This window comes from Cupriavidus pauculus (assembly GCF_003854935.1).
In the GTDB taxonomy this organism is placed as follows: domain Bacteria; phylum Pseudomonadota; class Gammaproteobacteria; order Burkholderiales; family Burkholderiaceae; genus Cupriavidus; species Cupriavidus pauculus_C.
In genome coordinates this window covers 1,082,567-1,139,169 of record NZ_CP033970.1, presented here as the reverse complement: position 1 = coordinate 1,139,169, position 56,603 = coordinate 1,082,567, and the positions used below count along the sequence as shown (strand labels likewise).

The 56,603-nt window shown below is 66.7% G+C and carries 50 protein-coding genes (2 of these 50 running past the window's edge); 18 read left to right on the top strand and 32 right to left on the bottom strand.

Annotated elements, in window-relative coordinates; all coding sequences use genetic code 11:
* The 5 genes from EHF44_RS23175 to EHF44_RS23155 all read right to left on the bottom strand — a co-directional run.
* On the bottom strand, positions 1 to 1,113 hold the 5' portion of the coding sequence (locus EHF44_RS23175; protein WP_124686029.1) for a carbamoyltransferase family protein. 693 nt of this gene lie to the left of the window's left edge; the window shows 1,113 of its 1,806 coding nt (coding positions 1-1,113); it begins with the start codon at positions 1,111 to 1,113; the stop codon falls past the left edge of the window.
* Positions 1,094 to 2,293, bottom strand: a complete 1,200-nt coding sequence (locus tag EHF44_RS23170) for a glycosyltransferase family 9 protein (RefSeq protein ID WP_124686028.1) — start codon at positions 2,291 to 2,293, stop codon at positions 1,094 to 1,096. The genes EHF44_RS23175 and EHF44_RS23170 overlap by 20 nt, the downstream gene beginning before the upstream one ends.
* Complete coding sequence (locus tag EHF44_RS23165; RefSeq protein ID WP_124686027.1) at positions 2,287 to 2,904, bottom strand: D-glycero-alpha-D-manno-heptose-1,7-bisphosphate 7-phosphatase; 618 nt, start codon at positions 2,902 to 2,904, stop codon at positions 2,287 to 2,289. The genes EHF44_RS23170 and EHF44_RS23165 overlap by 7 nt, the downstream gene beginning before the upstream one ends.
* Entirely contained in the window at positions 2,895 to 3,644 is a 750-nt protein-coding gene (locus EHF44_RS23160) for an SDR family oxidoreductase (protein ID WP_124686026.1), read from the bottom strand. Before EHF44_RS23160 ends, EHF44_RS23165 begins: the two co-directional genes overlap by 10 nt.
* 72 nt (positions 3,645 to 3,716) lie before the next feature.
* Positions 3,717 to 4,202: a hypothetical protein gene (locus EHF44_RS23155; RefSeq protein WP_124686025.1), complete on the bottom strand. Its 486-nt coding sequence runs from the start codon at positions 4,200 to 4,202 to the stop codon at positions 3,717 to 3,719.
* Positions 4,203 to 4,530: 328 nt separating this feature from the next.
* Here EHF44_RS23155 and EHF44_RS23150 point away from each other — a divergent pair, with 328 nt between their 5' ends.
* From EHF44_RS23150 to EHF44_RS23135, 4 genes are read left to right on the top strand one after another with little or no spacing between them, the layout of a single operon-like run.
* Positions 4,531 to 5,790, top strand: coding sequence for a glycosyltransferase family 4 protein (locus tag EHF44_RS23150; protein ID WP_124686024.1), 1,260 nt, complete (start codon positions 4,531 to 4,533; stop codon positions 5,788 to 5,790).
* A gap of 18 nt (positions 5,791 to 5,808) precedes the next feature.
* Complete coding sequence (locus EHF44_RS23145) at positions 5,809 to 6,855, top strand: UDP-glucuronic acid decarboxylase family protein (protein WP_124686023.1); 1,047 nt, start codon at positions 5,809 to 5,811, stop codon at positions 6,853 to 6,855.
* A 16-nt stretch (positions 6,856 to 6,871) separates the two neighbouring features.
* Positions 6,872 to 7,645, top strand: a complete 774-nt coding sequence (locus EHF44_RS23140) for a PIG-L deacetylase family protein (protein ID WP_124686022.1) — start codon at positions 6,872 to 6,874, stop codon at positions 7,643 to 7,645.
* A gap of 5 nt (positions 7,646 to 7,650) precedes the next feature.
* The gene (locus tag EHF44_RS23135; RefSeq protein ID WP_124686021.1) at positions 7,651 to 8,535 is read left to right on the top strand and encodes a glycosyltransferase family 2 protein; all 885 of its coding nucleotides are present in this window, start codon (positions 7,651 to 7,653) and stop codon (positions 8,533 to 8,535) included.
* Positions 8,536 to 8,559: 24 nt separating this feature from the next.
* On the opposite strand, the gene EHF44_RS23130 is transcribed toward EHF44_RS23135, so the two are convergent.
* Together EHF44_RS23130 and EHF44_RS23125 are read right to left on the bottom strand one after the other, a co-directional pair.
* Positions 8,560 to 11,328, bottom strand: a complete 2,769-nt coding sequence (locus EHF44_RS23130; RefSeq protein WP_124686020.1) for an ABC transporter transmembrane domain-containing protein — start codon at positions 11,326 to 11,328, stop codon at positions 8,560 to 8,562.
* A gap of 153 nt (positions 11,329 to 11,481) precedes the next feature.
* Complete coding sequence (locus EHF44_RS23125) at positions 11,482 to 12,060, bottom strand: recombinase family protein (RefSeq protein WP_124686019.1); 579 nt, start codon at positions 12,058 to 12,060, stop codon at positions 11,482 to 11,484.
* 151 nt (positions 12,061 to 12,211) lie between these two features.
* Here EHF44_RS23125 and EHF44_RS23120 point away from each other — a divergent pair, with 151 nt between their 5' ends.
* Entirely contained in the window at positions 12,212 to 12,478 is a 267-nt protein-coding gene (locus EHF44_RS23120) for a hypothetical protein (RefSeq protein ID WP_124686018.1), read from the top strand.
* Here EHF44_RS23120 and EHF44_RS23115 read toward each other — a convergent pair.
* Positions 12,456 to 16,523, bottom strand: coding sequence for a CheR family methyltransferase (locus EHF44_RS23115; protein WP_124686017.1), 4,068 nt, complete (start codon positions 16,521 to 16,523; stop codon positions 12,456 to 12,458). The genes EHF44_RS23120 and EHF44_RS23115 overlap by 23 nt on opposite strands.
* A gap of 329 nt (positions 16,524 to 16,852) precedes the next feature.
* Here EHF44_RS23115 and EHF44_RS23110 point away from each other — a divergent pair, with 329 nt between their 5' ends.
* On the top strand, positions 16,853 to 17,065 hold the full coding sequence (locus EHF44_RS23110; protein WP_124686016.1) for a hypothetical protein: 213 nt from the start codon (positions 16,853 to 16,855) through the stop codon (positions 17,063 to 17,065).
* Positions 17,066 to 17,124: 59 nt separating this feature from the next.
* On the opposite strand, the gene EHF44_RS23105 is transcribed toward EHF44_RS23110, so the two are convergent.
* The 6 genes from EHF44_RS23105 to catA all read right to left on the bottom strand — a co-directional run bounded on the left by EHF44_RS23105 (position 17,125) and on the right by catA (position 23,284).
* Complete coding sequence (locus EHF44_RS23105; RefSeq protein WP_124686015.1) at positions 17,125 to 18,501, bottom strand: MFS transporter; 1,377 nt, start codon at positions 18,499 to 18,501, stop codon at positions 17,125 to 17,127.
* 49 nt (positions 18,502 to 18,550) lie between these two features.
* Positions 18,551 to 19,321, bottom strand: a complete 771-nt coding sequence (gene benD, locus EHF44_RS23100; protein ID WP_124686014.1) for a benzoate diol dehydrogenase BenD — start codon at positions 19,319 to 19,321, stop codon at positions 18,551 to 18,553.
* Entirely contained in the window at positions 19,318 to 20,340 is a 1,023-nt protein-coding gene (gene benC, locus EHF44_RS23095; protein ID WP_124686013.1) for a benzoate 1,2-dioxygenase electron transfer component BenC, read from the bottom strand. The genes benD and benC overlap by 4 nt, the downstream gene beginning before the upstream one ends.
* A gap of 38 nt (positions 20,341 to 20,378) precedes the next feature.
* Positions 20,379 to 20,867, bottom strand: a complete 489-nt coding sequence (gene benB, locus EHF44_RS23090) for a benzoate 1,2-dioxygenase small subunit (RefSeq protein WP_124686012.1) — start codon at positions 20,865 to 20,867, stop codon at positions 20,379 to 20,381.
* Positions 20,864 to 22,222 carry a Rieske 2Fe-2S domain-containing protein gene (locus EHF44_RS23085; protein WP_124686011.1) on the bottom strand — a complete coding sequence of 453 codons (1,359 nt, stop codon included), beginning with the start codon at positions 22,220 to 22,222 and terminating at the stop codon, positions 20,864 to 20,866. Before EHF44_RS23085 ends, benB begins: the two co-directional genes overlap by 4 nt.
* A 111-nt stretch (positions 22,223 to 22,333) precedes the next feature.
* Positions 22,334 to 23,284, bottom strand: a complete 951-nt coding sequence (gene catA / locus EHF44_RS23080; RefSeq protein WP_124686010.1) for a catechol 1,2-dioxygenase — start codon at positions 23,282 to 23,284, stop codon at positions 22,334 to 22,336.
* A gap of 174 nt (positions 23,285 to 23,458) precedes the next feature.
* On the opposite strand from catA, the gene EHF44_RS23075 reads away from it, so the two are divergent.
* Positions 23,459 to 24,382, top strand: coding sequence for a LysR family transcriptional regulator (locus EHF44_RS23075; protein ID WP_124686009.1), 924 nt, complete (start codon positions 23,459 to 23,461; stop codon positions 24,380 to 24,382).
* Between the two features lie 55 nt (positions 24,383 to 24,437).
* Here the strand turns inward: EHF44_RS23075 and EHF44_RS23070 are convergent, their stop codons facing one another.
* On the bottom strand, positions 24,438 to 24,743 hold the full coding sequence (locus tag EHF44_RS23070) for a hypothetical protein (protein WP_124686008.1): 306 nt from the start codon (positions 24,741 to 24,743) through the stop codon (positions 24,438 to 24,440).
* A gap of 45 nt (positions 24,744 to 24,788) precedes the next feature.
* The gene (locus EHF44_RS23065) at positions 24,789 to 26,537 is read right to left on the bottom strand and encodes a M30 family zinc metallopeptidase (RefSeq protein ID WP_124686007.1); all 1,749 of its coding nucleotides are present in this window, start codon (positions 26,535 to 26,537) and stop codon (positions 24,789 to 24,791) included.
* Between the two features lie 306 nt (positions 26,538 to 26,843).
* On the opposite strand from EHF44_RS23065, the gene EHF44_RS23060 reads away from it, so the two are divergent.
* Positions 26,844 to 27,776 (top strand): MBL fold metallo-hydrolase, encoded by a 933-nt coding sequence (locus EHF44_RS23060; RefSeq protein ID WP_124686006.1) that lies wholly within the window; start codon positions 26,844 to 26,846, stop codon positions 27,774 to 27,776.
* A gap of 198 nt (positions 27,777 to 27,974) precedes the next feature.
* Positions 27,975 to 28,883, top strand: a complete 909-nt coding sequence (locus tag EHF44_RS23055; RefSeq protein WP_124686005.1) for a ketopantoate reductase family protein — start codon at positions 27,975 to 27,977, stop codon at positions 28,881 to 28,883.
* Positions 28,884 to 28,893: 10 nt separating this feature from the next.
* Here EHF44_RS23055 and EHF44_RS23050 read toward each other — a convergent pair whose 3' ends face one another.
* From EHF44_RS23050 to EHF44_RS23030, 5 genes are all read right to left on the bottom strand, one after another.
* On the bottom strand, positions 28,894 to 29,994 hold the full coding sequence (locus EHF44_RS23050; RefSeq protein ID WP_124686004.1) for a formylglycine-generating enzyme family protein: 1,101 nt from the start codon (positions 29,992 to 29,994) through the stop codon (positions 28,894 to 28,896).
* A 15-nt stretch (positions 29,995 to 30,009) separates the two neighbouring features.
* Positions 30,010 to 32,025 carry an arylsulfatase gene (locus tag EHF44_RS23045; RefSeq protein ID WP_124686003.1) on the bottom strand — a complete coding sequence of 672 codons (2,016 nt, stop codon included), beginning with the start codon at positions 32,023 to 32,025 and terminating at the stop codon, positions 30,010 to 30,012.
* Positions 32,026 to 32,152: 127 nt separating this feature from the next.
* Positions 32,153 to 33,853 carry an aspartate-alanine antiporter gene (gene aspT, locus EHF44_RS23040; protein ID WP_172966163.1) on the bottom strand — a complete coding sequence of 567 codons (1,701 nt, stop codon included), beginning with the start codon at positions 33,851 to 33,853 and terminating at the stop codon, positions 32,153 to 32,155.
* A gap of 231 nt (positions 33,854 to 34,084) precedes the next feature.
* Positions 34,085 to 35,716 (bottom strand): ATP-binding protein, encoded by a 1,632-nt coding sequence (locus tag EHF44_RS23035; protein ID WP_124686001.1) that lies wholly within the window; start codon positions 35,714 to 35,716, stop codon positions 34,085 to 34,087.
* Positions 35,717 to 35,762: 46 nt separating this feature from the next.
* Entirely contained in the window at positions 35,763 to 36,437 is a 675-nt protein-coding gene (locus EHF44_RS23030) for an alpha/beta hydrolase (protein ID WP_124686000.1), read from the bottom strand.
* Positions 36,438 to 36,918: 481 nt separating this feature from the next.
* On the opposite strand from EHF44_RS23030, the gene EHF44_RS23020 reads away from it, so the two are divergent.
* From EHF44_RS23020 to EHF44_RS23010, 3 genes are read left to right on the top strand one after another with little or no spacing between them, the layout of a single operon-like run.
* On the top strand, positions 36,919 to 37,359 hold the full coding sequence (locus EHF44_RS23020) for a pyrophosphatase (RefSeq protein WP_124685999.1): 441 nt from the start codon (positions 36,919 to 36,921) through the stop codon (positions 37,357 to 37,359).
* 24 nt (positions 37,360 to 37,383) lie between these two features.
* Positions 37,384 to 38,526 carry a hypothetical protein gene (locus EHF44_RS23015; protein WP_124685998.1) on the top strand — a complete coding sequence of 381 codons (1,143 nt, stop codon included), beginning with the start codon at positions 37,384 to 37,386 and terminating at the stop codon, positions 38,524 to 38,526.
* Positions 38,523 to 40,742 (top strand): hypothetical protein, encoded by a 2,220-nt coding sequence (locus EHF44_RS23010; RefSeq protein ID WP_124685997.1) that lies wholly within the window; start codon positions 38,523 to 38,525, stop codon positions 40,740 to 40,742. Before EHF44_RS23015 ends, EHF44_RS23010 begins: the two co-directional genes overlap by 4 nt.
* 661 nt (positions 40,743 to 41,403) lie before the next feature.
* On the opposite strand, the gene flgL is transcribed toward EHF44_RS23010, so the two are convergent.
* The 11 genes from flgL to flgB all read right to left on the bottom strand — a co-directional run bounded on the left by flgL (position 41,404) and on the right by flgB (position 52,412).
* Complete coding sequence (gene flgL, locus EHF44_RS23000) at positions 41,404 to 42,636, bottom strand: flagellar hook-associated protein FlgL (RefSeq protein WP_124685995.1); 1,233 nt, start codon at positions 42,634 to 42,636, stop codon at positions 41,404 to 41,406.
* A gap of 46 nt (positions 42,637 to 42,682) precedes the next feature.
* Positions 42,683 to 44,599, bottom strand: a complete 1,917-nt coding sequence (gene flgK / locus EHF44_RS22995; RefSeq protein WP_124685994.1) for a flagellar hook-associated protein FlgK — start codon at positions 44,597 to 44,599, stop codon at positions 42,683 to 42,685.
* A 357-nt stretch (positions 44,600 to 44,956) separates the two neighbouring features.
* Positions 44,957 to 45,979: a flagellar assembly peptidoglycan hydrolase FlgJ gene (gene flgJ / locus EHF44_RS22990; protein ID WP_124685993.1), complete on the bottom strand. Its 1,023-nt coding sequence runs from the start codon at positions 45,977 to 45,979 to the stop codon at positions 44,957 to 44,959.
* Complete coding sequence (locus EHF44_RS22985; protein WP_124685992.1) at positions 45,979 to 47,175, bottom strand: flagellar basal body P-ring protein FlgI; 1,197 nt, start codon at positions 47,173 to 47,175, stop codon at positions 45,979 to 45,981. Before EHF44_RS22985 ends, flgJ begins: the two co-directional genes overlap by 1 nt.
* A 7-nt stretch (positions 47,176 to 47,182) precedes the next feature.
* Positions 47,183 to 47,887 (bottom strand): flagellar basal body L-ring protein FlgH, encoded by a 705-nt coding sequence (gene flgH, locus EHF44_RS22980; RefSeq protein WP_124685991.1) that lies wholly within the window; start codon positions 47,885 to 47,887, stop codon positions 47,183 to 47,185.
* Between the two features lie 8 nt (positions 47,888 to 47,895).
* Positions 47,896 to 48,681 (bottom strand): flagellar basal-body rod protein FlgG, encoded by a 786-nt coding sequence (gene flgG, locus EHF44_RS22975; protein ID WP_124685990.1) that lies wholly within the window; start codon positions 48,679 to 48,681, stop codon positions 47,896 to 47,898.
* Positions 48,682 to 48,736: 55 nt separating this feature from the next.
* Positions 48,737 to 49,480, bottom strand: a complete 744-nt coding sequence (flgF, locus tag EHF44_RS22970) for a flagellar basal-body rod protein FlgF (protein ID WP_124685989.1) — start codon at positions 49,478 to 49,480, stop codon at positions 48,737 to 48,739.
* Between the two features lie 28 nt (positions 49,481 to 49,508).
* Positions 49,509 to 50,753, bottom strand: a complete 1,245-nt coding sequence (gene flgE / locus EHF44_RS22965) for a flagellar hook protein FlgE (RefSeq protein WP_124685988.1) — start codon at positions 50,751 to 50,753, stop codon at positions 49,509 to 49,511.
* A gap of 102 nt (positions 50,754 to 50,855) precedes the next feature.
* Positions 50,856 to 51,524, bottom strand: a complete 669-nt coding sequence (flgD, locus tag EHF44_RS22960) for a flagellar hook assembly protein FlgD (protein ID WP_124685987.1) — start codon at positions 51,522 to 51,524, stop codon at positions 50,856 to 50,858.
* 46 nt (positions 51,525 to 51,570) lie between these two features.
* A complete protein-coding gene (flgC, locus tag EHF44_RS22955; RefSeq protein WP_124685986.1) occupies positions 51,571 to 51,978 on the bottom strand; it encodes a flagellar basal body rod protein FlgC in 408 nt (135 codons plus the stop codon).
* A 17-nt stretch (positions 51,979 to 51,995) separates the two neighbouring features.
* The gene (gene flgB / locus EHF44_RS22950; RefSeq protein WP_124686744.1) at positions 51,996 to 52,412 is read right to left on the bottom strand and encodes a flagellar basal body rod protein FlgB; all 417 of its coding nucleotides are present in this window, start codon (positions 52,410 to 52,412) and stop codon (positions 51,996 to 51,998) included.
* Between the two features lie 232 nt (positions 52,413 to 52,644).
* Here flgB and flgA point away from each other — a divergent pair, with 232 nt between their 5' ends.
* From flgA to EHF44_RS22925, 6 genes are all read left to right on the top strand, one after another.
* On the top strand, positions 52,645 to 53,400 hold the full coding sequence (gene flgA, locus EHF44_RS22945) for a flagellar basal body P-ring formation chaperone FlgA (protein WP_124685985.1): 756 nt from the start codon (positions 52,645 to 52,647) through the stop codon (positions 53,398 to 53,400).
* 241 nt (positions 53,401 to 53,641) lie between these two features.
* Positions 53,642 to 53,959: a flagellar biosynthesis anti-sigma factor FlgM gene (flgM, locus tag EHF44_RS22940; protein WP_172966161.1), complete on the top strand. Its 318-nt coding sequence runs from the start codon at positions 53,642 to 53,644 to the stop codon at positions 53,957 to 53,959.
* 7 nt (positions 53,960 to 53,966) lie between these two features.
* Positions 53,967 to 54,431 (top strand): flagellar protein FlgN, encoded by a 465-nt coding sequence (locus EHF44_RS22935; protein WP_124685983.1) that lies wholly within the window; start codon positions 53,967 to 53,969, stop codon positions 54,429 to 54,431.
* Positions 54,432 to 54,612: 181 nt separating this feature from the next.
* A complete protein-coding gene (locus EHF44_RS28480; protein ID WP_172966160.1) occupies positions 54,613 to 54,783 on the top strand; it encodes a hypothetical protein in 171 nt (56 codons plus the stop codon).
* Positions 54,784 to 54,930: 147 nt separating this feature from the next.
* Positions 54,931 to 55,959 carry an FUSC family protein gene (locus tag EHF44_RS22930; RefSeq protein ID WP_124685982.1) on the top strand — a complete coding sequence of 343 codons (1,029 nt, stop codon included), beginning with the start codon at positions 54,931 to 54,933 and terminating at the stop codon, positions 55,957 to 55,959.
* Positions 55,960 to 55,993: 34 nt separating this feature from the next.
* Positions 55,994 to 56,603 carry the 5' portion of a YihY/virulence factor BrkB family protein gene (locus EHF44_RS22925; RefSeq protein ID WP_124685981.1) on the top strand. It continues 290 nt past the right edge of the window, so only the first 610 of its 900 coding nucleotides appear in the window; its start codon is at positions 55,994 to 55,996; the stop codon falls past the right edge of the window.

Sequence of the window (56,603 nt, the reverse complement as noted above, 5' to 3'; positions counted from 1 at the left end):
CATCTGCCAATGCTTGCCGGATTGCCCGGACGTGCCGCGTTCCTGGAAGTCGACCCAGAGCGCCGCGCCCAGCGCCGTGCCGGCGTCGCCAGCGGCCGGCTGCACCCAGACGGCATCGAACGGCGCCTGGTCACGCACGCGCGCGTTCATCACGCAGTTCAGCGCCACGCCGCCCGCCATCGCCAGTTGCCGCTCGCCGCTGGCCTGCGCCAGCCACGTGGCCATGCCGACCACCGTTTCCTCCAGCACCTGCTGCAGCGAGCGCGCGATATCGAAATGCTTGCCCTCGAACGCCTCGCCACGCTGGCGCGCCGGGCCCAGCACCGCTTCGAGGTCCGAATCGGCCACGTGGTAGCCGCCCTCGGCGTCGGTGCTGACCATCTGGCGGAAAGCGTCGAGCCAGGCCGGCTTGCCGTACGACGCCAGCGCCATGACCTTGTACTCGTCCGACGAATGCAGGAAACCCAGGTGCCGCGTGACGCGCTCGTAGAGCAGGCCCAGCGAGTCGGGCAGGTCGATCTGCTTGATGCGGCGGTACGCGCGGCCGTCGAACACGCCGTAGCTGGTGGTGGCGCGCTCGCCGCGCCCGTCCATCGTCAGCACCGCGCAGTGCGCGAACGGCGCGGCCAGGAATGCGCTGGCCTCGTGCGCCATGTGGTGCTCGACGAAATGCCAGCGGAACGGCCCGTCGTGGCGCACCTGCCGAAAGCGCGCGGACAGGTGGTGCGGCGCGCCCGAAGCCAACTGGCGGGGGGCGTTGACCACGTACGACAGGAACAGCGAGTCCCACGGCGACGACACCGCATCCGGCGTGCCGCCACGCGACGGCTCCAGCGGCAGCACGACCGATTCTGCGCCGCCCATTTCGCCCAGCAGCAGCGCGGGATCGTACGAATAGGCCACGTGGTCCACCTGGGCCAGCCCGATGCCGGCTTCCTGCAGGCAATAGTCGATCGCATGCCAGGGCAGCTCCCACGCGCTGAACGGCACCGGGCGCTTGCCGTGCTTGATGTGCGTGAAGCGTTCGTCCTCCGCCGCGGCCACCACCACGCCGTCATGCACCAGGCAGGCGGCGGAATCGTGATAGGCGGCGTTAATGCCGAGCGTGTACATGCGCGTCCTCCTTGACGATGTTCGGTACGGCCGCCACGGCGACCGGCAGCGCCGGACGGGGCGCGGGCGACACCCACGGCATCGGCGCCGCGACGGCAGGCGCGCCATCGAGCAGCATCGCGGCCGCCGCCACGACGTCGCGCGCGGGAACGTCGGCCAGGCAGCGGTGATGACCCTGCGGACAGGTGCTCTTGTAGCAATAGCGGCACGGCACGTCCTGGAACAGCACGCGGCTGGGCACCATCCACGGCGTGTGCTGCGGATTGGTCAGCGCATAGAGGTCGACGACCGGCGTGCCCAGCGCGGCCGCCATGTGCACCGGGCCGCTGTTGTTCGACACGAGCAGGTCCACCGCCGCCAGCAGCGCACCCATTTCGCCAAGCGTGAAGCGGCCTGCCATCGGCAGGACCGCCGGATGGGCGGCCAGCGTGCAGACCGTGTCGACGACCGGCGCCTCGGCGGTCGAGCCGGTCACCAGCACCAGTGCGCCGGCCTGCGCGGCCAGTTCGCGCGCCACGCTCGCGAACCGATCCGCCGGCCAGCGCCGCGAAGCCGCTGTGGCGCCGGGATGGATCACGATGCAGGCGCGGCGGCCGTGGCGCGCCAACAGCGGCGCGAGCAGCCGCTGCACGGCGTGGCGATCCGTATCGGCCAGCGCGAAGCGCAGGTGCGCATCGCGCGTGGTGGCGCCGATGCTGGCGACAAGGTCGAGCTGGCGCTGCACTTCGTGGCGTGGCGGGTTGGACGGCTCGGGGTCGGGCACCCAGTCGGTCAGCAGCGCATACGGGTTCTCGCGGCAGTGCGCGAGCCGCAGCGGAATACCGGCCAGGCTGCACAGCGTGGCGGCCGGCAGCGCACTCTGGCTGTAGACGGTGAAGATCACGGCGGCGTCGAAGTTGCGCGCGGCGAGCCGGGCCGCGCAACCGGCGAGCTCGGCCGACAGCCCGCTAGCGTCCACGTCATGCGCGTGGCGCACCCACGGTGCGTCCCAGGCAATCACGTCGTCGATCATGTCCAGATGCGGCGCCAGCGCGGCCGACGCGCGCGAGGTCAGCAGCGTCAGCGCGCGGTGCGGCGCGCTGTCGGCCAGCGCCTGCATGGCGGGCGTGGTCATCAGCACGTCGCCCAGGTTGTCGGGCCGCACGCAGAGCACGCGGCGCGCCTGCGGCCACGTCAGCATGGCCGCTCCGTCATCAGCGGTGGCGACGGCGACACCGGCAGCCCGGCCGCGATGACCTGCGCGGCGCGCTCCAGCGTCGGCACGATGAAGTCCGGTGTGCGCAGCGCACCGCCCACCCATTCGGTCTCGTTGCCGCAATCGACGAGCACCGTGCCGCAGCCGGCGCGCCGGCCCGCCTCCACGTCGTCAAGGATGTCGCCGACCATCCACGACTGCGCCGGGTCGCAGCCCAGCGCGCTGCACGCCCGGCGCAACAGGCCCGGCGCGGGCTTGCGGCACAGGCAGTGCATCGCGTAGGCAGAGACCTGCCCGGCCGGGTGGTGCGGGCAATAGAAGAAGCCGGACAGCCTGGCCCCGTGCCGCGCGAACAATTCGCTCAGGCAGTGGCGGACGGCTTCCAGCGCGGGTTCGTCGAAGCGGCCCAGCGCCACGCCGGGCTGGTTGCTGACCACGGCGAGCGGCATGCCGAGCCGCGCCAGCCTGCGCAGCGCGTCGCCAGCCGACTCGGCCAGCCGGATCCGGCCCGGATCGACGTTGTAGGGCACGTCCTGCAGCAGCGTGCCGTCCTTGTCCAGCAGCACCGCGCCGCCAGCCGATGTGTCTAGGGCCATGACGTCTCCTTCATCGGCAGCACCATGACTTCGGGAATCACGGTTTCCTCGGGCTGGGTCAGCACGAAGCGCACGGCGCGCGCGACGTTGGCGGGGTCCTGCAGCGTCGAGGTGTCGATATCTGGGAAGCGGTCGAGCAGGAACGGCGTGCGCATGCCGCCCGCCACCACGGCCGACACCTTGATGCGGTGCGGCCGCAGCTCCGCGTGCAGCGCGTGCGAAAAGCCGAGCACGCCCCATTTGGTCGCGTGATAGGCCGACGCATTGGGCCAGGCGCGCTTGGACGCCGTGGACGCGATATTGACGATATGCCCGCCTCCCTGCGCCTTCATCAGCGGCACGGCCGCGTGGGCCAGCAGGTACGGGCCGTACAGGTTCACCATCAGCACGCGGCGCCATTGCTCGGTGTCGACTTCCTCCACCGGCAGCGTGATGTCGATGGCGGCGTTGTTGATCAGGCCGTCGAGCCTGCCGCCGCCGCGCGCGATGTCAGCAAAGAGCCGCTGCACGGCCATGGGGTCGGAGACGTCGGCACCGCAGGCCGTCGCCTCGGCGCCGCTTTCGCGCAGCGTGGCCGCGCACTGGCTGGCCAGCGCCTCGTCGATGTCCGCCACGATCACATGGGCGCCGCTGGCCGCGAGCATGCGGCTGATCTCGCCACCCAGGCCGCGCCCGCCACCCGTCACCAGGTACCGCTTTCCTTCCAGCAACGGGTGCCGGCCTTGGTCGATGTCCTGCATGTCGCATTCCCCTGTAGTGGTGGTTCGATGAGGGCCCGTAGCAGCGAATTGCATGCCAGCGGGCAACGCGCTTCAGCGCGGCACGCCGTGCAGGCGCTCGCGCACGACGGCGCGCAGCAGGCTGGCTACGCAGCGCGCGAACGCCTCGTCGTACCAGCCGTTGGCGCCGCTGACGGCCACGACAATGCCGTCCAGCACGATGGCGCCGGCCAGCACGGTGTCGCCCACGCACAGCAGGTGCGGCGCACGGTCCATGAGCTGGCCGCTGTCCACCTGCGTGCGCCACGTCAGCCGCGCTTTCTCGCGCGCGTAGTGCGCGTAGTCGGCATCCCAACGATCGCGCGACGGCAGCGAGTGTTCGTGGAGGATGGCGGACTCGAACGTGCCGCTGCCATAGGGCCGTGTCGGGTCCATGATCACGATGTGCATGCAGTGGCTCTCGCCAACGGCCTTGTCCTCCAGGCTGGCGGTGAGCATCGGCAGCGCAAGCTCCAGCGCGCGACGCGCGCAGTCGGCATTGGCAAGCGGCAGGCAGCCGGTTTCCGCATGGTCTCCCATCGCTGGTCTCCGTGGTCCGTGTGGGACCGGCATCCACGCAAGGTCTGCGCCCGGCGCACCGCTGCGATGGCCCATGTACCGGTGCGTCCGCCCGCGTGGCATGGCCGGTATCACGGCTGGACCAACGCTTCTACATGCAGGCAGTAGAAACGGCGCTCACGAACTGCAAACGGTGCCGCGACGCCGTGCAACGCGGGCCGCAACGGCGCGCGACGGGGAGAACCGTTATAACGCTTCTCGCCGCCCGCGCTGGCGCAACGGCCGCCGGCATTGGCATGCATGCTGCAGACGGCGGGTCTGAAGTCCCTCACGACACGCGGAGCCAGCCATGCGAAGAATTGCCCTGATCAGCGAACACGCGTCGCCGCTTGCCAGCATTGGCAGCGTCGACAGCGGCGGCCAGAATGTCTACGTGGCGCACCTGGCCCGCCAACTGGGCAAGTGCGGCTATCCCGTGGACGTGTTCACGCGCCGCGACAAGGCGCTGCTGCCCGACGTGGTCGGCTTTGCGCCCAATGTGCGCGTGGTGCACGTGCCGGCCGGCCCGGCGGTGCATGTACCGAAGGAAGCGCTGCTGCAGTACATGCCGGCGTTCGGGGACTTCATGGTCGACTTCATCCGGCGCGACGCCATCGGCTACGACGTGCTGCACGCCAACTTCTTCATGTCCGGCGTGGCCGCGCTGCGTGCCCGCGCGTCACTCGGCATTCCGCTGGTCATGACCTTCCACGCGCTCGGCAAGGTGCGCCGGCAGCACCAGGGCAGCGCCGACGGCTTTCCCGACGCGCGCTTCGACATCGAGGACACGCTGGCGCGCGAGGCCGACTGCGTGATCGCCGAATGCCCGCAGGACGAGGAAGACCTGGTCGGTCTGTGCGGCGCCGAACGCAGCCGCATCGAAACCGTACCGTGCGGCTTTGACGACGAGGAGTTCTCGCCGGTGGATCGCGCGCAGGCGCGCCGCGACCTTGGCTGGCAGCGCGACGACTTCACGGTGCTGCAGCTCGGCCGGCTGGTGCCGCGCAAGGGCATCGACAACGTGATCCGCGCGGTGGGTTACCTGCGCCACACGCTCGGCGTGCGCGCCCGGCTCTACGTGGTGGGCGGCAACGCCGATTCCCCCAGCGAGGCGGCCACGCCCGAGATCGGCCGGCTCAGGCAGGTGGCCGGCGAGGCCGGCGTCAGCGACATGGTCACGTTCGTGGGCCGGCGCGGCCGCGACCAGTTGCGCCAGTTCTATGGCGCGTCCGACGTGTTCGTGACCACGCCGTGGTACGAGCCGTTCGGCATCACGCCGGTGGAGGCGATGGCGTGCGGCGTGCCCGTGGTGGGCGCCAGCGTGGGCGGCATCCGCTCCACGGTGGTCGATGGCGAGACGGGCTTCCTGGTGCCGCCGCACGCGCCGCAGCCGCTGGCCGAGCGGCTGGCCCGGCTGGCGATGGACCCGGCGCTGGTCGACCGCATGGGCCAGGCCGGCCGCGCGCGCGCCCAGACGCACTTCACGTGGGCCGGCGTGGCGCGCCAGATGGAACAGGTCTACGCGCGGCTGACCCAGGCCCACGCCGGCACCGGCCGCGTGGCGGCCTGAACGGCCCGGGAGACAGCCATGAAGGACCCCGCCCTCAAGCGCATCCTGGTCACCGGCGGCGCCGGCTTTCTGGGCTCGCACCTGTGCGACCGGCTGGTCGAAGCCGGCCATGATGTACTTTGCGTCGATAACTTCTACACGGGCAGCAAGGAAAACATCGCCCAGCTGCTGCACCGGCCCAACTTCGAGCTGCTGCGCCACGACGTGACGTTCCCGCTCTATGTGGAAGTCGACGAGATCTACAACCTTGCCTGCCCGGCGTCGCCGGTGCACTACCAGAGCGACCCGGTGCAGACCACCAAGACCAGCGTGCATGGCGCGATCAACCTGCTGGGGCTGGCCAAGCGCGTCAAGGCGCGCATCCTCCAGGCGTCGACGAGCGAGGTCTATGGCGACCCCGACAACCATCCGCAGCAGGAAAGCTACTGGGGCCACGTGAACCCGGTGGGCCGGCGCGCGTGCTACGACGAGGGCAAGCGCTGCGCCGAGACGCTGTTCATGGACTACCACCGCCAGCACGGCGTGGACGTGCGGATTGCGCGGATTTTCAATACCTACGGGCCGCGCATGCATCCGGCCGACGGCCGCGTGGTGTCCAACTTCATCTCGCAGGCGCTGGCCGGCGAGCCGCTGACGCTCTACGGCGACGGATCCCAGACGCGCTCGTTCTGCTATGTGGACGACCTGGTGGAAGGGCTGATCCGGCTGATGGCCGCCGACGCCGCCGGCACGCCAGTCAATCTTGGCAACCCGTGCGAGACGACCATGCGCGACATCGCCACCGGGATCCTGCACGCCACCGGCTCCACGTCGCCAATCGAACACCGCCCCCTGCCCGCCGACGATCCGCGCCAACGATGCCCGGACATCACGCTGGCCCGCACGCTGCTGCAATGGCAGCCGGCCGTGGCGCTGGCACAGGGCTTGCGATTGACCGTGGCCGCATTCGTGTCACGGCGCGCCGCCCAGCAGCGCCTGCACGCGTGCGCCAGCGCCTGGCAGCCGCCGCCGGCCCCGTTCGACGATGCCGGACAGGCCGCCCGGGACGCTGCCCGGCCCCATTGACCACCGATTTCCATCGATGCCGATCTTGCAGATACCTGAACCGCTGACTGTCATTTCGCCGCATCTCGACGATGCCGTCTTCAGTTGCGGCGCGCTGATCGCGGCCGCCCGCGATGCCGTGGTCGTCACGGTGCTGGCCGGCATGCCCGACGCCGATACCGCCCTGACCGACTGGGACCGCGCCGCCGGCTTTGCCAGCGTGACGCAGGCCGTGGCCAACCGCCGCCGGGAAGACGCCCGCAGCCTGAACATGCTGGGTGCGCGGCCCGAATGGCTGAAATTCCTGGACGGCCAGTACGGCAAGCCGCAGAGCGCCGAGGACATCATGGCCGGCCTGGCCGCATCGCCGGCGCTGCAGCGCGGTGGCACGCTGGTGGCGCCGATGGGCCTGTTCCACAGCGACCACGTGCTGGTCAGCCAGGCGTGCATGCTGCTGCGCACGACGGTCATGGGCATGCAGACGGCCCGCGCCACGCAGACCGCGGACGATGATGCGGGTGATGGCGTTGAGGATCGCGCGCCCGTGCCGCCCACGCAGTGGCTGTTCTATGAGGATGCGATCTACCGCAGGCTGCCCGGCATGGTGCAGAGCCGGCTGCTGGGCTGGTGGCAGGCCGGGCTCGTCGCGTCGCCCGTGCACTTTCCGGTAGCGCCGTGGCACGCCGCGAAGATGGCAGCGGTGGAAGCGTACGAGAGCCAGCTACCGCTGTTCAATGCCGGGCAGCTTGCCGACATCGGCGCGCCCGAGCGCTACTGGTCGCTCGACATCTCGCCGGCGCCGGGCACCTGATCCGCATGGCGTCCACGCCCTGCCACGCCGGCATCTGCGTGGTCGTGCTGACGCACAATCGGCGCGATACGCTGCGGCGCACCCTGCAGCATCTGCTGACGCTGCCCGAGCGGCCACGCATCGCCGTGGTCGACAACGGCTCCGGCGACGGCACGGCGGCGATGCTGCACCAGGCGTTCCCCGGCGTCGCCTGCCTGCGCAGCGACATCAACCTTGGCGCGGCGGGCCGCAACCTGGGCGCGCAATGGGCGTCGGACGTCGCCGGCACGCCTTACGTGGCGTTCTGCGACGACGACTGCTGGTGGCACGACGGATCGCTCGCGCGCGCCTGCGCGCTGCTCGATGCCAATGCCGGCGTGGTGTCGCTGACCGCCCGCATCCTGGTCGGCGCCGACAACCGCGAAGACCCTGCGAGTACCCATATGGCGCGCAGCCCGCTGCCATCGGCGGACCTGCCGGGGCGCGCCATCCTGGGCTTCATGGCGGGCGCCACGGTGTTCCGCGTCCGCGCGTTCCTGGCCGCCGGCGGCTACGATCCGCGCTTCTTCATCGGTGGCGAGGAGGCGGCGCTAGCCCTGCAACTGGCGGGGCAAGGCTGGTTGATGGTGTACGTGCCCGAGCTGGTCGTCCATCATCACCCGAGCCCGCAGCGCGACGCCGCCAGCCGCCGCAGCCTGCTGGCGCGCAACGCGGTGTGGACGTCGTGGCTGTGCCTGCCGGCGCCGATGGCCATCGGCGATACGGTGCGCGCCATTCCGGCGCTGGCCCGGCACCTGGACGCGGCCGGCTGGCGCGAGCTGGCGCGCGGCATTCGCTGGGTACTGCGCGAACGCCGCGTGGTCGACGACCGCGTGGTGGCCGCGCTGCGGCTCACGCGGCAACGGGGCTGAGCCGCGCCGGGCACCGTGACGCCATCACGGGTCGCGCGACAGCCGCGCGTCGTCGGGCGCCGGTGCCAGCGGCGCGGCCCCGGCCTGCCCCTGGTGCAGGTGCGCGGTGATGGCGGCAATCAGTTCGGCCATCTGCACGGGCTTGGACAGGTGCATCTGAAAGCCGGCCATCATCGCGCGGATGCGGTCCTGCGGCTGCGCGTGGCCGGACAGCGCGATGGCGGTGAAACGCCGCACCAGCGGCACGTCGCGCTGCGATTCCAGCCGGCGCACATCGCGCAGCACCGTATAGCCGTCTTCCTCGTCCAGCGCGATATCGCAGAGCAGCACCTGCGGCCAGTCCTGAATCGCCGCGTCGGACAGGTGCTGCAGCAGGTCGCGCCCGTGGGCGAACGCGATGGCATCGGCGCCCAGGTCTTCCAGCGCCTCGACCAGCACGTCGCGCGTGGGTGCGTCGTCGTCGAGCACGAGGATATGGCTGCCACGCAGCGTCTGCGGCCCCATGACCGATGGCGGGCCCGCCACGTCGGGCAACTGCGCCGGCGCCAGCGGCTCGCTGACCGGGCGCATCGGCATGCGCAGCCGCCACACCTGCTGCGCGGCGTCGGCCATCAGCGTGATGCCCGCTTCGGCCAGCTCGGCCTGCAGCCGCTGGATCTCGGCGGCGGGCACCGGATGGCCCTGTGCGGACGCCAGCGCCGCCAGCGTCAGCGTGGCGTCGCCATTGCTGCGTTCCAGCCGCAGCTCGATGCGCCCGCCGTCATCGACGGCATCGACGATGTGGTCGCACAGTTCCCAGACGGCCTTCTGCAGCACGCCGGGGTCGCCGGTCACGCGCAGCTCGGTCTCGCCGACCACCGTGAACAGGTGGATATGGCGCTCGGCCATGCGCTCGCGCAGGCCATCGACCACGCCCGCCACGATGGCTTCGAGCCGGATCGGCTGCAGCGCCAGCCGTTCCTCGGTGCGTTCGAGTTCGCGCTGTTGCTGCTGCAGCCGCCACATCTGTGCGTAGACACCGCCGCGCGCCAGCAGCGCCTGGTGCGTGCCGGCCTCGACCACGCGGCCGTGCTCCATCACCAGGATGTGGTCGGCGTCGGTAATCGTGGACAGCCGGTGCGCGATGATGAACGCCGTGCGGCCCTTGGCCACGCGCGTCAGTTCCTGCTGGATCGCGCGTTCGGTGCGCGTGTCCAGCGCCGAGGTGGCTTCGTCGAACACGACGATCGGCGGCCGCTTGAGCATGGCGCGCGCAATGGCCACGCGCTGGCGTTCGCCGCCCGAGAGCCGCACGCCGCGCTCGCCCACCATGGTCTCGTAGCCGTCGGGTAGGCGGTCGACAAAGGTGTCGAGCTGGGCGGCCCGCGCCGCGGCCACCACGTCGGCGCGCGAGGCGCCTTCAAGCCCATAGGCGATGTTGTAGGCAATGGTGTCGTTGAACAGGATCGTGTCCTGCGGCACGATGCCCACCGCCTCGCGCAGGCTGCGCTGCGTGACGAGCCGCAGGTCCTGCCCGTCGATCAGCACGCGGCCCGAATCGGGCTGGTAGAGCCGGAACAGCAGCCGCGCCAGCGTGGACTTGCCCGAGCCGCTGCCGCCGACCACGGCCACGGTCTGGCCGGCCCCGACGCGAAAACTCACGTCCCACAGCGTCTGGCGGCTGGGGTCGTAGCTGAAGTTCACGTGCTCGAATGCGATCTCGCCCCGCGACACGGCCAGCGGCCGCGCGCCGGGGGCATCGTCGTCCTCGCCGGCCCGGCCCTTGGCATCGAGCAGCGCAAACAGCCGCTCGACGTTGGTCATCGCGTCGTTCGACTCCCGGAAGATGAAGCCCAGCGTGTTGAGCGGCAGCACCACCTGGATGATGTAGGCATTGATCAGCACAAGGTCGCCCACGGTGAGCGCGCCCTGCGCCACGCGCTGCACGCCCAGCAGCATCACGCACGCCACGCCCACCGCGATGCAGCCGCTCTGCGCGATATGCAGCGCCGAGAGCGCATGCTGGTTCTGCACGCTGGTCACCACCCAGCGGTCCAGCAGGCTGCCGAGCCGGCGCGCTTCGAACGATTCGCGCGCAAAGTACTTGACCGTGTCGTAGTTGAGCAGGCTGTCCACGACCTTGCTGTTGGTCTGTGCCTCCACGACGTTCACCTGGCGCTGGACCTTCATGCGGCGCCGCGTCAGCAGCACCGTGCAGCCCGCGTACAGCGCAAAGACCAGCAGGATGATGGCCGCGAACTGTCCGCCGTAGGCCGCCACCATGATCACCAGCACGGCGGCAATCTCCAGCAGCGTCGGCACGATGGTGAACACGGCCACGCCAAGCAGGAAGCCGATCGCGGCGGTGCCCTTGTCGAGGTCCCGGATGATGGCGCCGGTCTCGCGCTGCGAATGAAAGCGCGCGCCCAGCCCGTGCAGGTGCGCGAATGCGCGCCCCATGAAGCCAGCCACCGTGCTCTGCGCCACGTGCGCGAACACCACGTCGCGCAGCTCGTTGAACGCGTTGCCCAACAGCCGCAGGATGGCGTAGGCCAGCACCAGGAAGACCGGAACCGTGACGATCAGGTGCACCAGCGGCCCCGCGCGTGCGGCGCCGGCCGGGTTCATCAGCGTCTGGGTGGAGGCGGCCTCATCGACGATCAGCTTCAGCACCAGCGGCACCGACACCGTGGCGGCCTTGGCCAGCAGCAGCAGCGCGATGGCCGCCATGACGCGCAGCCGGTGGCGCCAGATGGCAGTCCAGAGTTCGCGGGCAATGCGCCGGCGCGACACCGGCGGCGCGGTGTGTGGCATGCGTGCGGCCTCCGCATCCAGGGGATCGAGTGGGCAACGGTATCGCGGGGCGCAAGGTCCATGCCCGACGCCCGCCCGGTGGTTCCCGCCGCTGCGACGCGGCAGGAATTGCATCGGCTCACACCGAACGTGCAATAAAGGATGGCCGCCGCGTCACTCGGCGCGGCCGTCGCGGATGCGCATGATGGTCTGGCGCGACACCTTGAACATGCGCGCCAGCTCGCTGACCGACGTGCCCTGCCGCAGCGCCGCGCGGATCTCGTCGTGCACGGTCGCGGCCAGCGCCGGGCGCCGGCCCAGCCGGCTGCCGCGTTCCACGGCCAGTTCCGCGCTGGCCTTCATGCGGGCGCTGCGCGTGGTGCGTTCCAGTCCTTCCACGGCCACCAGCGTGCGGAAGATCGGCGAGCCGGCCTCGGTCAGCGAACTGTCGCCGGTTTCGACGCAGTAGAGCCTGACGCCCAGCGTGCGAAACCGTTCGACCGTCGCGCGCACGTCGCGCACCGAGCTGCCGATGCTGCACAGCCTGAGCGTCACGACCGTATCGCCGGCGCGCAGCCGCCGCAGCAGCAGTTGCATGCGGGGCCGGTCCAGCGCGGCCACGGCGGCCGGCACGCGCTCCCACCATGCCTGCCCCAGGTCGACCACATAGCCGGCTGCGTCCAGGCTCAGGCACTCGGCCTCGAAATCCCGCAGGGAATCGGCCTGGTTCGTATAGAAGTGGGTCGAGGGCATGGGGGCGTGGGGCGAGGGGATGCGCAAGCATAGCAAACGTCCCCAACCTCGACATTCCGGACAGGAGCCGATGGATACCCAAGCCCGCAGTCATCCATACAATTTTTCCAGAAGGCAAGCGATGTGCCTGCGCTGGAAACAGGAGGGTGCCATGGCGACACAGCAGTATTACGGACATACCGTCGAGGGCACGGCCGTCTTTGTGGGCGAGGAACAATGGCGGGCCACCGCGCGCGTGACGCAAGGCGGAGCGGCGCTGGTGCAGTCATGCGAGATCGGCATCTTCCGCACGCGGGAGCGCGCCATGGCCGAAGGGCTGGCCTGGGGCAAACGCTGGATCGACTGCAACCAGTGCCCCGGCGCCGGCGTAGGGCAGGCCGACGGGCACGCCGTGCTCAGCGATGCCGAAGGCGCATGAGCGTGGAGAGCAGGTTGTCGAGCAGGACAGGCTTGGGCAGGTGGGCGTTGAAGCCGGCACGCAGCGCCGCTTCCACGTCGCTGTGGCGGCCGTAGCCGCTGAGCGCGATCGCCGGCACGTCCTTCAGCGCCACGTGTTCGCGCAGGCGGTGCACCAGCTGGTAGCCGTCCATGTCGGGCATGCCGATATCGGACAGCAGCAGGTCCGGCCGCCGGGCATCCATGCGCGCCAGCGCCGATTCGCCGCTGGTCGCCACGTCGACGACCGCGCCTTCCGTTTCCAGCAGCAGCCGGAACGTATCCACGGTTTCCTCGTCGTCGTCCACCAGCATCACATGCAGGCCGCGCAACATCGACGAAGCGGCGGTGCCGTCGCCATCGGCCGCGGCATCGCGGCGCAACCGGCCCAGCGGCAGCGTCACCGAGAACGTTGCGCCGTGTCCGCGCCCCGCGGATTCGGCCCGCACGGCCCCGCCATGCAGCGTGACGATTTCCTTGACGAGGTTCAGCCCGATGCCCAGCCCGCGCGCGCGGCCCTTGGGCGTGTGGGCCTGCCGGTACATATCGAAGATATGGGGCAGCGCCTCGGGCTCGATCCCCTGCCCCGTGTCGCGCACCGTCAGCTGCGCCTTGCCATCGGCCTGCGTCAGCGACACGGTGATGCGGCCGCCCGCCGGCGTGAAGTTCAGCGCGTTGCGCAGCAGGTTCCACACCACCTGCTCGATGCGCGTGACGTCGGCCTCGATCCAGAGCGGCTCGGCCGGCAGGTGTTCTTCCAGCGCGGTGTCGTGCTGCGCGGCTTCCTCGCGCACGGCGCCGCAGACGTGGCGGACGACCGCCACGAGGTCGATGGTGGCGCGCGAGACCGACAGCTTGCCGGTGCGCACGCGCGACATGTCGAGCAGGTCGTCGATGATCTGCGCCTGGCCCTGCACGGTGCGGCGGATGGTCTCGGCCGCGCGCGCGATCAGCGGGTTGCCGCGCGTCTCGGGCGCCCGCGCGATCAGTTCGGTACTGGCGCTGATCAGGTTCAGCGGGTGCTTCAGTTCGTGTGACGCCACGGCCAGGAACTCGTCGCGCTGGTCGTGCGCTGACGCATTCCAGAAGCCGGGGTCGCGGCGCGGCGCGCTGGGGGGCAGCACCTCGTCCAGGTCGCGCGCGATCTTGGCAAACCCGCTGATGCCGGACTGGTCCAGCCGCGACAGCACGCCGCTGGAACGAAAGCGCGTGCCGTCCTTGCGCAGGTGCCAGCGGTCTTCCTCCACGCGCCCGAACTTGCGCGCGCGGGACATTTCCTCGGCCGGCACGCCGTGCTCGCGGTCTTCGGGCGTGAACAGCACGTCGGCCGGCTGGCCCAGCATCTCGGCCTCGGCATGCCCGAAGATGCGCTCGGCGCCCAGGTTCCAGCTCGTGACGCGGCCGTCGTCGTCGAACGTGATGATCGCGTAATCGCGCGTACTCTCCGCCACGATGCGCATGCGGCGCTCGCCCTCGCGCAGCCGGGCTTCGGCCGCCATGCGCGACGTGATGTCGATGAACGACAGCACGGCGCCATCAATGCGATCCTCGGTCGTGCGGTACGGCAGGAAGCGCGCCAGGTACCAGCGGCCGTCGTTGCTCGGTACCTCGCGCTCGATCAGCCGCAGCGAGTCGAACGCCTCGGCCGCGTCGTCGGCCAGGTTCGGGTAGTCCAGCCGGTGCGTAATGTCCAGCAGCGAGCGCCCGATATCGGACGGGATGATGCTGAACACGTCCACCGCGCGCGGCGTGTAGCGCTTGATGCGGATATTGCGGTCGACGAAGATCGTGCCGATGTCGTTGGCGGTAATCAGGTTCTGCAGGTCGTCGTTGATCTTGCCGGTTTCCTCGACCTTCGACTTCAGCTCGGCGTTGACGGTGACCAGTTCCTCGTTGATCGACTGCAGCTCTTCCTTGCTGGTTTCCAGCTCTTCGGTGGCCGAGCGCAGTTCCTCGTTGATCGCCTGCAGTTCCTCGTTGGACGCCTTCAGTTCCTCGGTCGACGTCTCGGACTGCTCGATGGTGGCCTGCAACTGCTCCTTGGTGCGCTGCAACTCGCGTTCGAGCTGGCTGACGATCGGGTCTGGCTGGCGCTTCTGCGGCGTGTCGGACGCCTCGCCCATGCTGTCCTCGACCTCGTGGAACAGGATCAGCACGAAATCGGCGTTGGCCTCGGCGTCATGCACGGGCCGCGCCACCATGTTGACGAAGAAATTGCGGCCATCGCGCGTCAGTTGCACGCGCCGCGCCTCCACGCTGTGATTGGTCTGCAGCGCCTGGAAGATGGCCGTGCGCAGTTCCAGCCGCAACTCGGGCCGTACCGCCGCAATGACGTTGTGGGACGGCTCGCCGCCCGCGTATTCGAGAAAGCGCCCGGCGCGGTCCGACAGGTGCACGATGTCCGATTCGCGGCTGACCAGCACGCTCGGCGGCGCATGCTGCTCCACCAGCCGCTGGTGCAAGTCGCCGAAAGAGAACTTGCGGCGGCCCTGCGGCTGCATCACGGTGACCGGCATGCGCAGGCTCTGCATCGACGCCGACATCGGCACCGGTGCATCGGCGCGGACCGCCACGTTGGCGCGGTAGATGCGCGCCTTCTTGTCCACCACGGTGAACAGCGTGCTGACGCTGTCGGCCGCCTCGGAGCTGCCCAGGAACAGATAGCCGCCCGGACGCAGCGCGAAGTGGAACGTGCGCAGCACGTCAAGCTGCGCCTCGCGGTCCAGGTAGATCAGCAGGTTGCGGCAGCAGATCATGTCCAGCCGCGAGAACGGCGGATCGCGCAGCAGGTTGTGCAGCGCGAACAGCACGTGCTCGCGCAATTCCTTCTTGACGCGGTAGTGGGCGGCGTCCTTGGTCAGGAACTGCCGCGCGCGGGTCGGTTCCACGTCGGCCAGGATCGACTCGGGATACAGGCCCAGCCGCGCGAACGAGATGGCGCGTTCGTCGATGTCGGTGGCGAACACCTGGTAGGGCACGCCGTCGGCGGTGCGCGACGACGCCTCCTGCAGCAGCATCGCAATCGAGTACGCCTCTTCGCCCGTGGCGCAGCCGGCCGACCAGATGCGGAGCGGCTCGTTGGCGAAGCGGTTCTCCACCACCAGCGGCATCACTTCCTTTTCCAGGACGTCGAACGCTTCCTTGTCGCGGAAGAAGTTGGTCACGCTGATCAGCATGTCCTGCAGCAGCAGCGGCGTCTCGTCGGGATGGTCGTGCAGGAAATCGCGATAGTCCTGCAGGTCCGACAGGCCGTTGACCTGCATGCGGCGCTCCACGCGCCGCAGCACCGTCGCGCGCTTGTACTGCCGGAAATCGTGCGCCGTGCGGGTGCGCAGGATGACCATGATCTCGCGCAGCACGCGCTCGTGGTCGCCGGCAAGCCCGTCGTCGCTCTCGGCGGGTGCGTCGGTCACGGCGCGGATCCGGCGGCCGCTGGACCACATCTCCATCAGCCGCTGCGGCATGTCGGCCACCGGCAGCGTCAGGTCCACCTGGCCCGTGGCGATGGCCGCGCGCGGCATGCTGGAGAACGCCGCATCCTCGGGCTGCTGGGCCAGCACGATGCCACCTAGTTCCTTCACGCGCGTCAGCCCGACGGCACCGTCGGACCCCGCGCCCGACAGCACGATGCCCACGGCGCGGTCGCGGTGCGCCTCGGCCAGCGAGCGCAGGAACAGGTCGATCGCCATCCGGCGTTCCGCGTTGGACGCCGGGGGCTGCACGCGCAGGTAGCTGTCCTCCATGACCAGCACCTTCGACGGCGGGATCAGGTAGACGTAATTGGCTTCGATCGGGACGGCGTCCGTGACCTGCCGGACCGGCATGGACGTGACGTTGGCCAGCACTTCCGGCAGCACACTGGAGTGGTCGGGGGACAGGTGCAGGACGATGACGTAGGCGGCGCCGGTGCGCGTGGGCAGGGCCTCGAAAAATGCCTTCAACGCCTCGATTCCGCCGGCCGACGCGCCGATCCCGACAACCGGGAAATGAAGTTGGCTGGGAGTGGACTTCACCGGGGTTCGGGCCATGACCGTGGGATGCGCCAATGCTGGAGGGAAGGACGCAATCATACTCTACGCAAGGATTCGCCCCGGGCCAGCCATTCCCCGCCGATTGGCGAAAAAAAACCGCTCCTGAAGGAGCGGCGGGAAGTCGAACTAGTTCTCTTGCGCGGCGCGAATCGTTGCAAGAGACGCATGAAATATATGTCCAGACATGACATTGCGGATGTTCCCAAATGCTTGCTATATGGACATCCTGCCGGGTGTCCCGCGCGGCGCACGGGCGGCCACGGCGCGCGGGCCAGTGGATATATTGAAACGACCCGTTGACTGATCCATTACTGGCAAGCAAACCGATGCAAAAAGGAAAGACGCTCCGGGACGTGGTGATCCTGGACCGCTATATCGCCGAGCGCGAGGCCGAACTCCAGCGCCTGGAACAGGCTGCCCGGGCCCAGCCGGGCGGCGACGACAACCGTGCCAACCCGATGCTGGCCAGCCTTCGGCAGGCCATCTACGTGCTGCGGGCCCGGCGCGAAGTGCTGGGCGGCACGCTGAAGGGCTCCTGAGCGAAGCACCTGGCGCCCGTATTGGCGTTAACCCTCGATACGTTGCTGACGCCGCGGGATCAGGATCCGCCGGGACTGACCTGCATGGCCACCGGCTGCGCCGCGCCGGCCTGGGGCGACGCGCTGCCGATGACCGACGCCGAGCGCTTGTGGTCGATCAGCAGCACGGCGACCACGGCGATGACGGCCGGCACGGCCATCGCCGCGAAGTTCTGCTGGTGTGACAGCGACATGCCCACCAGGACGCCGATCACGATCGGCGCCAGGATCGCGCCGCTTCTGCCGACGCCCGACGCCCAGCCGATGCCCGTGCCACGCACGGCCGCCGGATAGAACTGCCCCGCGTAGGCATAGGTCACGATCTGCGTGCCGATGGTCGAGGCGCCGGCCAGCGCTACCACCACGAACAGGGCGCCGGTCGGCATCCGATAGCCGAGCAGCGTGATCGAAACCGCCGCCAGCACGTACATGCCCACCAGCACGTGCTTGATGTTGAAGCGGTCGGCCAGCCAGCCGCCGCCAATCGCGCCGGCCATCGCGCCAAAGTTCAGCACCAGCACGAACGTCAGCGCCGATCCCAGGCTGTAGCCCGCGCCGGCCATCAGCTTGGTCAGCCACGAACTCAAGGCATAGACCATGAACAGGCACATGAAGAACGCAACCCAGAGCATCACGGTGCTGAAGCCGCGGCCGTCGCGGAACAGCATGCGGATGGGCGCGCTGGAGGCGTCCGCCTGCGGCAGGTCGAAGCGGTCGGTGGCCTGCGGGCGGTACGTGGGCGCCATGCGGGCCAGCACGGCGCGCAGCGTATCGAGCCGGTTGCGGCGGATCAGGAACGGCAGCGACTCCGGCATCCGCCTGAGCACGGCCGGAATGATCAGCACCGGCGCGCCCGCCGCCAGGAAGACCGACTGCCAGCCGTAGGTTTCGATCAGCGACTTGCCCATCAGCGCGGCCAGCATGCCGCCCACCGAGTAGCCGCTGAACATCAGCGTGACCATCGTGCCGCGCAGGCGGCGCGGCGAGAACTCGGTCATCTGCGCCACCACGTTCGGCATCACGCCGCCAATGCCCAGGCCGGCCAGAAAGCGCGTCACGCTGAAGGCGACCGGGTCGCGGGTCATGCCCGCTGCGGCCGTGAAGATGCTGAACAGCGCAATGCAGATGGCAATGGCGCGTGGCCGGCCAATGCGGTCGGCCACGGTGCCCATGATGACCGCGCCGAACATCATGCCGAACAGCGCGGCGCTGACCATGAAGCCGGCGCGCGTGGCGTCGACGCCCATGTCCTTCATGATCGATGGCAGCGCGATGCCGACCACGGCCAGATCGTAGCCGTCGAAGATGATGATCAGCGCGCACCAGAACAGCACGCCGGCATGAAAGCGGTTGAAGCGCGCGTTGTCCGCGAGCTGGTGAACGTCGACATGACGCATGGCTTGTCTCCTCGTTGATGGAATGGTGCGCGGTATGCCCCGCGTTGTCCTACCCGTTGTCGCCGCCGGCCACGGGCAGCACGGCGCCCGTGATGTAGCTGGCTTCGTCGGACGCCAGGAACAGGATCGGTGCGACCTGTTCGTCCAGCGTGCCGTAGCGCCCGAGGAACGTGGAGCCGGTGACCTGCGTCACCGCCTCGGCCATCCAGGCGCGTTCCTGCGCGCTGTCGCCGGCCGCATTGCGCGGCACGCGGCGCGGCGGTGCCTGCGTACCGCCCGGCGCGGCGGCCACCACGCGGATGTTGTGCGGCCCGTACTCCATGGCCAGCGCCTGGGTCATCGCATTGACGCCGCCCTTGGCGGCCGAGTACGGCACGCGCCGGATGCCGCGCGTGGCATTCGACGAGATGTTGACGATGGTGCCGCCCCCCTGCGCCAGCATGCGCGGCAGCACGGCGTGGCAGGCGTACAGCGTCGGCATCAGCGAACGGCGGATCTCCGCGTCGATCTGCGCCGGTTCGAATTCGGCGAACGGCCGCATGCGGATGGCACCGCCGACGCCGTTGACGAGAATGTCGATGCGGCCGAACGTCTCGGCCGCGCAGGCCATTGCGGCGGCGGCGCCCGCGTAGGTCTCCATGTCGGCGACGAAGCCGGCGGCCCCGTGTGCCTCGGCCGCGACCTCGCCGACAAACTGGGCGCGATCCACCAGCAGGACTTGCGCGCCTTCGGCCGCAGCGCGCAGCGCCACGCCGCGCCCGATGCCCTGCGCGGCCCCGGTGACGACCATCACCTTGCCCGCGAAGCGTCCGGCACTCATGCCGCCACCGCCACGGCGTTGGGCGTGAACTTCTCGTAGTGGAAGCTGTTGGGCTTCACGCCGTTGTCATCGAAATGCTTGCGCACGGCGTCCACCATCGGCGGCGGCCCGCACAGGTACACGTCCACGTTGCCGTCGTGCAGGCAGGCGGGCGGCAAGTGCTGCGTGACCCAGCCCTTGCACGGGTGGCACGACGCGTCGTCGGCCACCACGGTGGTGTACGTGAAGTTCGGCAGCCGCGCGGCGTAGGCTTCGATCGCGCCGACCTGCACCAGATCGAGATCGCGCGTCACGCCGTAGATCAGGTGTACCTTCTGGTCGGACGCCGCGCGCACCAGCACTTCGAGCATCGACAGGAACGGCGCCAGCCCGGTGCCGCCGGCCAGGAACAGCAGCGGGCGCTCTACGGCGCGCAGGTAGAAGCTGCCGAGCGGGCCGGTCAGGTTGACCTTGTGCCCAGGCCGCGCGGTCTCCAGCCAGGTGCTCATGACGCCGCCGGGAATCTTCTTGATCAGGAAGCTGATGCGCGACGCACCGGGCGCGGACGAGAACGAGTACGAGCGATGCTGGCCGCTGCCCGGCACGTCGATGTTGACGTATTGGCCCGCCAGGAAGACCGGCGGGATGCTGTCGACGTCGAGTTCGAGCACCACGGCGGCGTCGTTGTGCGGCACCACGCTGGCCACCGTCGCGGCAAACTGGCTCTGCTCGGTCTTGCACACCGCCGACGACGCCGGCACCGCGATCACGCAGTCGCTCTCGGGCACCATCTGGCAGGTCAGCACGAGGCCGCTGGCCTTCTCGTCGTCACTGAGCGCGTCCTCGATGTAGTCGTCGCCAAGGTCGTAACGGCCGCTTTCGGCGCGGCACTTGCACGTGCCGCAGACGCCGTCGGAGCAATCCATCGGCAGGTTGATCCGGGCGCGGAACGCGGCGTCCAGTACCTTTTCACCGGCCCGGCACTCGACAAAGCGAGTCACGCCGTCTTCGAAGTTCAATGCAATGTTGTAGCTGGACATGTTGCCTCCTGCGTCCGTTTGCAATCCGCTGCGTGGCCTCAGACGTGGTAGACGTCGAGCACCTGGCGGATGTAGTCGTTCTTGAGCAAGATCTTCTTCGCCGCGATGAGCAGGCGGCCTTCCACCTTGCGGAACGTGAGGAATACCGTGCCGAAAAACTGGTCGGTCACCTTGTAGCGATGGCTGAGCGTGTGGAAGTTGTAGCGGACGTCCACCTCGTCGTCGCGTTCGGCCAGTACCTCGACGTTGGCGATGTAGTGGCTCGTGCGCGGCTCGGGCATCGACGCACTGCTGCGGTCGGTCCGGATGCGGAACACGCGGTCTTCCAGCCCGCCGCGATCAGCGTAGTACATCAGGGAGATCTCGCGCTGCGGGTCTTCGGTGGGCTGGTCGTCGTCGTCCCAGGCCGGCATCCAGTAGGTGACGTCATCGGCGTAGCAGGCCAGCCATTCGTCCCACTGGCGGTCATCCAGGAAACGCGCCTCGCGGTAGAGCGCCTGGCAGATGGATGGATGGTCGAAGCTCATGCCAATGCCTCCGCCTGTTCCTTGCGCAGCGCGTCGCGCATGACTTGCCGCCAGTATTCGTGCTGGACCACGAACAAGCCTTCGTCCTCGCTGCGCTCGCCCGAGATCACCGGCTTCAGGCCCATGCCCTGCGCGTTGGCATCGGGGCCGTGGATCCACAGCGGCGCGCCGCGCGACATGTCGTTCCACATTGACGTCGAGCCTGCGTAGCCGGCCTGGCAGGCGCGGAATTCTTCGAGGTCGTCGCTGGTGCCCATGCCGGACACGTTAAAGAAGTCCTCGTACTGGCGGATGCGAATGGCGCGGCTCTCGGCGCTTTCGCCCTTCGGCGCGAAGCAGAAGATGCTGACTTCGGTCTTGTCGACGCTGATCGGACGCACCACGCGGATCTGGGTGCTGAACTGGTCCATCAGGAACACGTTGGGGTACAGGCAAAGATTGCGCGTCTGGTTGACAATGTAGTTCGCCTGCTCGGGGCCGACGCGTGCCGCAATCTCGTCGCGATGCTGGTACACCGGGCGCACCTCGGGGTTCATCGTCCGCGTCCAGAGCAGGATGTGGCCGTGCTCGAAGCCGTAGACGCCGGCCGTCGACCTGCTCCATCCGTTGGCGTCGACGGCCTTGGTGCCTTCCACCTTGCGGCGGCCCATCGTCGCGGCATAGTTCCAGTGCACGGTGCTGACGTGGTAGCCGTCGCAGCCGTTTTCCATCTGCATCTTCCAGTTGCCGTCGTAGATGTAGGACGAATTGCCGCGCAGCACTTCCAGCCCCTCGGGCGCCTGCGCCACGATCTGGTCGATGATGACGCGCGTCTCGCCCAGGTAGTCTTCCAGCGGCATCACGTCGTCGCTGAGGCTGCCAAACAGGAAGCCACGGTAGTTCTCGAAGCGCGCCACCTTGCGCAGGTCATGCGAGCCGTGCTGGTTGAACTGCACCGGATACTCGGTGGTCTTCTCGTCCTTCACCTTCAGCAGCTTGCCGGCGTTGGAAAACGTCCAGCCGTGGAACGGGCACGTGAAGCTGCCCTTGTTGCCATGCTTGCGGCGGCACAGCATCGCGCCCTTGTGCGCGCAGGCGTTGATCACGGCGTGCAGGGCGCCGGTCTTGTCGCGCGTGATGACGATCGGCTGGCGGCCGATCCACGTGGTGTAGTAGTCGTTGTTGTTCGGCACCTGGCTTTCGTGCGCCAGGTAGACCCAGTTGCGCTCGAAGATGTGCTTCATTTCGAGCTCGTACAGGTCGGCGTTGGTGAAGATGTCGCGGCGGCAGCGGAAGACGCCGTTCTCCGGGTCGTCCTGGACCGCGTTGCGCAGCAGGTCGTCGAGCTGTTGTGCCTTGTCGAGGTTTGCGGGCATGAGTCGTCTCCCCGATGCCGGCGGGCGTGGCGCCCATGGCATCGGTCCATGTGGTTTGCGAGGAAGGAGGGCGGCCTGGCAGTCAGGCCGCGGGTACGGCGCCGGGTGGGCTCAGGCGGCCACGGCGGCGGTGGTCGCGGCAGCGCGCGGACGGTTCACGCGCTGGTTGTCCTGGCCTTGCACCAGCGGCGTCAGCGCGATATCGAACCGGATTTCCTTGTACGCGTCGGCCTTCAGGCCCAGCGCGGTGCCACCGGTCTTTTCCACCACGTGCGGCACCAGTTCCTCGCGCGTGGCGTAGGCAAAGTCGTCCCAGATCAGCGGGTCGCCTTCGATGTTGATTTGCGTGGTCAGCTTGCGCGTCTTGTCGCTGGTAACGAAGAAGTGCACGTGCGCGGGACGGTTGCCGTGGCGGCCCAGTGCGTCGAGCAGTTGCTGCGTGGCGCCCTGCGGCGGGCAGCCATAGCCCACCGGCATCAGCGTGCGGAACTCGTACTGGCCGTCGGCACCGGTCTTCACGGCGCCGCGCAGGTTGAAGTCGTCCTGCGCGCCAGTCGGGTCGAAGTGCGAGTAGAAGCCCTTGGAGTTGGCGTGCCAGCACTCCACCACCGCGCCGGCCACCGGCTTGCCGTCCAGCCCCGTGACCGTGCCGCGGATGACCAGCGGGCCGGCATCGGCGTCGGGGTTGATATCGATCCGTGAGACGCCGTCGCGCACCGGCGCGCCGGCGACGTAGAGCGGGCCTTCGATCGTGCGCGGCGTGCCGCCGTGGATGTTGGCCTCGCGGTCGGCGGCGTCCATGCGGATGTCGAGATACTTCTCCAGCCCCACCCCGGCGGCCAGCAGCGCCGCTTCGCCGTCCTGGCCGAGCTTGTTGAAGTAATGCACGCCGGCCCAGATTTCGTCGGGCGTCATGTCGAGGTCGTCGATGGCCTTGAAGAGGTCGCTCAGCAGACGGTGAGCAATCTGCTTGGTGCGCGCGCTGCCGGCGTCATTGCCCAGGTTGGCGGCGGCCTTCAGCAGGTCCTGAACTTCTTTCGTGTCGAACACCTTGGCACTCATGTCTGCTCCTAACGCTCTGTCATTTTCGTGGGGTTAACCCTCATCCCAGGTCGGTCTGAATCAACTTGGAAGGTATAATCGCGCCCCGAAAACCGGGGTTGAAAGCAGAATAGAGGCGGCAAACCAGCCAGTCCAACACCGTTTTAGTATCGGGCTATATCCTGGAGGTATTGTATGGAGTTGCGTCACCTGCGCTATTTCGTGGCCGTCGCGGAAGAACGCAACTTCACGCGCGCGGCCCAGCGGCTGCATATTGCGCAGCCGCCACTGAGCCGCCAGATCCAGCAACTGGAGGAAGAACTGGGCGTGCAACTGTTCGAGCGCAACGCCCGGCCGCTCAAGCTGACCGAGACCGGCAAATTCTTTTACTCCCACGCGGTGCACCTGCTGGCGCAGACCAGCGAACTGGAATCGATGACGCGGCGCGTGGGCAATATCGAGCGCAGCCTGTCGGTCGGCTTTGTCGGCTCCACGCTCTACGGCATGCTGCCCAAGATCATCCGGCGGTTCCGCGACGAGAACAAGTCGGTCGAACTGAGCCTGCACGAGATGTCGACGATGGACCAGATCCGCGCGCTCAAGGACGGCCGCATCGACGTGGGCTTCGGGCGCATCCGCCACGAGGACGCCAACATCCGCCGCGTGATCCTGCGCGAGGAAAAGATGATCGTCGCGCTGCCCATCGGCCATCCGCTGTCCACGGCAAAGCCGGTACTGTCGCTGCGCGACCTGATCCACGAGACGCTGATCGTCTTCCCCAAGGCGCCCCGCCCCAGCTACGCCGACCAGGTCCTGTCGGCGTTCCAGGAACGCGCGCTGACCCCGCGCCGCATCTACGAAGTGCGCGAACTGCAGATCGCGCTGGGACTGGTGGCGGCCGGCGAAGGCATCTCGGTGGTGCCAAGCAGCGTATACGGCCTGAAGCGCGATGACGTGAGCTACATGGAACTGGACGACCCCACGCTCACGTCGCCCATCATCATGAGCATGCGCGCGATGGACGAATCGCGCGACATCAAGGAAATGCTGGAACTGATCTACCGGCTCTACGAGGAAGAGAAAATCCCGTATGTGCCGCGTACGGATCGCGGGGGGTAGGGGTGGGTTGGGGAGTGCGGGTCGCGAATGCGGCGCCGCGCCGGACGCTTTGGCCCTAACGAACAACCTCCGGCTTTCCCGTCACCCGCATCGACGGCAGCCACACGCCCGGCCCGGGCGCCCGGATTACGGTGCCGTGCACGGTCACTTGCCGGCCGGTCAGCGCGCGGGCGTCAGCCAGCGGCACGCCGACGAGTTCCCAACTGTCGTGTGCGGGCGTCTCCAGCATGACCGTCGGGAACGGCTCGTTGCCCTTGATACGGATTTCGCCGACGAGGGCTGTCTGGCCCTGCGGCGTCGTTGCCGCGGCACACGCCGCGAGCGTCAGGGCGATGAGGCCCGATAGTGCGAATCTCTGCATGGTGTCTGACGAAAAGACGGGGCGGATTGCGCCGCCCCGTTTGCCTTACTGGATCACGACCGACAGCGTCGATTGTGCCGGCACCTTGACCGTCTCGCTATAGGTACCCGACACGGCCTTGCGCACCACCGGCAGGCTGGCGTACGGCTGCAGCGTGGCCGGCACCGACTGCGTCAGCGTGCGCAGCGGCAGGTACAGTTGCGGGTCGATGACCGGCAGCGTGAAGCCACCTTCGGCACGCGCCGGGAAGCCAAAGCCGGTGGGGCTCGGGGACTTCATCAGCGCCCCCGACGTCGCGGCGAAGCGGCGCAGTTGCTCGCCCAGGCTCGACGTCGGCACGGTCGCCCGGATCGACGCATCGAGCACCGCCACCGAATCGGTGCTGCTCACGTTGGACAGCAGGTGCTTGTAGAAGCCCAGGCCGAGCTGGCGATCCAGGAAGCCGCCGAGCGAGCCCGACACCGAATAGCTGTCGCACGACGGACCAAAGGCATCCCAGGTCAGCAGGCTGCAGTTGTACGAACCCGCCTTGTAGCCTACGTAGTTCGGGAAGCGCACGTCGCGGATGGCGTTGTACGTCGGATCGATCGACTGGCTCGCGAAATCCTCCATCATCATCGCGCTGGCTTCTTCCAGCCAGGTATCGAAGGCATACAACGGGCCCTTCACCACCGCGCGGCGATAGAAGTTCTGCATGTGCATGCCTTCATGCGCCATCGTCAGCAGCATGGACTGCATGCCGTCTGCGCCGCCGCGATACAGCGTCTCCGAATCCAGGTACAGCGACACCGACTCGTTGCTGTACGGGTTCGTGCTCGGGTCCATCTTGATCGCGTTGCGCGCAAAGAAGTAGCCGACCATTCCGAACGGCGTGGCGTTGTTGTCAAAGTTCAGGATCACGATGTCGATGGGCTGCGGCACCGAGCCGTCGACCAGGTCGCCGTAGGCGTGCGGGCCCCAGACCGGGCCGCCGGTCTGCTTGAGCATGTCGTAGATCTTGCCGCCCGGGACGAAGCCGGCGTAGAGCTGGTTGACGATGGTCGGGCTGACCTTGGCGACGTCGTTCTCGCTGTCCTCCACCCAGAAGTTCACCACCGTGCCGTCGGACGTCGTATCGGTGCGGACCAGCGTCGTGCTGCGCGAGGAATTGTCCTCGTGGTAGAAGTTCCGGGGCGAACCCACGACATAGCCCGCTGCGCGCAGCGGCGACGAGGCGCCGAACGACGAACGGTTCGGTGCGGTACCGCGCGGGCCGGCAAGCGCCACCCAGCCATCGCGGTTGAAGTCGGCAATCCGTCGCTTGGTGGCGTTGACGCCGTTATCCCACTGGATGGCGCTGGCGGCAATCGTCGGCATGTACGACGAAGTCAGCGCGATGGTGGGCATGGTCTGGGGCACGCCGGTCTGGTTGGTAAACACCAGCGTCACGTCCTGGCCCGTCAGGCCAGCGATGCTGATCGGCATGTCCACTGCGGCAGCCGTGGCGTTCGGGTTCTGCCAGACGCCCACGCCGCTGCCGGCATAGGTATTGGCGTCGACGGCGGCGCAGCCGGAGCAGGCCGGCGTGACGACGCTGACCGGCTTGGCGACCGGTTCGGTCGGCGTTGCGGTGACCGGTTCGGCCGGCGTTGCGGTGACCGGGGTGCCCGGTGCAGTGGTGGCCGTGGTAGCCGACGTCTGTGTCGCGGCTTCCCCGCCGTCCCCACCGCCTCCGCAGGCGGCCAGAACTGCCGAAGTCAGCAATGCCAGAGCAAGTGACCCCGGGAAGGACAGCGGGCGCTGAGTGCGCTGCATGGATATTTCTCCTTGTTTGATGGGCCGCGTCTATCAATGCGCGGCTCTCCTATATCGGCAAAAAATCCAAAAATGTCACCCTCCGTTCGGGGGTTGTTTCCCGCCCGATCCCCCGCTAGCCATTGTTGCGCGCCGTACAACATAGTGAAGGCCGCCACGGCCCTACTGCCTGCCGCGCCCCCTGCCTAGAATCCGTTGCACCGATGGTTGCGCAAGCCGCGCGACGGTCGAGGAGGATGTCCGTGCGACCAAGCGGACCCGCGCCAGCCGCCCAGCGGCCTACCCACCCAAAGACAGGAACTGATCATGAGCGAAACAACCCGCAATCTGCAGCCGGTGACCGCCAACCTTGGCAAGGAGGGTTCCGGCGAACTCGTGCCTTCCCGCTACGCGGTACGGATCGGAGACGTCGACGTGGTGCTGATCAGCGACGGCATCCTGCCGCTGCCGACCTCGACCATGTCCACCAATGTGAGCCCTGAAGACCGCAACGAGTGGTTCGACGGCCGCTTCCTGCGCCGCGACATGTTCGACTGGGCGCTCAACATCGCGCTGGTCCGCAGCGGCGACCGCCTGATCCTGATCGATTCGGGCGTGGGCGACGGCTTCGAGTACTTCACGCGCGCCGGCCGCTCGGTGATGCGGCTGGAATCGGCCGGCATCGACCTGGGCGCGATCACCGATATCGTGATCACGCACATGCACATGGACCACGTCGGCGGGCTGAACGTCGAGGGGGTCAAGGCCAAGCTGCGCCCCGACGTGCGGATCCACGTGGCCGGTGCGGAGGTGGAGTTCTGGAAGAACCCGGACTTCAGCAAGACCGTGATGCCGGAGACCGTGCCGCCCGCGCTGCGCAAGGCCGCTGCCCGCTTTGTGGAGCTGTACAGCAAGAACATCGTGCAGTTCGACCGCACCGTGCAGGTGGCGCCGGGCGTGTCGGCACGCGTGACGGGCGGCCATACGCCGGGGCATTGCGTCGTGGACGTGGCCTCGGGCGGCGAGAAGCTGACGTTCGTGGGCGATGCGATCTTCGAGGTGGGCTTCGACAATCCCGCATGGCAGAACGGTTTCGAGCACGAGCCGGAGCTGGCTGTCGACGTGCGGATCGGCCTGCTCAACGAAGCCGCGGAAACGGGTTCCCTGCTGGCGGCGGCGCATATCGCGTTCCCGTCCATCGGCCATATCGCGAAGAACGGCAACGGCTTCCGCTTCGTGCCGGTGCAGTGGGATTACTGATCGGGGGGCGCGCGCCGACGGCCGCCAATCCTGACCGCTGAAGCGAATGCCGCGATTTCAACACTCGCGGCATTTCGCATTTTCAGCGCCCGCACCAACGGTTGCCAATTCGCACGCTGCCGACCCGCCCGCCGTCAACACCACCGCACGCCGCCGCGTTCTCCGATCGCAAGTTGCGATCACAGCCAAGGAGGCCGCATGAAGATCACCGTTATCGGCGCGGGTGCCGTGGGATGTTTCTATGGCGCCATGCTGGCCAGGGCGGGGCATCCCGTGACGCTGGTCGGCCGGCCGGTACATGTCGACAGCGTGACGCGCCATGGCCTGCGGTTCGAATCGCCGGCGATGGACACGTACATCGCCGTCGCCGCGGACACGCGCGTGCAGGCGGCCGAGGACGCCGATCTCGTGCTCTTTTGCGTGAAGTCCGCCGACACGGTCGACGCCGCGCGGCAGTTGCGTCCGTTCCTGAAAGCCGATGCGGCAGTGCTGTCGCTCCAGAACGGCATCGACAACGCGGCGATGCTGGAAGGCGCGCTAGGCCGGCCGGTCATCGCGGCCGCCGTCTACGTGGCGTGCGAGATGGCCGGCCCCGGCCATCTCAGGCATCACGGACGCGGCGACCTTGTGATCGGCGATTCGCCGCAAAGCGCCGAGATCGCCCGGATGCTGGGCGCGGCCGGCGTGCCGACCGTGGTGTCCGCCGACGTGCGGGTGCCGCTCTGGGACAAGCTCGTGCTCAACTGCGCGTACAACGCGCTCTCGGGCATCGCCAACCTGCCCTATGGCGAGATCCGCAACGTCGAGGCGGCCGAGGAGACGATGAAGCAACTGATCGCCGAATGCCTGGCCGTGGCGTGCGCCGAGCGCGTCGGCATCGACCTCGACGTCGAGCGCCAGTTCGAGCGCATCCGCCATACGATCCCTGCCGGCCAGTATTCGTCGATGGCGCAGGACCTGGCCCGTGCCCGTGCCACGGAGATTGACTACCTGAATGGCGCCATCGTGCGGCGCGGCTTGGCGCATGGCATCGCCACGCCGGTGAACCAGGCGCTGATGACGCTGGTGCAGCTTCTGGAGCGCCGGCCGGCGGCCCGGGGCGGTTGAGCGCGCGTCGTCACCCCTTGTCGCGCAACACCGTGCGGAAGCCGATATGCGAAGCGGGCAAGTCCGCTTCCTGCTGCTCGCGCGACGACGCGCGGTAGCGTACGCAATAGTCGGACGAGCAAAGGAACGAGCCACCCTTGATGACCATCGGCGTGTTGCCGGCCGCACCATGGGGCCGATTGGCGGGGGCAATGGTAGCGGTGTCGCCGTTGGCATGGCCCTGGTGCTCGCCACGGTAGACGTCGCGCGTCCATTCCCACGCGTTGCCGATCATGTCGAACAGCCGGTAGTCGCTGGCCGCGTAGCAGCCCACGGGCGAGCGCCCGACGTGCCCGTCCTCGTTCGTGTTCATCAGCGGGAACGCGCCCTGCCAGTAGTTGGCGGATGGCTTGCCGGCCGGATCGCGCGGCGCGGTGTCAAGCGTGGCGTCCTCGTGCCCGGCCTTGCCGGCGTACTCCCATTCGGCTTCTGTCGGCAAGTCGCGGCCGAGCCATTGCGCATAGGCCAGCGCGTCTCGTTGCGTGACCAGCGTGACCGGATGGTTGGCGCGGCCGCGCAGGTCGCTGGCCGGCCCGTCCGGATGCCGCCACGATGCGCCCTTGACCCACGACCACCACGCCAGCGGCCGGGCATCCAGTTCGGCCTGCGTCGGCGAGTGGAACACGGCGGCGCCCTGCTGCCGCTCGGCATCGGTTACATAGCCCGTGGCCCGCACGAACGCGGCGAATTGTGCGTTGGTGACCTCCGTCTGGTCGATCCAGAAACCGGCCACGCGCGTGCGGCCGCTGCCGGCCGGGCGTTCGTCGGGATAGCCATGATGGGTGCCGAGCACGAAATCGCCGCCGCTCAGGTGCACCATGCCGGCGCGGGCATCGGCGCCCCAACCATCTGGCAGGCCGCTGTATTGCACGCATTGCCGCCCGCTGCCCAGCGGCGCCGCCGGCCTGCCGGTGTTGCTGCCGTCCAGCCCGCCGGACGGTAACGCGGCATCGCGCGGGCCGTGGGCGGCGCGCGATGCATAGACGCCGGACACGGCCGCAAACGCCACGCCGAACGCCACTGCGACGACCGCCACCTTCGCGGCGCCCCGTAGCTTTGCAGAAGCTGCCATGACGCGACGCATCGATCAGTAGTAGCCCTTGGGACGCGCGGGCTCCACGCCGCCCACGCCCTGCATGTACGTCTTCCACTGTGCGATCAGGCTGTCCAGCACCGTCGCGTTGCTGGCGGAGACGTCGTGGTTCTCGCTGCGGTCGGTGGCCAGGTCGAACAGCTCCCAATGGCCGTCGGCCGGGCCGAACTGCGCGGGCTCGGTCCACAGCGCCTTCCACCGGCCATCGGCGCTGCGGATCTGCGCCCGGCCGTACGACTCTTCGCCAAACGCGGTGGTGCGCACCTCGCCCGTCGCCTCGCCACGCAGCACCGGCAGCAGCGATTGCCCGGTGATCGGCCAGACGTTGCGGCCGTTGTAGACCACCTTGCCCCGGTTCCGGTCCGTGCCGGTTGCCGGATCGATGCTGGGCGCGGCGGCGGTGGATGGCAGCGCGATGCCGGCCACGGCCAGGAACGTTGCCGTGTTGTCGGTCACGTGCGTGAAGGCGCGCAGCGTGGGCTGCTGCTGCGTCTGCCCCGGCAGCTTCACGATCGCCGGCGTGGAGATGCCGCCTTCGCCCATGTACCCCTTGGTCTGGCGGAACGGCGTGGCGCTGACCTCGGCCCAGCGCAGCCCGTACTGCAGGCGCCGCGCGGCCTGCAGGCCGTTGTCGGTGCCCAGCGTCGAGTACACGGGCTCGGCGGCGTTGGCGGTGTCGGTGGCGGTCGGGTCGCCATTGGTGATCGGCCAGCCCTCCGCGCCGTTGTCGGACTGGAACATGATGAACGTGTTGTCGTACTCGCCGATGTCCTTCAGGTGCTGGACCAGCAGGCCGATGTTGTAGTCGAGGTTTTCGACCATGCCCGCGTAGATCTCCATGTAGCGCGCCTGCGCCTTGCGTTCGTCCGCGCTCAGGCTGGCCCACGCCTTGTCCACCAGGCCGGGGCCGTAGTCGGTATAGCCCTGCGCCGGGCCGTTCAGCGCGTTGATGTACTTGGCGCCAGCCGTGCCGTTGGCGGCCGTGCCCGCCGGCGCAACCAGTGCCTCGGGCTGGCCCGCATACGGATTGAAGTCGGCGGGGATGATGCCGAGCGCCTTCTGGCGCGCGATACGCGCGTTGCGGACGGCGTCATAGCCCGCGTCGTACCGGCCCTTGTACTTGCTCAGCCAGGGCTCCGGCACCTGCAGCGGCCAGTGGGGCGACGTGTACGCGGCATACGCAAAGAACGGCTTGCCATCGGCCTTGTTGGCGTCGATGTACTCGATCAGCTTTTGCGTATAGAAGTTGGTCGAGTAGAACAGCGCGGGCGATCCGCCTGCGCCGCCGGGCTGCCCCGGCTGGCCCGGCTGCACGTACTTGCCGTTCTCGGTGTAGTTGCGCGATCCGGCGGCCTCGTGTCCGAAGTGGTTCGACGCCGCGCCGCCCAGCAGCGCGTAGCTGCGCTCGAAACCCCACTGGTCAGGCGTCTTGCCGCTGGTGGCGGCCGCCCCGGCGATGCCGGAACCGAGATGCCACTTGCCGGCCATGTACGTGTGGTAGCCGGCGTCCTGCAGCAACTGGGCCACGGACAGCGCGCTGTCGTTGAGATAGCCTTCGTAGCCGGGCAGGCCCTTGCGTTCGTCGTTCGGCGCGCCCATCGTGCCTTCGCCGACGAGGTGGTGGTCGGTGCCGGAGATCAGCATCGACCGCGTGATCGCGCAGACCGTGCCGGTGTGGTGATTGGTCAGGATGCGGCCGGACGCCACCAGTGCGTCCAGGTTCGGCGTGTCGATCTCGCCGCCGAACGCGCGGATATCGGAATAGCCGAGGTCGTCGGCCATGATGTACAGGATGTTCGGACGCTTCTGCACGGTACCCGTGCCCGGCGACGTCGCGGTGTTGCCGGTGGAGGCCACCGGGGTACTGCCGTCGGACCCGCAGGCCACCAGCGAGACGAGCGCGGCGGCCACCGCGCCGGCCAGGCCGATGCGCAAGACAGGGGCAGCGCGCCGGGGCGCAGCCGTGGAACGGGCACGACGAACGGACGGGGAAGCGTTACGTGTTGGCATTGTTGTCTGGCGCTACCGTGAAAGGAACTGGCCATGCTATGGCTGCGCCGCGCCAAATCCAAACAACGTTTCCGCATGCCGTTCTGCGGAAATATTCGTTGCCGTGGTCAGGGTATCCGTTGCTTGCTCAGGTCATCAGCGCCACGATCACCGTGCCCCACAGCGCCAGCAGGACGTTTCCGACGGCATAGGCGACGCCGTAGCCCAGCGTGGGCACCGCGCTCTTTGCGGCTTCCTGTACGGCAGCCAGCGCCGGCGTCGCCGTGGAAGCACCCGCGCATACGCCGAGCAGGATGCCCGGATGCATCTTCATGAGCTTGTGTCCGACGAAGACACCCGTCAGCATCGGGATGCTCACCGTCAGCGCGCCGGCCAGCAGCAGCGACAGGCCGCTGGACTGAAGCCCCTTGACGAAGTCGGGGCCGGCGTTCAGGCCCACGATTGCCACGAAGCCGGTCAGGCCAATCGATTCAAACACCCACAGCGTCGGCCCGGGAATCCGCCCGAACAGCCGCGGCTGTACCGACCGGAGCCAGCCACACACCAGCCCGCCCAGCAGCACCCCGACGCTGAGCGACAGCCCGATCTCGATGCCACCCACGACCAGTGCCGGAACGCCCACGAGCGCGCCGGCGACGATGCCCAGCGATACCAGCACCATATCGGTCGCATTGGTGGCCCGATCGGCGACGCCGATCTTGTCGACCGCGCCTTCCACGCTTCTCGCGCTGCCCACCAGCGAGACGACATCGCCACGGTTGAGGACGGTTTCCGGTGACACCATTACCGGCGTGCCGGCGCGCGACACACGCGCCACGAACACCCCGCGCGCGCTTTCTTCCTTGGCCAGATCGCCCAGCCGGCGGCCGTCGACGGCCTTGGATGTGATGATGACGTCCAGCAGTTCCACTTCCACGTCGAGCAACTCACGATCATCGATCTCGTGCAGGCCGGAATGCGCACCGTCCATCCGCTCGACCAACAAGGTGCGACGGCCAGAGACGCTGAGCGCGTCGCCCGCGCGCAGGACGATGTCCGGCGCGATGCGCATCACCGCGCCACTGCGGCGAAGACGTTCCACGCAGATGCGCTGGCCACCGATATCCACCTCCAGCTGGGCCACGGTCATGCCCGCCAGCGGCGAAGCTGCGTCGATCTGGTAGGCGCGGAACTCGATCTCCCGCCGGCTCGGGATGGCATGTGCGGTGTTGCCCTCCATCCGGCTTTCAAGCTCGCGGCACGCCGCTGGCAGGTCCACGCGAAGCAGCCGGGGCGCAAGTTGGGCGAGGATCCACGCCGCGCCGACCACGCCCACCAGATAGGTGACGGCGAACGCGACGGGAATCTGGTTCGTCAACACCTGTCGATCGGCTTCGGACAGGGCCAGCCGCGAGATGGCGTCACCGGCCGTACCGATGGTGGCGGACTCCGTCAACGCGCCAGCCACCACGCCCGCAGCGGTGCCGGCCTGGTAGCCGAACAGCTTGCTGACGATGAACGCGACTACGAGCCCCGTTGTGGCGACGATGCCCGCCAGCAGCGCCTGCTGCAGGCCGTCGCTACGCAATCCGCGAAAGAACTGCGGGCCCGTGCGGAACCCGATGGAAAACAGGAAAAGCAGGAAGAAGCACTGCTTCACTTCGCCGGAGATCTTGAGCCCGAGTTGCCCGACCAGCACGCCGGCAAGAAGCGTCCCGGTGACCGCGCCCAGCGTAAAGCTGCCGATTTTCAGCTTGCCCAGCGCGTATCCCAGCCCCAGCACCAGGAAGAAAGTGACTTCTGGATGCAGACGAAGCAGGTGCTGGAACCAGTCGAAGGCGGCGCTCATTGTGGACTCCGTGGTACGGCCCGCCATCTCCCTTTTTTGATTCGCGCCGTCCCGGGGTATTGACCGGGCAATCTCCCGACGGCCCGGCGCATCGGCGGACTATCGAGCGGAATACTTTCAGCTACTTCGCAGCGGCGGAAGTGAAAGATTCTGCAAAGGATGATTATTTGTTTCGAGAAGAACGCGTAAATATGCCGAAAACAGCACCTTCGCCATGAACGCCGCGACGCGTCATCCCGCCGGTGCGATGGCCCGGAACTGCGCGCACAGCCGGAACACGTCTTCCGACAGCGCCGTCTGCTTCGCCTTGGCATAGCGGGTGGCGAGTTTCATCAGTTCCTTGATGTCGCGTCCGCTTGCTGTCGGGTAAGCAGCGGTCAACGCCTCCACCAGTTCGTCATCGAGGGTCGCGCCGAACTGGTCGGCTTGCAGACGCCACAGGCGCGATGCATCCGCCCGGTCGGGCGTCTCGTACTGGATGGTGGCGATGCACCGTGACAGGATGGCGTCATCGACGTCACCGGTACGGTTGGTGGTCATGAACAGCAGGCCGCTGAAATACTCCAGCGTGCGCAGGAATTCCGCAACGATGGCGTTGTGCTCCAGGTCGTTGTCGCGGCGGCGGATGTAGACGTCGGCCTCGTCGAGCAGCAGCACGGCATTCCAGCGCATGGCGCGGCGCAGTATCTCCATCAGGCTGGCGCCGACCGAGGCGGCGGTCGTGCCAAGCTGTCCGGAATGCACGCGGTAGAGTGGCCGGCCGACGACTTCCGCGTACACCTCGGCCGTCAATGTCTTGCCAAGGCCGGGCGCGCCCTGGCAGAGGATGGTCGTGCCGCCCGATTTGCCAGGCACCACGTCCTGCACCAGGACGTCCAGGTGCGAGGTCAGGATGTCGATCAGGTCGCGGTGGTGGTCCGGCAGCACGAGCTTGTCGCGCAGCCCGGGCTGGTACTGGTATTCGGTCAGGTGCTGCACGTGCACCCAGATGTTGCGGTGCCATTCCAGATGGAACAGATGCACGTAGCCGTGCAGCGGCATCCGTTCGAATCCGGTGGCCACCCCGGCCTTGCGCCAGAATTCGGCGTCGCATGTCACTTCGAAGCGGCGCTCCAGCCGTTCCTCGTCATTGATGCAGCGGGCCGCCACGCCATCGCCCAGCCGCGCCAGCGAAACAGTGCCCTTGCCTTCCACGGTGAAGGCGGGTCCCGTGGCGATGTACTGCGCGCCGAAGCTGCGCTGGTAGCGCAGAAAAAGCTGCGCATGCCGGTCGTACTCCTGCCGGAATTCCGCGCACTCCTTGAAAAACCCGAAATCGGCGAGCAGCTGCGGAATCGTGCGGTCCACGATCTCGTCGCGCGTGACGATGATCGACGTCGTCATGCCCCCTCTGCGCCGCGTGGGGTCGGTCAGCTCCGAGTTGGCGGACAGCATGGTATTCGCCAGCAGGTCGATGGCCACGTAGGCCATGCCCTGCTCGGGCTCCACGTGGCGGATGCGATAGACCAGCCACGGCAGCAGTACGCCATCGCGGCTGCGCTGGTACAGCCAGCCGTCGATGACATCGCGCGACAGGTACGCCACCAGCCCCGCCACCAATCGCTCCAGGCCGGGAATGGTCCGTGCCTTCGGAGCGTTGTAGACGTTGTCGAGCGCCAGCATCTGGAACGTGAGCTGCCGTTCGTTCTTCGCCTTGCTCAGCGTGTAGAGCATGTTGAGCGACTGTGCGTCGAACAGCCGCGCCGACACCGACATGCTGCCGTGACAGAGACCGTGCTCCTTGAGCTGCCGTGCCAGCGGAGACTCGGCCTCGACCATGGCAAGCAGCGGGTGGATCAGAGACTGCGGAATCTCGATATTCATGGATTGCACTCCGTTGGCGGCAGATGCTGGGGCTGGCGACGGCGCGCTACGCCAGGAAGAAGCGGATGGCCTCGGTCACGATCGGGGGATGGATCAGGTGCGTGCCGTGAAATTCGACATACTCGACGTCGTATCCGGCAGCTTTCAGCTTGGCGGCATTGGTCCGGCCGCTGGTCTGGATGGGCAGTTGCTCGTCAACCAGCCCATGCGCGATAAACACCTTCGGCGAGCCTTCCTGCAGGAAGACGGACATGAACCCGCCCGAGAAAGCGATGACGTGGCTGGCAATGTCGCCGTTGGTGATGCCGATCGACAGCGCGTAGCTCGCCCCATCCGAAAAGCCGGCGAACGCCAGCCGTTCCGGGCGAATGCGGTAGCGGGCCGAGACGGCGTCCAGCCCCCTGTGCAACTTCTGCAGGTCGGGGCCGTTGCCGCCGATGACGATGTCCCACGTGGGATAGGTCGAATGCGGCGCCAGCACCAGAAAGCCATGCGCATCCGCGTGCGGCTCGACAAAGGGCAAAACCTTCTCGGGAAAGCCGCCGGCACCGTGAAACATGACCAGCAGCGGCACGGGGCCCGGGCCAAGCTCCGGCGGCACGTAGAGCACCGCATCGCGCTCGTCGGCCAGTCCAAGCCGGTGGCGCCCGGGCGGCAACGGGGCCTGTGACGGCTCGCTGTGGGTGAAAGTTATCCGGCCCAGCAGAGAAGGATCGAGCATGGCGGCGGCAGGTGCAAATTGGTGATATGTAATATATCACCAATCTTGTGCACGGGGCGGGACAACCTCCGCAGCGTGAAAAATGTCAGCGCGAGCCGCGTGCCACCGCCAGCAAGACGCCACAACCGACCAGGAGCCCGCCAAAGGCGCGGTCGATCCAGCGACGCACGGCCAGCAGCCGGTCACGCACGGCGCCGGATCGCGTAGTCAGTCGCTTGAGCACCGGGATACCATGACTTAGGAACGTTGGTGTATTTCCCACCGTTACCGAGCTGCGCTGCACGAGGCGCTTTAGAACGCCTCCATCGTCATTTTAATACACGCATCGAGGCCCAAGCTGCAACTGGGTCACACTTCGCACGCGCTCAGTATAATTTGCACAGTATGGATGATGACTGTTCCCCATCGAAACCGGAGCGCGTGCCCGTGTGGCATTTGCAAATGAAACCGTATCGGACAACTTCGAGCAGACCTGATTGACATGAACCGAAATTTTCGCGACCGCATCGCCGGGATGAACGCAATGTATCGCCTACCTGCCCATGAAACTCCTACGGTCCCGGATGACGTGGGAAACCGGCTTGCCAAGTTCAAGGCTACGTTAATTGACGAAGTGAATGAGATCGACGACATCGGTGCGTTGGCAACATCCGGCGCGTCAAAGCTAGATATTGCCGTCGCAATAGCAGACCTGCTCGGCGACGTAATCGTCTATTGCCGCTCTGAAGCATTGAAATACGGCCTACCGCTCGAGGAAGTCCTTGACGTGATCATGGATAGCAACGAGAGCAAGCTCGGTAGCGACGGCAATCCAATATACGATGCCAACGGCAAGTTTCTGAAAGGCCCCAATTACTGGAAGCCAGAACCGCGCATTCGTGAGTTGATTGCATCTCGTACGGACAGTCGTGACTGCCAATAACAATGGCCGAAGGATGCGAACCTTATGGACGAAATAGTTCTTCCAGATATCTGGACCATCGAGGACCTAGAGCAGTCACTACATCGGGTTACTAACAGCTCTGGTGGTTCTCTAAAGCTTGGCAAGGAGTTCATCAGCCGCCGAAAAGGGGCAATGCATGATGCCGCTCGGCTGCAGCTTCTTGCCACTTGGGCTCGCTCAGCTCAAGAGAAGCACCTCAAGTACCACAACGCAAATCACATGCCTGCGGTGCTTGATGAGCTTTGCGACTATGCACCTGGGATCGTGGCGCTCCGGCTCAGCGACGGCGTGTCTATCGCCGACCAGTTTGTCGCTCGGCGCGAGGCACTGAAGCCGGCCGCTAAGAAGGTGACGGCCACCGACCAACTTGAATGGCAGAATGTTATTAAGGGTCGGACCATTGATTTCACCTGCGTCGGTGGATCCAAAATTCAGTATCTCAGGCCATTATTTTTTGCCCGCAATGCGAAGTCGGTAAAAAATAGGGAGGGAATGCTCCAGACGCTCACCGAACTTAGCGACTATGTGGCGAAGTACGATGCTGAACGCATTCCACCGGAATTTTTGCGGGCCTGCGCCACGTTCGCCAGCGAACTGGTCAAGAACACTCAGCAGCACGCCACTACGGATCGACACAATCGCCCCTACGTGGAGCACGCCGAGGGATTGATTCTGAGTTGGCAGCAAATGTCCGAAGACGCCTACAGATCAGATTTTTCGGGCCATGGACGTCTTGCGGAGTTTTGGGATAGAGAGCGAGTGCCGGTTCGGGAAGGCGCTAAGAAGGCGCTACGCTGCTTACAATTGAGCTTTTTTGACACAGGACCAGGATTTTCCGGCCGGGCCACAGGCCGGTCTATTGACGAACTCTCCTTAGAGGAAGAGCGTCACGCCTTGCTCACTTGTCTAAAGAAAAATGTCACGTCGAAGAGCGAGGCCGGGGCAGGAAACGGTCTTCCCCTTGTACTCAATGCCCTTCGCAGCATAGGGGGCTTGCTATCAATCCGGTCCGGCAGATTGCACATCTTTAACTCGTTCGCACCGAATGAGGCTAGAGATCTCTTCGCGTTCGAAGACTGGTCCGCCAAAGACCTGGCCCCTGCAACCGGGGCCGTCATTTCACTGCTTATTCCCATTAGAAGATGATCCGCAAAGCGTATTCCTTCCTTGCACGTTGTACGTGCTCGTCGTCTGAATGCGACGTAGATGCGCTGAGCGTCTTCTTTGATTCGAAGCGCCCCGCGACTGAATTTGATTTCTTCGACGAACTCGAAAGATCTCTACGCGAGAATGAGACGTTGCCCGATTGCATCGTCGTTATCTCGGACACAAATCACACTGAGTCGCTCATCGGACACTGGACGTCCTCTACCCAAAACCGTCAGACGTTTTTGGACAGGGGCTTGAACAAAGGGGTTCCGTTCGTCAAGGAGGTGATATTTGTTTCGTGGAGCCCGACTGATGGGTTGTCGCAAGACGCACATGATGAGGACGGACATACTTCCACCATTCAACTTCCGCTTAAGGACCTAGTTGCCCAGGGGCTTGCGGCGCTTGTACGGTCCAATCCCGTCGTGCAGGTCGCACCAGCCGGACATGTCTTCAAGCATCCGTCTAGGACGGTCAACAAGCTTTTCATCCAGGCCCGCGAACTTGCCACGAGCGAAGCTGAATTGGCTTTCCTCGGTCGATGTTTGACGCTGACCTCCCCCGAACTAGTGGCATCGTCACTGGCGCGCGTTTTCATTGATACGATGGGAGTCTATTCCATCGTCCGGGAAGCCCTCGCCTTCGCAGAAAGCAGCGCCCGCATCGACAGCTACCATTCGTACGGTCGCTTGGCTGACCTTTCACCCCCCACGGAGCCGTATGTGGTTGTGATATCCGCTTCTACGAGCGGGGGAATGGCGAAAACGCTGTGCAATGAGCAGGGTTTTGAAGCGGACCGACTTGTTACGCTCATCGATTCCAGCCGTGTGGATCGAAGCGGAAAAGTCCTAGTGGCACTCGACGAGATCGACCCTTCATACGGCAAGCACCTCACAGATGGATCAGAAACGCAGATCGAACTCTTTGGCGAACACTTCACATCCAAAGCAAAGCCACCAAGAGCCGTAACGCTCGGAGTACCCCACACCCCTAAGGCCCTCGGAGTATTTCTAAAGCACTTTGGCATAGGCGGTCTTGGCGAACTCAACGCTCACTGCACCACGAGACGCGCCACACGACTGATGATGCTCGATGGCTCAGTAGTGGGCAGAAACAGCCAATTGCTGACTTGGCTGAATGCCGAGATCGATTGGTACGTTGGATCTGCCGTAAATCATATAATTTGCGCGAATGACGCGGGATCGCGAGCACTCGCAGACCATGCTGCTGGCCGTTTGCACAACACGAAGGATTGCAAACAACGACCCAGCGTCACCTGCTATGACTATCTTGGTCCGACTACTTTGGAGAGCGCACGTGGCGTGCTGGTAGTGCAGGCCGTCGCCGGTGATGGTGGTCTGCTACGAGAGATCAGCCGAGATCTCCGAGAGTTCTTGAAGTCCAACGTTCCTCGTCATTTCTTGATTGGGGTTGGCATGCCCCAGACTGCGGAGACATGGTTACGGCTTCGGCAATTTCTTATCAAGAATGCAAGCGAAAGAGAGTACGGGTTTTCGTGCTGGTTGGAGTTGCCAGTTGGCGCAGACGGAACTGCCAACGCCTGGCACACCTTCAACAATTTGGCTACAAACGCGCAAATCGAAACACCCACTGTGGGCGGCGTTGCTGCTGACATTGTCGACGCGTCTGTCGATCTAGCAGCCGAACTCGTGAAGAACGCCTTCAATAGCTTCCTGCCGACAAGCTCGGGCGCTTCACTAAGTCTGTCGGATGGCTTCGTATTCTTCGGGAAGACGTTTGACGGCCGAAGCCTTGATGAAATCTCCACGAGCACAACGTTCGCAACGGTAGCCGGCGTCCTTCAAGCCGCTCGAGAACTCTCGAACCCGGTGAACCAGTTACGATCAAGTGGATATGAGTCTGTCGTGCTGTCGCCGGAAAACTTCCTTCGATATAACGACAACCTCCTACAGGCCTGCATTTTGCGGGCCGCTCATCCGTCAGAACTTGACTACTCGTCAAGTCCGGACCTAAGCCGCTTGATGAAAGAGTTTCTCCTGAAGGTCTTCGAGCGCCACGCGCATCCTTACGGTGCGGCATCCCTGGAATTTGCGGCAGCTTTGGCAACAGGTCGACTTCGTCTTTCCGCAGACGACTCTCGCGAACTCCAAGCTCGCAGCCTTCAAAAACTCGCTGCGGCACCGAGCGCTTTGATAGGTTTCTTGTGTCTTATGGGTAGCATGGGCCGATGAGGACGTCTTGCCCTGAATAGGGTCTTTATTCAGGGCAGCATAATCTGCAGATGCGCAGACACTCATGGCGTAGCGCCTGCTGAGTCGCCAGGCACCTCGTCGCATTCGGCAAGCCGCATTTTCTCTGACCGTTGAAAGTTGGAATGAGAGGCACTTGATCTATGCTGTAGGCATCGGTGCGCTACGAGGGGGCACTATGGCCAAGCAAGTGTTTAGCCGTGCGCATTATCTGCAAATACTCAATGAGGCGTTACGACATCATCCGCAATGGCGGCCGGGGATGGAGTTCGTATTCTTCCCTATCGGCTCACGAGCGCGGGATGCGAAGCTAATCACATGTACCGGACCAACAAGTTGCCATGCGATTCACGCTCAAGTCGCACACGTGGCGTCGCATTTGTGTGAGGTGGCCGAGTGAGACGCGTTTGACAGTTAGAACAACTGAGGGGTCTTTGAACGCCAATTGACAGTTTTGATGCTGGCAGCGCGTTGGCGTGGAGGAAATATTGGAAGCGTTGGCTCCGGCAACAAACTGTGGCAAATCCTCGCTAGGCAAGGATTTGCCGTCCGTTCACTATCGGGTCTGCCTCGCTTTGTTGTGGGCTATTGACCCACTTAATTGCTAAGCGGCACCGTCCAGCGCCTGGGCGCGCGATGTCCGTTACAGGAACCTGAACAGGTTCATCTGCTGGATCTGCATGAACGATTGCTGCGCGCCCTGCAGCGCGGTCTGGCGCTGGTAGTACTCGGTGATCGCGGCGGCGTAGTCCAGCTCGGTCAGGTTCGACAGCGTCTGGGCGCTGCTGAGGTCGCGGTTCTCGCCGATGGTGTCCAGCGCGTCGACTTCGTTCATGCGCGAGCCCACCGACGAACGCACGGTCAGCACGTTGTCCAGCGAGTTGTCGTTCTGGCGCAGGCCGGTGGCGATAGCGTTCTGCAGGTTGGCGGCCGCCACGTCGGGCGACGTGCCCGAGCTGATCGGCTGGTGCAGTGCGCTGATCACGTTCTTCAGGTTGGCGAACATGTCGGCGCCCGCCTGCTGGGCCGGCTGGACCGTGAACTTGTCGGTGTCGGCCGGCATGCCCTTGACCGAGAACGACACGCCGCCCACGCTGATCGAGCCGTTCTCGACGTAGTCCACCGGTGCGGCGGTCGTGCCGGTCGTGGTGTCGGTCACCACGTACTGCTTCTTGCCGGTGCCGGCGTCGGTCTGGAACGCGACGCTGAACGAGTGGCCGTAGGCGGGATCGGTCGGGTTGGTCACCGAAATCGCGCTGAACACGCCGGTGCCGGCGTTGGTGCCGGTGCCCTTGATCACGTAGCCGGCATTGGCGGTCACCGACTGGAAGATCTCGGCGCCGTGGTTGCCTGCTTCCATCTGGCGCGCGACGTCCACCTGCAGCAGCTGGTGGCCGGTGTCGCCCTGGTAGGTCAGGTTGCCCGCGGCATCGGCCACGAACGGTGCCGAGCCCGACTTCAGGCCGCCGAACAGGAAGTTGCCGTTGCCGTCGTCGGCGTTGGCCAGGCCCACGAGCTGGTCGTACTGGCCCTGCAGCGCCGTGGCGAGCGACGCGCGGTCGTTGTCGCTCAGCGTGCCGTTGCCGGCGTTCACCAGCAGCGTCTTGATGTTCTGCAGCGTGGTGGTGACCGACTGGAGCGTGTTTTCCTCCAGCCCCAGCGACATGTTGGCCTGCTTGCGCGACGCCGTGTACTGGCCGTTCACGGCCATCGACTGCGACACGCCGAGCGCGCGCGTGGCGGCAACGGGGTCGTCCGACGGCGTCAGCACGCGGCGGCCGGTGGCCAACTGCTGCTGCACGTGCAGCAGGCTGGACTGCTGGCTGTTCATCGACGACAGGCCCTGGTGATACAGGGTGGAGGTGGCGACGCGCATGGCGTGATTCCTTCTTGTCCGGAGGTTGTATCGGGGATGTCCGCGATCAGGCGATGCTGACCAGCGTGTCGAAGATGGTGCTGGCGGCCTGGATCACCTTGGCGTTGGCCTGGTAAAGCTGCTGGAACTTCAGCAGGTTGACCGTTTCCTCGTCCATGTTCACGCCCGACACCGACTGCTGGGACGTGTAGATCTGGTCCGTGATGCTGTCCTGCGACGCCGACGCGATCGTCGTGGACTTGGCCTTGCTGCCCACGTCGTTGACCAACTGGGCGTAGGCGTCGTTGAAGCTCGACGTGCCGTTGATGGTCTTGGCCGTCTGCAGCTTGGCCAGCTTGAGCATGTTGCCGTTGTCCGACACCGCGCCCGTGTTGTTCGACAGCGTGAACGTGTCGCCATTCTTCGGCGTGCCGTTCAGGCTGAACGTCATGTTGTTGATCGTGATGTCGGTGCCCGACGCGGTGGCCGTCACCGTCGGTGCCGGCACCAGCGGCGCATTGGTCACCGAGTCGACGATCGTGTAGGCGCCACCCGTGAACGTCACCTTGACCGGATTGGTCATCAGCGTGAAGCCGGGCGCGACGTTGGTCAGCGATGCCTTGACCGTGCCGGTGTTCTGCGTGTTGGCGTCGGCGCGCGCCGGCGATGCGGCGGCGATCTTGGCCGGGTCCGTGATCAGCGTGCCAAAGCCGGCCGCGGCATTGCGCGTGGGCTGGATCTCGAACGATTCGTTGGCGTTCATCGCGCGGTCGAGCGTCAGCGAGAAGCCTTCGGGCGTGTTGATCGTCAGCGGATAGGTGCCCGGCGCCGCGGTGTTCGACACCACCACGTTGTCGGACTTGCGCACCAGCGAATAGCTGCCGCCGGCGAACTTCAGCGTGTAGTCGCTGGTCGTCAGGTTGCCGGTGTTGGTGATCGTGGCCGTGAGCTGCGCGCCCGACGTGTTCTTGTCGTTCGAGAACACGGTCGGCTTGCCCAGCGTGAACATGTCGGTGCCGATGGCGCCGTTCAGGTCGATGCCCAGCTTGTGCTGGTTGTTGAACGTCTGGCCGATGGCCAGCGACAGGCGGCCGATGGCGTTCTGCGCCGTGTCCAGCGATTCGCTGCGGAAACGCAGCAGCCCGCCAATGGAGCCGCCCGTGACCGCGCCTTCCTCGGCCTCGATCGTCGTGCCGTTCGGCAGCGTGTAGGCGATGGTCTGGCGGCTCGGGTCCACCGACGACGGCACCGTCTTGATGTCGTACGAATCGGTGCCCATCACCAGCGGCTGGCCGTTGCCGACGAACACGTTGTACGTGCCGCCGTCCTGCACCACCACCTTGGCGCCGACCAGTTCGGTCAGCTTGGCCACGGCCTGGTCGCGCTGGTCCAGCAGGTCGTTCGGCGCGTGGCCGCCCGACGCGGCGGTCATGCGCGAGATTTCCTTGTTCAGGTTGGCGATCTGCTTCGAGTAGTCATTGACCTGCGTCACCGACGACTGGAGCTGGGTGTTGATGCCGTCCTGCAGCTGCTTGAAGTAGTCGCTGGACGACTTGATCTGCCCGGCCAGCGCCTGGGCCGACGAGATCAGGCCCTGGCGGGTCGCCGGATCGGCCGGGGTATCGGACACGGCCTGCACGGCCGCGAAGAACTTCTGCATCAGCGGCGCCAGGCCACCTTTCTCGTCCGCCAGCAGGTTGTCGATCTGGCCGATCTGTTCCGCGTACGTCGACAGCTCGAAGCTGGCCGACGTGGCGCCGCGAAGCTGCCCGGTCAGGAAGCCGTCGTACACGCGCTGCACGGTGATGGTGTTCGAACCCTGGCCGTAGAAGCCGGCACCGGTGGCCTGGCCGCCGGCCGACGCAATGATCGTGTTCTGGCGGGTATAGCCGACGGTGGCCGCGTTGCTGAAGTTGTGGCCGACCGTGGTGAGCCCGTTCTGGGCGACGTTCAGGCCCGACAGACCGATATTAAACAGAGACATGTTCGTCTGACTCCGGATCGAATGGCTAGCCAGCGGCACGCTGCCGACGGCGGTGGATGTGTTGGTTATCGGCGCAAATGCGGCGCGACTTTAGCGTCGCAATGGTTTCGAAGGTGTCGGTGTTGTTAGTGCTTACTCTTTGGTTTGCGCCGCGTACAAGCGGGGACGGCGCGACCGATGAGGGTAGCGCCGGGAGTGCTTGGTCGCGTGTTTGCTCCCCTCTCCCGCGAAGTGGGAGAGGGGCTGGGGGTGAGGGCAGGCGGCTCAAGACGCGATGTCGCACTTGCGAAGCGCTGGCCCTCACCCCCGACCCCTCTCCCGCACGGCGGGAGAGGGGAGCAAAACCGAAGACAACCGTTACGTCGAAACCTTCCTCATGATCCGCACCAGCTTTTCGCCGTACGCCGGATCGGTGGCATACCCGGCCCGCTGCAGGCCGTGGGCCGCTTCCTCGGCGTTGGCGGCGCTGACCACGCCGGCGTAGCGCGGGTTGTTGCTGATCAGCCTGGCGTAGTCGTTGCACGCTTCCTCGTACGACCCGTAGGCGCGGAATTTTGCGCGCACCTTCTGCGGCTGGCCGTCGACGTATTCGGTCGTCAGGATCTCGGTGGTCGGGCCCTTCCAGTTGGCGCCGGCCTTGATGCCGAACACGTTGAAGCTGCTGGTGCCATCGGCATTGCGGATCTCGCGGCGGCCCCAGCCCGATTCCAGCGCGGCCTGGCCGACGATCAGCTTGGCCGGCACGCCGGAGGCGCGCGAGGCCGCCATGGCCGGCTCGGCCAGGCGGTTGACGAAGTTGCTGATGTGTTCGGGCGAATCGTCCGGCAACTGGCCCAGTTGCGTCTGGCCGTTGCCCTGCCAGTCGGCCTGGCTCTGGTACTGGCGCAGGCCGGCGGTGGGATTCCATGCCGCGCCGGGCAGCGTGGTGCCCACGGGCGGCGGGCCGTCGGCGTCGGTGGCGCCGCGGCTGTCCAGCAGCTGGGCCAGTTGGGCGTCGCGCGCGCTGGCGCCGGTGATGCCGCCCGCGCCGCCCATCGTCGGCGGCAGTTGCGTGCCGGTGGCACGCGCAAGCTGGCGGATCATCACGTCGGCAAGCCCGATGCCGCGCGACGACAACTGCTGCGACAACTGCTGGTCCATCATCGACATGTAGAGCTTGGTCTGCTCGTTGTCGAACAGGCCATCGGACGGCGTGGCGTCGCGCATGCTCTTGAGCACCATCTGCGTGAACACCGCCTCGAACTGCTTGGCGGCGGCCTGCAGCGTGTTCGAATTGTTGCCCGCGCGGGCCTGGCTCTTGAGCGCCTCGAACCCCTGCGTATCCAGGGCGAAGCGCTGCGAGACGTCGGCCTGCGCGCCCAGCGTGTTGCCCGCCGCCATCAGATGATCTCCAGTTCGGCGCGCAGCGCGCCAGCGGCCCGCATGGCTTCCAGGATAGTCTGCAGGTCGGCCGGCGTGGCGCCCAGCGCGTTCAGGCCCTTGACCACGGCCGCCAGCGACGCGCCCGCCTTGACGATCTGCAGCGAGCCACCGTCGCGCTTCAGGTCGATCTGCGACACCGGCGCCACCACGGTCTGGCCCTGGCTGAACGGCGCCGGCTGGCTGATCACCGGCTGGGTGTTGATGACCACCGACAGGTTGCCGTGCGCGATGGCGCAGTCTTCCACCGTCACCGCCTGGTTCATCACGATGGAACCGGTGCGGGCGTTCAGGATGACCTTGGCCGCGGCGCGCGCCGGCGTGACGTCAAGATTCTCGATGCGGGCCATGAAGCCCACGCGCGCGGCCGGGGTCTGCGGCGTGCGCACCTGCACCACGCGGCCGTCCATGGCGGCGGCAGTGCCGGGGCCAAGGTTGCGGTTGATCGCGTCGACCACGCGTTCGGCGGTGCCGAAGTCGGTGTCCTTGAGTTCGAGGTTCATGAAGCCGCCGTCCGGCTGGAACGACGGCACGGCACGTTCGACGATCGCGCCATTGGCGATGCGCCCGACGGCCAGCTGGTTGATCTGGACCTTGCTGCCGTTGGCCGACGCCCCGGCGCCGCCCACCAGCATGTTGCCCTGCGCGATGGCGTACACGTTGCCGTCGGCGCCCTTGAGCGGCGTCATCAGCAGCGTGCCGCCGCGCAGGCTCTTGGCGTTACCCATCGACGACACCACCACGTCGAGCTGGCTGCCCGGCTGGGCGTAGGCCGGCAGCGTGGCGGTGACCATCACGGCCGCCACGTTCTTGAGCTGCATGTTCTTGCCGGCCGGCAGCGTGATGCCAAGCTGCGACAGCATGTTGCTCAAGCTCTGCGTGGTGAACGGCGTCTGCATCGTCTGGTCGCCGGTGTTGTCCAGCCCCACGACCAGGCCGTAGCCAACCAGCGGGTTGTCGCGCACGCCCTGGAACGTGGCCAGGTTCTTCAGGCGCTCCGCGTGCGCGGCGCCCGCGCCCAGCAGCAGCAGCAGGACCAGGCAGAGCACACGCAGCACGCTGGCAGAAGAGACCGCGCGGCCTGAGCGGGAATGTCGGCCGGGCGGGGTGCCAAAAAACGAGCCTGGCTTGTGGAGAGGCATCGGAGGCAGAAACATGGCGGGATCAGAACGGTAAGACATTGAGGAAGAAGCGCTGCAGCCAGCCCATGTTCTGCGCCTCGTCGATGTACCCCTTGGCGGTGTACTCGATGCGCGCATCCGCCACCTGCGTGGACGGCACTGCGTTGTCGCCGGTAATCGTGCGGGGATTGACCACCCCCGAGAAGCGGATGAATTCCGCGCCCTGGTTGATGGCCATCTGCTTCTCTCCGGACACCACGAGGTTGCCGTTGGGCAGCACTTCGAGCACCGTGACCGTGATCGTGCCGTTGAAGGTGTTGGCGGCGCTGGCGCCCCCGCCGGCCTTCAGCGAATTGGATCCGTTGGCGTCGGCGTTCTGGCTCGTGCCGAACAGGCCGCCCAGGGCACGCGGCACCGCGTTGAACGCCAGCGTGGTGCTGCCGGTGCGGTTGGCGTTGGTGGCGGAATTCTTGCTGGCGTTGACGTTCTCGCTGATCACGATCGTGAGGATGTCGCCAACGTTACGCGGCCGCCGATCCTCGAACAGCGGGTTGCCCGCGTACGAGGATGCGTAGATGGAACCCGTGGCAGGGCCCATCGCGCGCGGCTCGGCGCGTGCGGTGGTGGGCATCTGCACCAGCGGCTCCTTGGGCATCATCGCGCAGCCGCCACTGGCCAGCGCGGCCAGGCCGACGATGGCGTACGTGACGATTGCACCGATGCGATACTGCGTGGCGGCCATGATCATTCCCGTTCTTAACCCATTTGGCTCAGGCGCTGGAGCATCTGGTCCGACGTCTGCACCGCCTTGCTGTTGATCTCGTACGCGCGCTGCGTCTGGATCATGCTGACCAGTTCCTCCACCACGTTGACGTTGGACGCCTCGACGTAGTTGTTCTGCAGCGTGCCCGCGCCGTTCAGGCCCGGCACCGTGGTGTTCGGCGCGCCCGAGGCGTCGGTCTGCACATACAGGTTCTCGCCCAGGCTTTCCAGGCCGGCCGGGTTCGGGAACGTGGCAAGCTGGATCTGGCCCACGGTGGCCGCGTTGGTCGAGCCCGGCTGCATCACCGTCACCGTGCCGTCACGGGCAACGTTCACCGACGTGTAGTTGGCCGGCAGCGTGATGGCCGGGTTCAGCACGAAGCCGCTGGACGTCACCAGCTGGCCGTTCGGGTCTACCTGGAACGAGCCGTCGCGCGTGTACGACGTGGTGCCGTCGGGCATCGTCACCTGGAAGAAGCCCTGGCCGATGATGGCCACGTCGCGCGAGTTGCCGGTCTGCGTGGGGTTGCCCTGCGTGTGGATCCGTTCCGTGGCCACGGGGCGCACGCCGGTACCAAGCTGCATGCCCGACGGCAGCACGGTCTGGTCCGACGACAGCGCGCCGGGCTGGCGGATCGTCTGGTACATCAGTTCCTCGAACACCGCGCGGCTGCGCTTGAAGCCCGTGGTCGACACGTTGGCCAGGTTGTTCGAAATCACGTCCATCTGCGTCTGCTGCGCATCGAGGCCGGTCTTGGCGATCCAGAGGGAGCGAATCATGGAGTTGTCCTGGTTCGGAAGTTCGTTGTGCGTGCGATCGGTACCGCGCGCGTCATCAGTTGTTCGACAGCAGCGCGTTGGCCCGCTGGTCGTTGGAGTCCGCGCCCGAGATCATCTTCATCTGCATCTCGAAGCGGCGGGCGTTGGCGATCATGTCCACCATGGCCTCGACCGGGTTGACGTTGCTGCCCTCGATCGCGCCGGAAATCACGCGCACGTTAGGGTCCTGCTGGAGCGCGTCCACGCCGGGGCGCAGCCGGAAGTAGCCGTCGTCGCCACGAGCCAGCCCTTCGGGCGGCGGCGTGACCACGCGCAGCTTGCCCACCTGGGCCAGGCCGTTGGCGGCCTCGCCCGGGCCGCGCGCCACCACGCTGCCGTCCGTGCCGATCGACACGGTGGAGCCCGGCGGCACCGCGATGAGGCCGCCGTCGCCCAGCACCGGACGCCCGGACGACGTCTGGAGCTGGCCGTCGGCCGACACCTGCAGCGCGCCGGCGCGGGTGTAGGCCTCGGAGCCGTCGGGCATCTGCACCGCCAGCCACCCGTTGCCCTGCAGCGCCACGTCGAGGTCGCGGCCGGTGTAGGTCAGCGGTCCGGCCTTCATGTCGGCGCCGGGCGTGGACGCGAGCGTGAACGCGCGCGTCTGCGTCTCCTGGCCCTGCACCGGCACGGCGCGGTACAGGTTCACCTGCGCCTTGAACGCCGGCGTGGAGGCGTTGGCCAGGTTGTTCGATACCGCGGCCTGCTGGTCGAGTATCTGCTTGGCGCCCGACAGGGCGGTGTAGATCATGCGGTCCATGGCGGAGGCTTCCGGCTAGTCGCGGCGGTCAGATGTTCACCAGGGTCTGCAGGACGGTGTCCTGCGCCTTGATGGTCTGCGCGTTGGCCTGGTAGTTGCGCTGCGCGACGATCAGGTTCACAAGCTGGCCGGACAGGTCGACGTTCGACTCTTCCACGGCGTTGGACTTCAGCGTACCCATCGCGCCGCCGGCCACGCCCAGCAGTTCCTGGCCCGACGCACCGGTGGCGGACCACACGTTGTCGCCTTCGGGCTTCAGGCCCTCGACGTTGCCGAACGACGCCATCGCGATCTGGCCCAGCGACATGGTCTGCTCGTTCGAGTACGAACCCAGGATCGTGCCGTCTTCCTGCACCGAGAAGCCCACCAGCGCGCCCGACGTGTAGCCGTTCTGCACGATCTTCTTCGGGTCGTTGTCGGCGCCGAACTGCGTGGTGCCGGTCAGGTTGAGCTGGGCGGTCAGCGCGGCGGCACCGTTCGATGCCGGCAGCGTGATGTTGGGCATGGCGCCGGCAGCCGGGGCACGCAGCTTGCCGTCGGCGTCGAACGACATCGTCACGGTCTGCAGCACGTTGCCGGCGGAATCGGTCACGTTCATCGACCAGTCATTGCCGCCGAACGCGTTGGTCGGGGCCGGGGCAACCGGCGGGCCGGCCACGACCGAGCGGCCGAAGTAGGCGGTCAGCTGCTGCTTGTTGCCCAGCGAGTCGTACACGGTCATGGCCGTGCTGTAGCTGAACATCGTCGAATCGGGCTTGGCGGCCGGCGTGCTGGCGAACGCGCTGGTCGGCACGGCGCTGCGCGAATCGAGCTGGAACTGGGCGTCGATGTTGGTGGTGGCCTTCGGCGGCATCTGCGCGTTGCTGATGGTGATCGGCTGCGGTGCCACGCCACCGGCGGTGGCGCCAGCGGGGTAGCCCGTCACCTGCAGGCCGGTGGCGTTCACCAGGCGGCCGTCGTCCAGGCGGTTGAGCTGGCCGTTGCGCGAGTAGAAGACCTGGCCGTCGGGGTTGGTCAGCCGGAAGAAGCCGTTGCCGTTGCTGATGGCCACGTCCAGGTAGCGCCCCGACGTCGAGATGTTGCCGTTCGTGAACGACTGCACCACGGCGTTCACGCGCGTGCCCAGGCCGATCTTGGAACCGGCGTACACGTCCGCGAACTGCGCGGTGGATTGCTTGAAGCCAACCGTGTTGGCGTTGGCGATGTTGTTACCGATCACGTCCAGGTTGGACGCCGCGGCGTTGAGGCCGCTTACCCCTTGACCAAAACCCATGATGTTTCCCCTAAGTAGGCTGTCGTTCGTGAAGTGCCCGCGCGTATGCCCGGACCGGGTGATGCGTTAGTGTTGGATGTATTCGCTGCTGCGGTGCGCGGATCAGGAGATGCGGCGCACGTCGTCGACGTTGGCCTTCTTGCCGTCGCCCAGTTCCACCAGCACGCCGCTGCTGTCGCCGCTGATGGACTGCACCTTGCCGTAGACCAGCGAGATCGGCTTGATGTCCTTGCCGTCGGCCGTGGCGGCCACCTTGAAGCTGTATTCGCCGTCGGGCACCGCGCCGCCCTGGTCGTTCTTGCCGTCCCAGGCGATGTCGTGCACGCCGGCGGTCTGGCCCTTCATGTCGATCGTGCGCACCACGTTGCCGCTCTTGTCCAGCACCTGCACGGTCACGCTGTCGGCCGTCGACGGCACGTCCACGCCGATCTTGCCGGCCACGCCGCCATCCACGGTCACGGCCGATCCCGGCACCATGACGGTCTTGCCGATCAGCGCGGCGGAATCCATCGCGCGGCTGGCAGCGGTCTGCGTCAGCAACTGCGTCATGGTCTCGTTCATGGTCTGCAGGCCGCTCACGGTGCTGATCTGCGCGAGCTGCGAGGTGAGCTGCGCGTTGTCCATCGGGTTGAGCGGATCCTGGTTGTTCATCTGCGTGACCAGCATCGTCAGGAAGTTGCTCTGCAGGTCGGCCGCGTTGGCGCTGCCGCTTTGCAGGGCCTGGTTCACGGCGGCGTTGGAGGTGCTGCTGCCTACGTTCGAAGTTGCCATGGTGGTTCGGTGAATCCGGTAAGAGGTTGCGTTGGGAAGGCTGCCGTCACTGACCGATGGTCAGCGTCTTCAGCATCATGTTCTTGGCGGTGTTGAGCACCTCCACGTTGGCCTGGTACGAACGCGACGCCGAGATCATGTTGACCATCTCTTCCACCGGGTTCACATTGGGCATCGTCACGTAGCCGTTGGCGTCGGCCAGCGGATGCGTGGGGTTGTGGATCATGCGCGGCGGCGCGGAGTCTTCCATCACGCCGGCCACCTGCACGCCGCCCACGTCGGTCTGGCCGGGCGTGGGCGCCATCTCGAAGATCACCTGCTTGGCGCGGTACGGCTGGCCGTTCGGCGCCACGGCGCTGTCGGCGTTGGCCAGGTTCGACGCCGTGACGTTCATGCGCTGCGACTGCGCGGCCATGGCCGATCCGGCCACGTCGAAAATGTTCATGCTGCCCATGTGTGCCTGCCCCCCGATCAGTTCTGGATCGCGGACAGCATCGTCCGGATCTTGCTGCTCATCACCGTCAGCCCGGCCTCGTAGTGCACCGTGTTGTCGGCAAACGCCACGCGCTCGGTGTCCATCTCGACCGTGTTGCCGTCGACGCTGGACTGCAGCGGAATGCGGTACTGCAGGTCGCGGTCGCTGTTGCTCATGGCGGGCGCCTGGGCCGGCAGGTGGCGGGCGGACGTGGTGGACAGCGACACGCCGTCGCGCTGCTGGTTGCCGCGCTCCACCGACTGGGCCAGCGTGCTGGCGAAATCGAAGTCGCGCGCCTTGTAGCCCGGCGTGTCCGCGTGGGCGATGTTCGAGGCAATCACCGATTGCCGCTGGGTCCGCAGGCTCAGTGCTTCCTGCTGGAAGCGGAACGCCGCATCGAGTCTGTCCATGATGTCTGCCTTTCCTGCAATGGCTTCATTTCGGGGAGAGAGCTGCCGTAGACCTTGGGTATACCTGTCGCACACCGCCGGCCGGGCTTCTTCAGGGTTGCCATCTTAGGGGCCGGGTTGTCACGCCAATCGTGCGAATAGGCAGGAGAAATCCGCGCATTTCCGGTTCGGTCTTCCGCGCGAGGCTGCCTACAATGGGCTCCACTGATTGACCGTCCTTGCTGGGATGCCCTCTATGACTCTCCACCGCCAGGCCGCCGCCTGGCTGGCGCTGGCCGGCATTGCGCTGACCGCGCCCGCCATGGCCGCGCCCGCCCAGGTCTCGCCGGTCGCGCCTCCGGGCGCGGCGCCGGTACAGGCCGCACAGAATCCGTTTGCCAACGACGATCCCGCGCGCGTGGCCGTCGAGCAGTTCCTGCTGCGCCAGTCCATGGGACTGCCCGGCAAGGTCAGCGTGCAGGTGGTGCCGCCGTCCGGCGGCCGCGCGCCCGAATGCGTGAATCCCGAGCCGTTCCTGCCCGCCGGCGCCGCGCCCTATGGCCGCGTCAACGTGGGCGTGCGGTGCGGCGGCGAGCGGCCGTGGACGCGCTACATGCAGGCCCGCGTGGCCGTGCTGACGAACTACTACGTGGCCGCCCGCGCCATGGCGCCGGGCGAGTCCATCACCGCGGCCGACCTGGAGCTGCGCCAGGGCGACCTGGGCCAGTTGCCGCGCGCCGTGGTGACGGACCCGTCGCAGGTGGACGGCTCGGTCGTCGCCAACCGCGTCGCGGCCGGATCGCCGATGCGCACGGACCTGATCAAGCGGCCCATCGCGGTCAAGTCCGGCCAGACCGTCAACGTGACCGTCGAGGGCGAATCGTTCCAGCTCAGCAGCGAAGGCAAGGTGCTGACCGACGCCGCCACCGGCAACCCGGTGCAGGTACGGCTGCGCAACGGCCAGGTCGTCAGCGGGCTGGTGCGCAGCGGCGACACCGTGGTGCTGCAGTAATCGCTTCAAAAAGATGTGCGGACGGCACTTTCTGCGTCCGTATGGAAGTCGTGTAAGTTAGTCGTCACACGGGCTGGAATCCCTGCGGGGCAACAGTCAGGGTGGCCGTCACCGCTGCGCGGCAGGCCGTGCGAGAATGCCGGCTGCCCGTTTCGGGAAGTCGACCCGGATCCGCGCGATACGGCCTAAAGTTTCTGGCGCGCCGGTCGATAAACCAGACGAACCCAGCAAGGATTTCACCGTGAAGATCAACAACTCCACTCCGTCCCGGCCCGCCGACGCCACGGCCACCGAAGGCAACGCCCGCCAGGCAGCCAACGGCGCCACGTTGACGGATCCTTCCGCCCTGACCGGCGTGCGTGTCAGCCCGCTGGCTGCCCAGGTTCGCGATATCGGTGCGCGCCTGCTGCAGGACGGCGACGGCGACATCGACGCCGCCAAGGTGGCGGAAGTCCGTCAGGCCATTGCGGAAGGCCGGATCAAGATCGATCCCAGCAAGATCGCCGATGGCCTGCTCGCGTCTCTGCACGAGCTGAGCCAGGGCGGCGCCCAATCCTGAACCTGACATGAGCCAAGCAGCCCTGATCCAGTCCCTTTCGGTAGAAGCCAACGCCATTGCCGCTTTCGGCCGCGCCCTTGCGGAAGAACGCGACGCCATCCGGCGGCAGGATTTCCAGGCGCTGAGCGACCTGCTCAACACGAAGATGGAACTGGCCCAGGCGCTGACACGCGCCAGCGCCACGCGCGAGGCGCAGATGATTGCGCTGGGCCTGCGCGCCGGCGCCGGCGGCCTGCTGGTGGGCCGCCCGGTGGATCCGGCCGTGGCCGAGGCCTGGCGCAAGGTCGTGTTCTTCGCCCACAAGGCCAGGGACGCCAACACGCTCAACGGCGCCATCGTCAACGCCCATCTGGACTTCACCCAGGAAGCCATCCAGGTGCTGCGCCAGGGCGGCATGGTGCCCAACGAAATGTACGGCCGCGACGGCAAGGCCCAGGCCGCCGGCGGCGGCGTGAGCCTGGCGGCCGGCTGAGCGCCCCCGCCCTGCCGGCTGGCGCGCGTGGCGCGTCAGAACCTGCCTACGACAGGCTCGGCGCGCGTCTGATCGCGCGCGGCAAACATCCTCCCTACATTGACATGTAGCCACCCGCCGTTGCCGGCAAGCACGGCGGAGTGACGTCCGGTAGTCAAAAACAATGTCCGGAGGTAACGCCATGTCATTCCTGCTCTATGTGATCGGACTCCTGGTGCTCGTGGGCGGTATCGCCTGGGGGCTTTCCGTCGCCGGCATCTCCCAGGTCTATATCGGCATCGCCTGCGTGATCGTGCTGGGCATCGGCATCATGTCGGCCGTGTCGCGCACGCGCACCAAAGATCCTTCCTGACGGCCGCGGCGCGCAGCAGCCGTGAGCCTCGAACCGACGCCGCCGGGCCTGGCCCGGCCACCGCTTCCGCCAAATGTAAACATTGCGGAACATGGGCCCCGCTCTATACACTCGAAGCGTTCAGATCTCCGCACGGTGATCGCCGCCATGATCGAGGCCCTGCGAAAAACAACCAGCGCGCTGTTCGACCCCGACCGACGATTCCGGCAGGCCCGCATCTTCCACGCCACGCGCGTGGCGCTGGCCCTGCTGGTGTCGATTGCGCTGACCACCGGCATCGACGTCCCGCACGGCGAATGGGCCACCATCACCGTGCTGGTCGTGATCGGCGGGCTGCAGCACCACGGCAACATCCGCCGGCGGGCGGCGGAACGCGGCGCCGGCACCGTGATCGGCGCTCTGATCGGCCTGTTCCTGATCATCCAGGAGACCTACTTCGGCATTCCGATGCTGACGTGGGGGCTGATGGCCGTGATCTGCGGCTACTGCGCGTACCACGCGGTCGGCAAGGGCGGCTATATCGCGCTGCTGGCGGCCGTGACCGTGGTCATCACGGCCGGGCACGGCGAGCAGAACGTCTACGACGCGCTGTGGCGGACCGTGGACGTGCTGATCGGCACCGCCATCGCACTGGTGTTCTCGTTCGCGTTCCCGGCGTATGCGTCGTATTCGTGGCGCTTCAAGCTGGCCGCGCTGCTGCGCGGCTGCGCGGCGGTGCACGCCAAGATCGAGCGCGGCGAGCGCGACGAGAAGGCGCGGCAGCAGGACATGATGAAGCTGTCCAACCTGCTGGTGCAGATGCGCAGCCTGATCCCCTCGGTCGCCAAGGAGACCAGCGTGCCCGCCGCCGACCTGGAGGAAGTGCAGCACAGCGCCCGCGTCAGCATCAGCGCGCTGGAAATGCTGGCCGCCATCGATCCCGACGCCAGCGAGGCGGACGGCAACGAGCGCTACATCCGCGACCTGCTGCTGGAGATGGCGGCGGCGCTGGAGGCCGCCGACATCGCGCTGGTACGCCAGCACGCCGCGCTGCCGACACCGCACCCCGACGACCCGACCATCGGCCAGAGCTCCCACGCATTCCTGACCCTGCAACTGTCCGCCGAACTGGCCCACCTGCACGATCACCTGTCGCGGATGGCCGCGCAAACCCGGTTCCCGTACAGCGCGCGGTGACGGGGCGCCGGGCCCGGGCCGCAAGCTTTCGAACATGCAACTTCTCGACGCCCGCCTGCGGCAGGTGCTCCAGCACCCGGCCCGCTTCCTGCTCGATGCGCTGGTCCACTTCCGCGCCAACCAGGGCCTGCTGCTGGCCGGCGCGGTGGCGTACTACGCGCTGCTGTCGATCGTGCCGCTGCTGATCCTTATGCTGATCGGGCTGTCCCATATCGCAGACCCCGTGGAGCTGCTGGAAACGCTGGAGCGCTACCTGGAATGGCTGCTGCCCGGGCAGTCCCACGCGCTGGTCACCGAACTGGCGCGCTTTCTGAACAATCGCGGCGTGATTGGCTGGGTGCTGGCCATCACGATGATCTTCTTCAGCTCGCTGGCGTTCACGGTGCTGGAAAACGCGATGTCAGTGATCTTCGTCCATCGCGTGGCCATCCGGCGGCGGCACTTCCTGGTGTCGGCCATCCTGCCGTACTGCTACATCCTTGTGCTCAGTGTCGGCCTGCTGATCGTGACCGTGGTGGCCGGCGGCCTGCAGACCATCGGCGAGCGGCACCTGGAGGTGCTGGGCCACGACTGGTCGCTCGACCGCCTGTCCGGCACGCTGCTCTACCTGCTGGGATTCATCGGCGAGATCCTGCTGCTGACGT

Bases quoted from the DNA above. Each gene is read 5' to 3' on its own strand.
- EHF44_RS23170 (WP_124686028.1), bottom strand. From the start codon at position 2,293: ATGCTGACGTGGCCGCAGGCGCGCCGCGTGCTCTGCGTGCGGCCCGAC.
- EHF44_RS23165 (WP_124686027.1), bottom strand. From the start codon at position 2,904: ATGGCCCTAGACACATCGGCTGGCGGCGCGGTGCTGCTGGACAAGGAC.
- EHF44_RS23160 (WP_124686026.1), bottom strand. From the start codon at position 3,644: ATGCAGGACATCGACCAAGGCCGGCACCCGTTGCTGGAAGGAAAGCGG.
- EHF44_RS23155 (WP_124686025.1), bottom strand. From the start codon at position 4,202: ATGGGAGACCATGCGGAAACCGGCTGCCTGCCGCTTGCCAATGCCGAC.
- EHF44_RS23150 (WP_124686024.1), top strand. From the start codon at position 4,531: ATGCGAAGAATTGCCCTGATCAGCGAACACGCGTCGCCGCTTGCCAGC.
- EHF44_RS23145 (WP_124686023.1), top strand. From the start codon at position 5,809: ATGAAGGACCCCGCCCTCAAGCGCATCCTGGTCACCGGCGGCGCCGGC.
- EHF44_RS23140 (WP_124686022.1), top strand. From the start codon at position 6,872: ATGCCGATCTTGCAGATACCTGAACCGCTGACTGTCATTTCGCCGCAT.
- EHF44_RS23135 (WP_124686021.1), top strand. From the start codon at position 7,651: ATGGCGTCCACGCCCTGCCACGCCGGCATCTGCGTGGTCGTGCTGACG.
- EHF44_RS23130 (WP_124686020.1), bottom strand. From the start codon at position 11,328: ATGCCACACACCGCGCCGCCGGTGTCGCGCCGGCGCATTGCCCGCGAA.
- EHF44_RS23125 (WP_124686019.1), bottom strand. From the start codon at position 12,060: ATGCCCTCGACCCACTTCTATACGAACCAGGCCGATTCCCTGCGGGAT.
- EHF44_RS23120 (WP_124686018.1), top strand. From the start codon at position 12,212: ATGGCGACACAGCAGTATTACGGACATACCGTCGAGGGCACGGCCGTC.
- EHF44_RS23115 (WP_124686017.1), bottom strand. From the start codon at position 16,523: ATGGCCCGAACCCCGGTGAAGTCCACTCCCAGCCAACTTCATTTCCCG.
- EHF44_RS23110 (WP_124686016.1), top strand. From the start codon at position 16,853: ATGCAAAAAGGAAAGACGCTCCGGGACGTGGTGATCCTGGACCGCTAT.
- EHF44_RS23105 (WP_124686015.1), bottom strand. From the start codon at position 18,501: ATGCGTCATGTCGACGTTCACCAGCTCGCGGACAACGCGCGCTTCAAC.
- benD (WP_124686014.1), bottom strand. From the start codon at position 19,321: ATGAGTGCCGGACGCTTCGCGGGCAAGGTGATGGTCGTCACCGGGGCC.
- benC (WP_124686013.1), bottom strand. From the start codon at position 20,340: ATGTCCAGCTACAACATTGCATTGAACTTCGAAGACGGCGTGACTCGC.
- benB (WP_124686012.1), bottom strand. From the start codon at position 20,867: ATGAGCTTCGACCATCCATCCATCTGCCAGGCGCTCTACCGCGAGGCG.
- EHF44_RS23085 (WP_124686011.1), bottom strand. From the start codon at position 22,222: ATGCCCGCAAACCTCGACAAGGCACAACAGCTCGACGACCTGCTGCGC.
- catA (WP_124686010.1), bottom strand. From the start codon at position 23,284: ATGAGTGCCAAGGTGTTCGACACGAAAGAAGTTCAGGACCTGCTGAAG.
- EHF44_RS23075 (WP_124686009.1), top strand. From the start codon at position 23,459: ATGGAGTTGCGTCACCTGCGCTATTTCGTGGCCGTCGCGGAAGAACGC.
- EHF44_RS23070 (WP_124686008.1), bottom strand. From the start codon at position 24,743: ATGCAGAGATTCGCACTATCGGGCCTCATCGCCCTGACGCTCGCGGCG.
- EHF44_RS23065 (WP_124686007.1), bottom strand. From the start codon at position 26,537: ATGCAGCGCACTCAGCGCCCGCTGTCCTTCCCGGGGTCACTTGCTCTG.
- EHF44_RS23060 (WP_124686006.1), top strand. From the start codon at position 26,844: ATGAGCGAAACAACCCGCAATCTGCAGCCGGTGACCGCCAACCTTGGC.
- EHF44_RS23055 (WP_124686005.1), top strand. From the start codon at position 27,975: ATGAAGATCACCGTTATCGGCGCGGGTGCCGTGGGATGTTTCTATGGC.
- EHF44_RS23050 (WP_124686004.1), bottom strand. From the start codon at position 29,994: ATGGCAGCTTCTGCAAAGCTACGGGGCGCCGCGAAGGTGGCGGTCGTC.
- EHF44_RS23045 (WP_124686003.1), bottom strand. From the start codon at position 32,025: ATGCCAACACGTAACGCTTCCCCGTCCGTTCGTCGTGCCCGTTCCACG.
- aspT (WP_172966163.1), bottom strand. From the start codon at position 33,853: ATGAGCGCCGCCTTCGACTGGTTCCAGCACCTGCTTCGTCTGCATCCA.
- EHF44_RS23035 (WP_124686001.1), bottom strand. From the start codon at position 35,716: ATGAATATCGAGATTCCGCAGTCTCTGATCCACCCGCTGCTTGCCATG.
- EHF44_RS23030 (WP_124686000.1), bottom strand. From the start codon at position 36,437: ATGCTCGATCCTTCTCTGCTGGGCCGGATAACTTTCACCCACAGCGAG.
- EHF44_RS23020 (WP_124685999.1), top strand. From the start codon at position 36,919: ATGAACCGAAATTTTCGCGACCGCATCGCCGGGATGAACGCAATGTAT.
- EHF44_RS23015 (WP_124685998.1), top strand. From the start codon at position 37,384: ATGGACGAAATAGTTCTTCCAGATATCTGGACCATCGAGGACCTAGAG.
- EHF44_RS23010 (WP_124685997.1), top strand. From the start codon at position 38,523: ATGATCCGCAAAGCGTATTCCTTCCTTGCACGTTGTACGTGCTCGTCG.
- flgL (WP_124685995.1), bottom strand. From the start codon at position 42,636: ATGCGCGTCGCCACCTCCACCCTGTATCACCAGGGCCTGTCGTCGATG.
- flgK (WP_124685994.1), bottom strand. From the start codon at position 44,599: ATGTCTCTGTTTAATATCGGTCTGTCGGGCCTGAACGTCGCCCAGAAC.
- flgJ (WP_124685993.1), bottom strand. From the start codon at position 45,979: ATGGCGGCGGGCAACACGCTGGGCGCGCAGGCCGACGTCTCGCAGCGC.
- EHF44_RS22985 (WP_124685992.1), bottom strand. From the start codon at position 47,175: ATGTTTCTGCCTCCGATGCCTCTCCACAAGCCAGGCTCGTTTTTTGGC.
- flgH (WP_124685991.1), bottom strand. From the start codon at position 47,887: ATGATCATGGCCGCCACGCAGTATCGCATCGGTGCAATCGTCACGTAC.
- flgG (WP_124685990.1), bottom strand. From the start codon at position 48,681: ATGATTCGCTCCCTCTGGATCGCCAAGACCGGCCTCGATGCGCAGCAG.
- flgF (WP_124685989.1), bottom strand. From the start codon at position 49,480: ATGGACCGCATGATCTACACCGCCCTGTCGGGCGCCAAGCAGATACTC.
- flgE (WP_124685988.1), bottom strand. From the start codon at position 50,753: ATGGGTTTTGGTCAAGGGGTAAGCGGCCTCAACGCCGCGGCGTCCAAC.
- flgD (WP_124685987.1), bottom strand. From the start codon at position 51,524: ATGGCAACTTCGAACGTAGGCAGCAGCACCTCCAACGCCGCCGTGAAC.
- flgC (WP_124685986.1), bottom strand. From the start codon at position 51,978: ATGGGCAGCATGAACATTTTCGACGTGGCCGGATCGGCCATGGCCGCG.
- flgA (WP_124685985.1), top strand. From the start codon at position 52,645: ATGACTCTCCACCGCCAGGCCGCCGCCTGGCTGGCGCTGGCCGGCATT.
- EHF44_RS22935 (WP_124685983.1), top strand. From the start codon at position 53,967: ATGAGCCAAGCAGCCCTGATCCAGTCCCTTTCGGTAGAAGCCAACGCC.
- EHF44_RS28480 (WP_172966160.1), top strand. From the start codon at position 54,613: ATGTCATTCCTGCTCTATGTGATCGGACTCCTGGTGCTCGTGGGCGGT.
- EHF44_RS22930 (WP_124685982.1), top strand. From the start codon at position 54,931: ATGATCGAGGCCCTGCGAAAAACAACCAGCGCGCTGTTCGACCCCGAC.